The 54,784-nt window shown below is 65.4% G+C and carries 54 protein-coding genes, 1 tRNA gene and 2 riboswitches (2 of these 57 running past the window's edge); of the genes, 28 read left to right on the forward strand and 27 right to left on the reverse strand.

From position 1 onward, the window contains the following. From SPHN_RS06820 to SPHN_RS06830, 3 genes are all read right to left on the reverse strand, one after another. A protein-coding gene (locus SPHN_RS06820) for an NADP-dependent oxidoreductase (RefSeq protein ID WP_248522196.1) crosses the window boundary here: on the reverse strand, positions 1-86 show its 5' portion. 904 nt of this gene lie to the left of the window's left edge; the window shows 86 of its 990 coding nt (coding positions 1-86); its start codon is at positions 84-86; its stop codon lies beyond the left edge, outside the window. Positions 87-226: 140 nt separating this feature from the next. Next, complete coding sequence (locus SPHN_RS06825; RefSeq protein WP_248522197.1) at positions 227-1,480, reverse strand: DUF2171 domain-containing protein; 1,254 nt, start codon at positions 1,478-1,480, stop codon at positions 227-229. Between the two features lie 48 nt (positions 1,481-1,528). Next, positions 1,529-1,732, reverse strand: a complete 204-nt coding sequence (locus SPHN_RS06830) for a hypothetical protein (RefSeq protein WP_248522199.1) — start codon at positions 1,730-1,732, stop codon at positions 1,529-1,531. Positions 1,733-1,783: 51 nt separating this feature from the next. Here SPHN_RS06830 and SPHN_RS06835 point away from each other — a divergent pair. Both SPHN_RS06835 and SPHN_RS06840 read left to right on the forward strand, forming a co-directional pair. Further along, a tRNA-Ala gene (locus tag SPHN_RS06835) sits at positions 1,784-1,859 on the forward strand. A 364-nt stretch (positions 1,860-2,223) separates the two neighbouring features. Continuing rightward, complete coding sequence (locus SPHN_RS06840; RefSeq protein ID WP_248522201.1) at positions 2,224-3,615, forward strand: carboxylesterase/lipase family protein; 1,392 nt, start codon at positions 2,224-2,226, stop codon at positions 3,613-3,615. Between the two features lie 145 nt (positions 3,616-3,760). On the opposite strand, the gene SPHN_RS06845 is transcribed toward SPHN_RS06840, so the two are convergent. Further along, complete coding sequence (locus SPHN_RS06845) at positions 3,761-3,958, reverse strand: hypothetical protein (RefSeq protein ID WP_248522203.1); 198 nt, start codon at positions 3,956-3,958, stop codon at positions 3,761-3,763. A gap of 175 nt (positions 3,959-4,133) precedes the next feature. Between SPHN_RS06845 and SPHN_RS06850 the strand changes: the two genes are divergently transcribed. Then, the gene (locus SPHN_RS06850) at positions 4,134-5,204 is read left to right on the forward strand and encodes a PA0069 family radical SAM protein (RefSeq protein ID WP_248522206.1); all 1,071 of its coding nucleotides are present in this window, start codon (positions 4,134-4,136) and stop codon (positions 5,202-5,204) included. Between the two features lie 218 nt (positions 5,205-5,422). On the opposite strand, the gene SPHN_RS06855 is transcribed toward SPHN_RS06850, so the two are convergent. Next, positions 5,423-6,958: an aminoacyl--tRNA ligase-related protein gene (locus tag SPHN_RS06855; protein ID WP_248522208.1), complete on the reverse strand. Its 1,536-nt coding sequence runs from the start codon at positions 6,956-6,958 to the stop codon at positions 5,423-5,425. A 244-nt stretch (positions 6,959-7,202) separates the two neighbouring features. Here SPHN_RS06855 and SPHN_RS06860 point away from each other — a divergent pair, with 244 nt between their 5' ends. Continuing rightward, positions 7,203-8,099, forward strand: coding sequence for a DMT family transporter (locus SPHN_RS06860; protein ID WP_248522210.1), 897 nt, complete (start codon positions 7,203-7,205; stop codon positions 8,097-8,099). Between the two features lie 153 nt (positions 8,100-8,252). On the opposite strand, the gene SPHN_RS06865 is transcribed toward SPHN_RS06860, so the two are convergent. The 6 genes from SPHN_RS06865 to SPHN_RS06890 form a co-directional block, all read right to left on the reverse strand. Next, a complete protein-coding gene (locus SPHN_RS06865) occupies positions 8,253-8,765 on the reverse strand; it encodes a CcdC protein domain-containing protein (RefSeq protein WP_248522211.1) in 513 nt (170 codons plus the stop codon). A gap of 151 nt (positions 8,766-8,916) precedes the next feature. After that, positions 8,917-10,554 carry an aminomethyl-transferring glycine dehydrogenase subunit GcvPB gene (gcvPB, locus tag SPHN_RS06870; RefSeq protein ID WP_248522213.1) on the reverse strand — a complete coding sequence of 546 codons (1,638 nt, stop codon included), beginning with the start codon at positions 10,552-10,554 and terminating at the stop codon, positions 8,917-8,919. Then, complete coding sequence (gcvPA, locus tag SPHN_RS06875) at positions 10,551-11,909, reverse strand: aminomethyl-transferring glycine dehydrogenase subunit GcvPA (protein WP_248522215.1); 1,359 nt, start codon at positions 11,907-11,909, stop codon at positions 10,551-10,553. The genes gcvPB and gcvPA overlap by 4 nt, the downstream gene beginning before the upstream one ends. A 134-nt stretch (positions 11,910-12,043) precedes the next feature. Continuing rightward, a complete protein-coding gene (gene gcvH, locus SPHN_RS06880; RefSeq protein ID WP_248522217.1) occupies positions 12,044-12,415 on the reverse strand; it encodes a glycine cleavage system protein GcvH in 372 nt (123 codons plus the stop codon). Between the two features lies 1 nt (position 12,416). Beyond that, on the reverse strand, positions 12,417-13,664 hold the full coding sequence (gcvT, locus tag SPHN_RS06885; protein ID WP_248522218.1) for a glycine cleavage system aminomethyltransferase GcvT: 1,248 nt from the start codon (positions 13,662-13,664) through the stop codon (positions 12,417-12,419). Positions 13,665-13,711: 47 nt separating this feature from the next. Further along, positions 13,712-13,818: riboswitch (glycine riboswitch) on the reverse strand. Next, positions 13,819-13,922, reverse strand: a riboswitch (glycine riboswitch). It lies immediately after the preceding riboswitch. A gap of 302 nt (positions 13,923-14,224) precedes the next feature. After that, on the reverse strand, positions 14,225-14,863 hold the full coding sequence (locus SPHN_RS06890; protein ID WP_248522220.1) for a hypothetical protein: 639 nt from the start codon (positions 14,861-14,863) through the stop codon (positions 14,225-14,227). Between the two features lie 122 nt (positions 14,864-14,985). On the opposite strand from SPHN_RS06890, the gene ispH reads away from it, so the two are divergent. Genes ispH through rnhA form a run of 3 tightly spaced genes read left to right on the forward strand, consistent with a single transcriptional unit; the run spans position 14,986 to position 17,358 of the window. Then, a complete protein-coding gene (ispH, locus tag SPHN_RS06895; protein WP_248522222.1) occupies positions 14,986-15,942 on the forward strand; it encodes a 4-hydroxy-3-methylbut-2-enyl diphosphate reductase in 957 nt (318 codons plus the stop codon). Position 15,943: 1 nt separating this feature from the next. Further along, positions 15,944-16,894, forward strand: a complete 951-nt coding sequence (gene thrB, locus SPHN_RS06900) for a homoserine kinase (RefSeq protein WP_248522223.1) — start codon at positions 15,944-15,946, stop codon at positions 16,892-16,894. After that, complete coding sequence (gene rnhA, locus SPHN_RS06905; RefSeq protein ID WP_128455367.1) at positions 16,891-17,358, forward strand: ribonuclease HI; 468 nt, start codon at positions 16,891-16,893, stop codon at positions 17,356-17,358. The genes thrB and rnhA overlap by 4 nt, the downstream gene beginning before the upstream one ends. Before the next feature lie 197 nt (positions 17,359-17,555). Here rnhA and SPHN_RS06910 read toward each other — a convergent pair whose 3' ends face one another. Then, positions 17,556-18,071, reverse strand: coding sequence for a hypothetical protein (locus SPHN_RS06910; protein ID WP_248522225.1), 516 nt, complete (start codon positions 18,069-18,071; stop codon positions 17,556-17,558). Between SPHN_RS06910 and SPHN_RS06915 the strand changes: the two genes are divergently transcribed. Continuing rightward, entirely contained in the window at positions 18,070-18,687 is a 618-nt protein-coding gene (locus SPHN_RS06915; RefSeq protein ID WP_248522227.1) for a hypothetical protein, read from the forward strand. The two genes, SPHN_RS06910 and SPHN_RS06915, sit on opposite strands and share 2 nt — an antisense overlap. A gap of 219 nt (positions 18,688-18,906) precedes the next feature. On the opposite strand, the gene SPHN_RS06920 is transcribed toward SPHN_RS06915, so the two are convergent. Genes SPHN_RS06920 through SPHN_RS06930 form a run of 3 tightly spaced genes read right to left on the reverse strand, consistent with a single transcriptional unit; the run spans position 18,907 to position 21,175 of the window. Beyond that, positions 18,907-19,080: a YegP family protein gene (locus SPHN_RS06920; protein WP_248522229.1), complete on the reverse strand. Its 174-nt coding sequence runs from the start codon at positions 19,078-19,080 to the stop codon at positions 18,907-18,909. A 38-nt stretch (positions 19,081-19,118) separates the two neighbouring features. Next, a complete protein-coding gene (locus SPHN_RS06925; protein ID WP_349238471.1) occupies positions 19,119-20,204 on the reverse strand; it encodes an NAD(P)/FAD-dependent oxidoreductase in 1,086 nt (361 codons plus the stop codon). Beyond that, entirely contained in the window at positions 20,201-21,175 is a 975-nt protein-coding gene (locus tag SPHN_RS06930) for an alpha/beta fold hydrolase (RefSeq protein WP_248522231.1), read from the reverse strand. The genes SPHN_RS06925 and SPHN_RS06930 overlap by 4 nt, the downstream gene beginning before the upstream one ends. 19 nt (positions 21,176-21,194) lie before the next feature. Between SPHN_RS06930 and SPHN_RS06935 the strand changes: the two genes are divergently transcribed. The 8 genes from SPHN_RS06935 to SPHN_RS06970 are packed head-to-tail and all read left to right on the forward strand — an operon-like array spanning position 21,195 to position 28,775. Next, positions 21,195-21,671, forward strand: coding sequence for an A24 family peptidase (locus tag SPHN_RS06935; RefSeq protein WP_248522233.1), 477 nt, complete (start codon positions 21,195-21,197; stop codon positions 21,669-21,671). A gap of 46 nt (positions 21,672-21,717) precedes the next feature. Then, positions 21,718-22,761 (forward strand): Flp pilus assembly protein CpaB, encoded by a 1,044-nt coding sequence (gene cpaB, locus SPHN_RS06940; RefSeq protein WP_248522235.1) that lies wholly within the window; start codon positions 21,718-21,720, stop codon positions 22,759-22,761. Between the two features lies 1 nt (position 22,762). Beyond that, entirely contained in the window at positions 22,763-24,343 is a 1,581-nt protein-coding gene (locus tag SPHN_RS06945; RefSeq protein ID WP_248522237.1) for a type II and III secretion system protein family protein, read from the forward strand. Positions 24,344-24,377: 34 nt separating this feature from the next. Then, on the forward strand, positions 24,378-25,007 hold the full coding sequence (locus SPHN_RS06950; RefSeq protein WP_248522239.1) for a CpaD family pilus assembly protein: 630 nt from the start codon (positions 24,378-24,380) through the stop codon (positions 25,005-25,007). Beyond that, the gene (locus tag SPHN_RS06955) at positions 25,007-26,290 is read left to right on the forward strand and encodes a pilus assembly protein CpaE (RefSeq protein ID WP_248522240.1); all 1,284 of its coding nucleotides are present in this window, start codon (positions 25,007-25,009) and stop codon (positions 26,288-26,290) included. The genes SPHN_RS06950 and SPHN_RS06955 overlap by 1 nt, the downstream gene beginning before the upstream one ends. Positions 26,291-26,339: 49 nt before the next feature. Next, the gene (locus SPHN_RS06960) at positions 26,340-27,311 is read left to right on the forward strand and encodes a type II secretion system F family protein (RefSeq protein ID WP_248522242.1); all 972 of its coding nucleotides are present in this window, start codon (positions 26,340-26,342) and stop codon (positions 27,309-27,311) included. Between the two features lie 6 nt (positions 27,312-27,317). Then, positions 27,318-28,313, forward strand: a complete 996-nt coding sequence (locus SPHN_RS06965; RefSeq protein ID WP_432715060.1) for a type II secretion system F family protein — start codon at positions 27,318-27,320, stop codon at positions 28,311-28,313. Between the two features lie 54 nt (positions 28,314-28,367). Beyond that, positions 28,368-28,775: a hypothetical protein gene (locus tag SPHN_RS06970; RefSeq protein ID WP_248522244.1), complete on the forward strand. Its 408-nt coding sequence runs from the start codon at positions 28,368-28,370 to the stop codon at positions 28,773-28,775. A gap of 221 nt (positions 28,776-28,996) precedes the next feature. On the opposite strand, the gene ppdK is transcribed toward SPHN_RS06970, so the two are convergent. From ppdK to SPHN_RS06985, 3 genes are all read right to left on the reverse strand, one after another. Next, positions 28,997-31,660, reverse strand: a complete 2,664-nt coding sequence (ppdK, locus tag SPHN_RS06975; RefSeq protein WP_248522245.1) for a pyruvate, phosphate dikinase — start codon at positions 31,658-31,660, stop codon at positions 28,997-28,999. A 63-nt stretch (positions 31,661-31,723) separates the two neighbouring features. Continuing rightward, the gene (glyS, locus tag SPHN_RS06980; protein ID WP_248522247.1) at positions 31,724-34,186 is read right to left on the reverse strand and encodes a glycine--tRNA ligase subunit beta; all 2,463 of its coding nucleotides are present in this window, start codon (positions 34,184-34,186) and stop codon (positions 31,724-31,726) included. 127 nt (positions 34,187-34,313) lie between these two features. Further along, positions 34,314-35,153, reverse strand: coding sequence for a glycine--tRNA ligase subunit alpha (locus SPHN_RS06985; protein ID WP_248522418.1), 840 nt, complete (start codon positions 35,151-35,153; stop codon positions 34,314-34,316). Positions 35,154-35,355: 202 nt separating this feature from the next. Here SPHN_RS06985 and SPHN_RS06990 point away from each other — a divergent pair, with 202 nt between their 5' ends. From SPHN_RS06990 to SPHN_RS07005, 4 genes are all read left to right on the forward strand, one after another. Then, positions 35,356-36,222: a TraB/GumN family protein gene (locus SPHN_RS06990; RefSeq protein ID WP_248522420.1), complete on the forward strand. Its 867-nt coding sequence runs from the start codon at positions 35,356-35,358 to the stop codon at positions 36,220-36,222. Between the two features lie 289 nt (positions 36,223-36,511). Next, positions 36,512-37,210, forward strand: coding sequence for a 50S ribosomal protein L25/general stress protein Ctc (locus tag SPHN_RS06995; protein ID WP_248522249.1), 699 nt, complete (start codon positions 36,512-36,514; stop codon positions 37,208-37,210). 192 nt (positions 37,211-37,402) lie between these two features. Beyond that, positions 37,403-37,972, forward strand: coding sequence for an aminoacyl-tRNA hydrolase (pth, locus tag SPHN_RS07000; protein WP_248522251.1), 570 nt, complete (start codon positions 37,403-37,405; stop codon positions 37,970-37,972). Beyond that, positions 37,969-38,574 (forward strand): TIGR02466 family protein, encoded by a 606-nt coding sequence (locus tag SPHN_RS07005; protein ID WP_248522253.1) that lies wholly within the window; start codon positions 37,969-37,971, stop codon positions 38,572-38,574. Before pth ends, SPHN_RS07005 begins: the two co-directional genes overlap by 4 nt. A 290-nt stretch (positions 38,575-38,864) precedes the next feature. Here the strand turns inward: SPHN_RS07005 and SPHN_RS07010 are convergent, their stop codons facing one another. Continuing rightward, positions 38,865-39,929, reverse strand: a complete 1,065-nt coding sequence (locus SPHN_RS07010; protein WP_056065036.1) for an NAD(P)-dependent alcohol dehydrogenase — start codon at positions 39,927-39,929, stop codon at positions 38,865-38,867. Positions 39,930-40,273: 344 nt separating this feature from the next. On the opposite strand from SPHN_RS07010, the gene ychF reads away from it, so the two are divergent. Next, positions 40,274-41,371 carry a redox-regulated ATPase YchF gene (gene ychF / locus SPHN_RS07015; RefSeq protein ID WP_248522261.1) on the forward strand — a complete coding sequence of 366 codons (1,098 nt, stop codon included), beginning with the start codon at positions 40,274-40,276 and terminating at the stop codon, positions 41,369-41,371. Between the two features lie 18 nt (positions 41,372-41,389). Here the strand turns inward: ychF and SPHN_RS07020 are convergent, their stop codons facing one another. Beyond that, on the reverse strand, positions 41,390-41,791 hold the full coding sequence (locus SPHN_RS07020; RefSeq protein ID WP_248522263.1) for an excalibur calcium-binding domain-containing protein: 402 nt from the start codon (positions 41,789-41,791) through the stop codon (positions 41,390-41,392). A gap of 167 nt (positions 41,792-41,958) precedes the next feature. Here SPHN_RS07020 and SPHN_RS07025 point away from each other — a divergent pair, with 167 nt between their 5' ends. After that, positions 41,959-42,471, forward strand: a complete 513-nt coding sequence (locus SPHN_RS07025) for a hypothetical protein (RefSeq protein ID WP_248522265.1) — start codon at positions 41,959-41,961, stop codon at positions 42,469-42,471. 138 nt (positions 42,472-42,609) lie between these two features. On the opposite strand, the gene SPHN_RS07030 is transcribed toward SPHN_RS07025, so the two are convergent. Then, positions 42,610-42,849, reverse strand: a complete 240-nt coding sequence (locus SPHN_RS07030) for a hypothetical protein (protein WP_248522267.1) — start codon at positions 42,847-42,849, stop codon at positions 42,610-42,612. A gap of 515 nt (positions 42,850-43,364) precedes the next feature. Between SPHN_RS07030 and SPHN_RS07035 the strand changes: the two genes are divergently transcribed. The 3 genes from SPHN_RS07035 (at position 43,365) to SPHN_RS07045 (ending at position 47,032) form a co-directional block, all read left to right on the forward strand. Next, a complete protein-coding gene (locus SPHN_RS07035; protein ID WP_248522269.1) occupies positions 43,365-45,023 on the forward strand; it encodes a hypothetical protein in 1,659 nt (552 codons plus the stop codon). 228 nt (positions 45,024-45,251) lie between these two features. Further along, a complete protein-coding gene (locus SPHN_RS07040; RefSeq protein ID WP_432715061.1) occupies positions 45,252-46,556 on the forward strand; it encodes an ectonucleotide pyrophosphatase/phosphodiesterase in 1,305 nt (434 codons plus the stop codon). 14 nt (positions 46,557-46,570) lie between these two features. After that, positions 46,571-47,032 carry a MaoC family dehydratase gene (locus tag SPHN_RS07045; RefSeq protein ID WP_248522271.1) on the forward strand — a complete coding sequence of 154 codons (462 nt, stop codon included), beginning with the start codon at positions 46,571-46,573 and terminating at the stop codon, positions 47,030-47,032. A 288-nt stretch (positions 47,033-47,320) separates the two neighbouring features. On the opposite strand, the gene SPHN_RS07050 is transcribed toward SPHN_RS07045, so the two are convergent. The 5 genes from SPHN_RS07050 to petA form a co-directional block, all read right to left on the reverse strand. Continuing rightward, on the reverse strand, positions 47,321-47,956 hold the full coding sequence (locus tag SPHN_RS07050) for a hypothetical protein (protein WP_248522273.1): 636 nt from the start codon (positions 47,954-47,956) through the stop codon (positions 47,321-47,323). Between the two features lie 464 nt (positions 47,957-48,420). Continuing rightward, complete coding sequence (locus tag SPHN_RS07055; RefSeq protein ID WP_248522275.1) at positions 48,421-48,969, reverse strand: adenine phosphoribosyltransferase; 549 nt, start codon at positions 48,967-48,969, stop codon at positions 48,421-48,423. A gap of 148 nt (positions 48,970-49,117) precedes the next feature. Beyond that, positions 49,118-49,960 carry a cytochrome c1 gene (locus SPHN_RS07060; protein WP_248522277.1) on the reverse strand — a complete coding sequence of 281 codons (843 nt, stop codon included), beginning with the start codon at positions 49,958-49,960 and terminating at the stop codon, positions 49,118-49,120. A gap of 21 nt (positions 49,961-49,981) precedes the next feature. After that, on the reverse strand, positions 49,982-51,280 hold the full coding sequence (locus SPHN_RS07065) for a cytochrome b (protein WP_248522279.1): 1,299 nt from the start codon (positions 51,278-51,280) through the stop codon (positions 49,982-49,984). A 10-nt stretch (positions 51,281-51,290) separates the two neighbouring features. Next, on the reverse strand, positions 51,291-51,857 hold the full coding sequence (gene petA, locus SPHN_RS07070) for a ubiquinol-cytochrome c reductase iron-sulfur subunit (protein ID WP_248522424.1): 567 nt from the start codon (positions 51,855-51,857) through the stop codon (positions 51,291-51,293). Positions 51,858-52,060: 203 nt separating this feature from the next. On the opposite strand from petA, the gene SPHN_RS07075 reads away from it, so the two are divergent. From SPHN_RS07075 to SPHN_RS07085, 3 genes are all read left to right on the forward strand, one after another. Further along, positions 52,061-52,510, forward strand: a complete 450-nt coding sequence (locus tag SPHN_RS07075) for a tRNA (cytidine(34)-2'-O)-methyltransferase (protein ID WP_248522281.1) — start codon at positions 52,061-52,063, stop codon at positions 52,508-52,510. Positions 52,511-52,681: 171 nt separating this feature from the next. Then, a complete protein-coding gene (gene hemF, locus SPHN_RS07080; RefSeq protein ID WP_248522282.1) occupies positions 52,682-53,524 on the forward strand; it encodes an oxygen-dependent coproporphyrinogen oxidase in 843 nt (280 codons plus the stop codon). A gap of 3 nt (positions 53,525-53,527) precedes the next feature. Then, positions 53,528-54,121 (forward strand): GNAT family N-acetyltransferase, encoded by a 594-nt coding sequence (locus SPHN_RS07085; RefSeq protein ID WP_248522284.1) that lies wholly within the window; start codon positions 53,528-53,530, stop codon positions 54,119-54,121. A gap of 123 nt (positions 54,122-54,244) precedes the next feature. Here the strand turns inward: SPHN_RS07085 and SPHN_RS07090 are convergent, their stop codons facing one another. Then, on the reverse strand, positions 54,245-54,784 hold the 3' portion of the coding sequence (locus SPHN_RS07090) for a hypothetical protein (protein WP_248522286.1). Its footprint extends 201 nt past the window's final position; only the last 540 of its 741 coding nucleotides appear in the window; its start codon lies off the right edge, out of view — the gene reads right to left on this strand; its stop codon occupies positions 54,245-54,247.

The following is a 54,784-nucleotide window of genomic DNA, read 5'->3' on the forward strand; positions in this document are numbered from 1 at the left end:
ACAGACTGGTCGAGATCGATCATGGCGAAGTCGGTATGCTTCGGCATGCCTTGCGGACGTGCCTTCAGGCTCCATGCACGGGCCATAAACTTGCTCCTGTCTAGAATATTCGTGTTATCGGTATGGCGGAACATATCCGCAGCGCAACCCGCAAAAAAGCCCGGACGTTTCCGCCCGGGCTCGTTGCTGGCCGGCATCAGCGACGCCGGCCAATGCTTTCAGACGCTTAGTACGTGGTCGGACCCGACTTGCCGAGCGAGTCCGACGTCGTGCCGGTCGTCGAACCCGGGGCCGTCGAACCAGTGGTCGATGCCGCGCCCGTCGTGCTACCGGTTTGGGTGGTCGAGCCATAGCCAGTCGTACCGGCGCCCTTCTTGTCGCCGCCGGTGCGGTCGCCATAGTCGAACATCGCCGAGTTGCGCTCTTCCTCTTTCCACGCCGCCTTGGCTTCGTCGGCCGACTTCGACAGCGTCACCTTGCCGTCGACGGTCTTGATCCAGCGCGACGGGATCGAGTGATGCACGCCGCCCGCATCGCGGTCGTTCTTGGTCAGCAGGATCCGGTCGCCCTTCACCTTATCGACCGTACCGACATGGCTACCGTCGGAACCGACGACCTCCATATGCTCGGCGACCTGCGACAGCGAGCTACGCTGGCCCTGACGCTCGGTGCGCCACGACGAAAACTCGTTCTCGAACTTCGAACGGTTTTCGTTGCGATACTCGTCATAGTCGCGGTCGAGCGCCGCGATCTGCGTGCTGCGCCAGCTATGGTAATGATCGTCGTGCGGGTTCGACGAGCGGTTGCCGAACGAGCGGTTGTCCGAGTTGCCATAGGAGTGCTCGTCGTAGCGCGCATCGGCCTCGCGGCGGCGCTCCGCCTCGTCATCTCCGAACCACGAGCGTACTTCGTCACCGGCGCGGGCGATAAAGCCGCGATCGTCATAGTCGTAACCCTGCGGCTGGCGGCCATAGCCACGATCGTCGCCGCGCGGCGCATTACGGTTGTCGTCGTCGGCATGACGGTTGCGCCCTACATCCTCGAACCGGCGACCGTCCGACGCGTAGCTACCGTGATACTCGGTACCGCTCGAACCCTGACCACGCTGGCCATAGTCCTGTCGGTCATAACGCTGCTGATTCGAGCCCTGTCGACCATAGCCCTGCTGGCCGTAAGACTGGCCCGAACCCTGTCCATAGCGCGACTGATTATAGCGATCCCCGCCCGACGGCTGCTGGCGATCGTTATGGCCACCATAATAGTCGCGACCGTATTGAGCATGGCTACCCTGATCGTCGCGCCCTCGATTGTCGCCCCCGTGATTGTCGCGATCGAATTCACCGGCCGCTGCGTAATCGCGCGCGCTAGACCGACCGTAATCGCCCCCGTCGGAACGGAAATCGCGGCCAAAATCCTGCGAGTTCGGCCGACCGTAATAATCGCCCGATTGACGATCCCGGGTAGTGCGCTCGTAGACCATAGGAGCCTCCTAATTGATGTCCTGCGGCTGCCAGCCTCGTCGATCGATTTAGTCGATCGCGGAGCCGTACATTCCGATGACTACAAACGCCAAACTGGTGGATTGTTCCTGTATTTGCCGTAACTTGACGGCGACACGACGCAACGCTGCGACGACGGTCGGACCGAGATCGAGCCTGAGATCCACCAAGGAAAAAACTCCCGCCCGGCAATCCAAAAAACCGGCCGGCCAAGCCAGTTCCGCCAGTTGCATCGCCCAAACCGACCCGCTAAATGTGCAATCATGGCCTATGGCCAGCCGCGCGGGGCCGTAGCTCAGATGGGAGAGCGCTGCAATCGCACTGCAGAGGTCAAGGGTTCGATTCCCTTCGGCTCCACCAGCGCAACACAATGATAACTAAACATTTTCCTTCCAACTGCCCGGAGCGTCGGGGCGGTAATAGCTACCGGGGACGCTTTATCGATGTCCCCCACGAGCCGCTCGATCACCCCCAAGCCGCGCCGCAGATAGTCGGGGCGGAACGGCGCGTAGAGGTCCGAGATCGATCCGAACTTGCGGTGGCCGAGATGGATTTCCACCTCACCCCATGCCTCTTGCGGCAGGCTCGATGGTGTCAGGTCGGCAACCGAGTGGCGGATCAACTTCATCCCGCCGTCTCGCACGACCGCAACTGACGGGCTGGCATCGACATGCGCGCGCGCTTACGCTGACATCTCGCTTCGACCAGCTTCAAGGATCCTGTCATGCGCTTGACCATCATCATTACGGCCGGGCTGCTGGCCAGTCCGGCGCTAGCGCAAGCCGGACCCGTGAAAACCGCCGTAAAGATCGAAGCCGGCAAATTGCGGGGCACAGAATCCGACGGGGTCATTGCCTTCAAGGGGATCCCGTTCGCGGCGCCGCCGGTCGGTCCGCTGCGCTGGCGGGCACCGCAGCCTGTCGCAGCCTGGACCGGCGAGCGAGATGCGAGCCGCTATGCCAACGACTGCATGCAGCAGCCTTTCCCCAGCGATGCCGCGCCGCTTGGCACGCCGCCGGCCGAGGATTGCCTCTATGCCAATGTGTGGAAACCCGCCGATGCCAAGGCGAAATTGCCGGTTATGGTCTGGATCTACGGTGGCGGCTTCGTGAATGGCGGGTCTTCGCCGCCCACCTATTCCGGTAGCAACCTCGCCAAGGCGGGGATCATGGTGGTGAGCTTCAATTACCGCCTCGGCCGGTTCGGCACCTTCGCGCATCCGCAATTGACGAAGCAGAACCCCGATCGCGGACTGCTCGGCAACTATGGCTATATGGACCAGTTGGCCGCGCTCAAATGGGTGCAGAAGAATATCGCGGCATTCGGAGGCGATCCGGCCAACGTGACGATCATCGGCGAAAGCGCGGGCGGTATGTCCGTTCATACGTTGCTCACATCGCCGATGGCGCGCGGCACGTTCCAGAAGGCCGTGGTGCAATCGGGCGGACCCGGAACCGGCCCCGCCGGCACGGTCGCGACGGCCGAGACGATCGGGGTGGCATTCGCGCAAGCAAAGGGGATCGCGCCGGGCGATCCGGACGCTTTGACCAAGCTGCGTCGGCTTTCGGCGGAACAGGTTACCGACGGCCTGAGCCTGGCGGCGATGTTCACGCCGGGATCGGGGCCAAGAACCTATAGCGGGCCGGTGATCGACGGCAAAATCGCGGTCGACCCAGTCGCAGCCTATACCGCAGGGCAATTCGCGAAGGTGCCGGTTATGATCGGCGCGACCAGTGACGATATCGGCGGTCCGCAAGGGTATATGATCGCGGGTGCACGCAACACCGCGGCGTTGCTCGCCACGAAGGGCGTGCCGACCTATTATTATCGGTTCTCGTACGTGGCGACGTCGGTTCGGTCGGATAAGACCGCAGGCGCGTCGCACGCGACGGATATCCCGTTCTTATTCGACACCGCAGCGATCAAATACGGCCCGCAAACGAGCGCGACCGACCGGGCGGCGGCGCGAACAGCGAGCAGCTATCTGGTCAATTTCGTCAAGCACGCCAATCCGAACGGTCCGGGTCTGCCGGAATGGCCGGCGACGCTTGCGGACGAACCGAAGATGCTCGACCTCGATACGCGCGGCGGCGCGACGTTGGTCGATGACCGCTGACGCCGGAACGATCCTCCCCTCTGCAAAGGGGAGGATCGGGATTGGCGTGGCGTCCTAGAACCGGACGGTCGCGCCCACTGCGAGGTTGCGGCCGAGCGAGTCGTACCGCGCGGGGATGGTGTCGCTGCGCGCATGACGCCCGGCGCTATGCCAGCGCGGAGCCGCCACGCGCGGCGTGGATCAATTCGACGAGTTGCCGATTGATCGACGCACCGTGCAAATGAAGATGGACGGCGTCATACCCTTCGCGGCGCAGTCGTTGCCGAAGCGCATTGACCGACTCGCATTCGCCCGAGCGAGCGAGTTCGAATGCACGTTCCACCGTGGTGATCTGTCCCGTCATCACATCGCCCTACGCGGTATCGCGACAAGCCGCGAGCACTGATTTTCACGGTGTGACACTTTACAAAAGTCTAGCAAACTCAGGCAGATGCAGATCAACCCGACTAATCTAGCATTTCTTGTGCTCGAAGATTTTCGTTCTTTATATGTTCCGTTTTTCGCTATACGCTGCTGCTATGAAACATGCCCGACCAATCCGCGGGGCGACGCGCAACGACGAGAGCAAGCGGTTCAACCTGCCGCAGACCGAGGCGGACGGCGACTGGCTCGACATGCGCGAGGGCATCGACGGAATCGCGCCGAAGCTGCGGACGACGGTGACGGTCGAAACCCCGCGGACGATCATCAGCCGCAACGCATCGCCCGACGTGCCGTTCGACCGCTCGATCAATCCGTACCGGGGGTGCGAGCATGGCTGCATCTATTGTTTCGCGCGGCCAGGCCATGCGTTTCACGACCTGTCGCCGGGGCTGGATTTCGAGAGCAAGCTGTTCGCGAAGCCTTCCGCCGCAGCGCTGCTGCGCGCGGAATTGTCGAAGCCGGGCTATGCGGTCGCGCCAATGGCATTGGGGACTAACACCGATCCGTACCAGCCGATCGAGACCGACTGGCGGATCACGCGCGGGATCATCGAGGTGCTCAGCGAGACGGATCATCCGCTGACGATCACCACCAAGTCGGACCGGGTGGTGCGCGATCTCGACCTGCTCGCACCGATGGCGGCGAAGGGACTGGCGGCGGTGGCGATGTCGATCACGTCGCTCGATCCCAGGATCGCATCGACCGTCGAGCCGCGTGCGCCGCATCCCGAACGGCGGCTTGCAGCGGTGCGCAAGCTCGCTGATGCGGGCGTGCCCGTCTACGTGTCGATCGCGCCGGTGATCCCGGCGATCACCGACCATGAGATCGAACATCTGATCGCGCGCGCGGCCGAGGCCGGGGCGAGCCGCGCGTTTTTCATTCCGGTGCGATTGCCGCATGAAGTCGCACCGCTGTTTCGCGCATGGCTCGACGACCATTTTCCTGAGCGCGCGGGCAAGGTGATGGCGACGATCGCGTCGCTGCGTGGCGGACGTGACAACGATCCGAACTTCTTCACGCGGATGAAGGGGCAAGGGCCGTGGGCGGATCTGCTGGGAACGCGGTTCCGGATCGCGTGCGCGAAACATGGGCTAAATCAGGAGCGGATCGCGCTGCGAAACGACCTGTTCCGTGCGCCGCGCGGGCCTCAGGGCGAGTTGTTTTGAGGGTCGGTAAGTCTCAGTCCGTCGGCGGACAAAAGCGGATCGACCTATTCTCCCTCTCCCTGGAACGGCGGGGTTGGGGGTAAGTCGGCTTCCCCACATCCGAACCGGCGTGGCCGAGCAAGTCACCCCTTCCCTTTCAAGAAGGGGTAAAAGCGGCAATGGCCTGAACTATTGCCAGCTTCCGTCATCCTGGATCTAGTCTAGGATGACGAAGGTAATCAGTACGCCCGCCCGATCAGTACGCGTTCGACCGCGGGTTCGCCGGTGAAGATGCACGCGCCGTCGTCGCAGCCGGTCTGGCCCATCGGTGCGTTGCGGATCGTGAGCTTGAACGCCTTCAACCGCTCCACGACCTTGTCGAGCGCGGGGCCGGTCGGCTTGGACCAGCGCACGTCGACCCAGCCGGGGTTCTTCACGCCGTCCGCGAAATGCGCCTCGACCGCGGCGAAGTCGTTCGCGGGGACGATGTTGCCCTTCACGCGGTTCATCGATTCGACGTGGAGCGTCGCCTGCACGTCGTGCAGCATGCCCGAGACTTCGCTCACGAACGTGTCGCGCGCGACCGCATTGCTGTCCAGCTTGCCGTCCTCGCGGTAGAGGCGATCGCGGCGGATCACCGTGACGTTGCCGCCGGCCACGTCGCGGCCGCCGACCTCGATCACGATCGGTGCACCCTTCTTGACCCAGCCCCAGCGCTTGGTCGCGGCCTTGGCGGGCTTGAGGTCGAGCAGCGCGCGGACCGGTTCGCCCAGCGCGGACTGCTTGGCCAGTTCGGCCTGGAGCGACTTGCAATAGTCGACGATCGCCGCGTCCTCGGGCACGTCGCGCAGCATGGGGACGATCACGACCTGCCACGGCGCGATCATCGGCGGCACGCGCAGCCCGTCGTCGTCGCCGTGGACCATGATGACCGCGCCGATCATCCGCGTCGACACGCCCCAGCTGGTGGTGTTGCACAGCTCGAACTCTCCGCCCGCATTCTGGAAGCGGATGTTCTGCGCCGAGGCGAAATTGGTGCCGAGGAAATGCGAGGTGCCGGCTTGCAGCGCCTTGCCGTCCTGCATCATCGCCTCGATCGAATAGGTCGCGACCGCGCCGGGGAAGCGCTCGTTTTCGGGCTTCTCGCCGGCGATCACGTGGACGCCCAAGCACTCTTCCGCGAAGTCGCGATAGACTTCGAGCATCTTGAGCGTCTCGTCGCGCGCTTCCTGCGGCGTGGCGTGCGCGGTATGGCCTTCCTGCCAGAGGAACTCGCTAGTGCGCAAGAACATGCGGGTGCGCATTTCCCAGCGGACGACGTTGGCCCACTGGTTGATCAGCACGGGCAGGTCACGCCACGACTGGACCCAGCGCGCGAACGCTGCGCCGATGACCATTTCGGAGGTCGGGCGGACAACCAGCGGCTCCTCGAGCTTGGCGTCGGGATCGGGGATCAGGCGGCCATAGCCGTCGGCCTTGAGGCGGTGGTGCGTGACCACGGCCATTTCCTTGGCGAACCCGTCGACGTGCTCGGCCTCCTTCTCGAAGTACGAGAGCGGGATGAAGAGCGGGAAATAGCAGTTTTCGTGGCCGGTCGCCTTGATCCGGTCGTCGAGCAGGCGCTGGATCCGCTCCCAGATGCCATAGCCCCAGGGGCGGATGACCATGCAGCCGCGGACGCCGGATTCCTCGGCGAGATCGGCCTCGGAGATGACGGCCTGGTACCAGGCGGAAAAATCCGCCTCGCGGGTGACGGGGAGTGCGCGCTTTATCATGGGGTGCGGATAGCGGGTGCGCGGGGGTTCGTCACGTGTGAGTTGCGGCGTCCACTCCGTCGCCGCCCATCATACTGACGCCCTCCGTCATCCTGACGAAAGTCAGGACCCAGAGCCACGGGCGGTGTGGATGGTATCCTGGGTCCTGACTTTCGTCAGGATGACGGGTGTTGGTGTCGGGATGACTAGCGTTCGACCAACGTTTGGGGTGGGATGCCCGCCCTCCCCTCGCTAGGGACTAGGCATGCCCACCGACCGCATCCTTCCCGCCATCGGCATGCGGTTGCTGTCGGTCGTGATCTTCGCGCTGATGAATACCGCGATCAAGCTGGCCGAGCGGTACGGCGCGAGCGTGTCGGAGATCCTGTTCTTTCGGCAGTTCGGGGCGTGTTTGCTGGTGTCGGGGGTGATCGCCGCCGGTCCGAGCCTGCCTTCGGTGGCGACGAAGCGGTTGCCGGCGCATGTCGTGCGCGCGATCGTCGGGCTGTCGGCGATGGCGTTTACGTTCAACGGGATCGTCGCATTGCCGCTCGCCGAGGCGACGACGATCGGGTTCACGGTGCCGATCTTCGCGACGATTCTCGGCGCGCTGGTGCTGCGCGAGCCGACCGGGTGGCATCGCTGGGGTGCCGTCGCGGCCGGGTTCGCGGGCGTGCTGATCGTGGCGCAACCGGGGAGCGGCGATCACTTTCCGTTATGGGGTGCGGGATGTGCGCTGGCGGGGGCGTTCGGGACCGCGAGCGTGTCGATCCTGTTGCGGCAGATCGGCAAGACCGAAAGCGCGCTGACGACGGTGTTCTGGTTCTCGGCGCTGTCGTTGATCCCGTTGTCGCTGTTCTATGCGCAGGCGGCGCAGGCGCATGATCTCGTCGCCTGGGTGTGCCTGGCGAGCGTCGGCATATTCGGCGGGCTGGCGCAGATCGCGATGACGACGTCGTTGCGGCTCGGGCCGGTGTCGGTGGTGGTGCCGATGGATTATTCGAGTTTGCTCTGGGCGACGTTGCTGGGGTGGCTGGTGTTCGACACGTTGCCGGCGGAGGCGACCTGGGTCGGAGCGCCGGTGATCGTGTCGAGCGGGTTGTATATTGTCTGGCGCGAGCATGTCCGGCGGCGGGAAGAGACGGATCGCGCGATCGCTTAATGCCACCCCTTAATCCTCCCCGGCCAGGGGGAGGTGTCGCCGAAGGTGACGGAGGGGGAGGATACGCAACAGAGGTCGCCCTTTCCTCCCCCTCCGTCTGGCAAGTGCCAGCCACCTCCCCCTGGCGGGGGAGGATCGTAGGGTAGCGGCGGGCTAGCGGACTCGTGCCGTCTCCAGCATCCGCTTCGCGCGCAGGTACATTTCGATGCGCTGCGTTGTGAACAGGCCAAGAGCCAGCGCAACCAGCATGTCGGTGATCGCAAACGTATCGAGGTGCAGCGCGTGGCCGTCGCCGATGACGGCGCGCGCTCCGGTGCGGACGGCGATGATCGCGACCAAGAACAGGACCGCGGCGGGCGATGAGGTCGTGTTGAGCGCGTGGGTGTCGGGGTCGATCGTGATCCGCATCATCTTGCCGCGCTGCCAGCCGAGCGCGGCGCCCATCACGAGGGCGAGCGCGCAGAACAGCCAGGCGAGGCCGTGTGGCGGGTACATCGTGAACATGTAGAGCGCGGCTGCGGCGTAGACCGCGGGGAATATCCAGAGGCGTTCGAGTTTCAGCGGCTTCACCACGCTCATGCGACGCCAGCGGATCGCGAAGACGATACCGATGATGACCGCCGTGACCGCGTAGCTGATCCAGCCTTGTGCGTCTTGCGCCTGCATTGTTCCGAGCCCCCACCCTGTTGGGGCGGAGGCTAGATCGGTTGCGGTGCCCTGGGCAATCCGTTTTCCTGCGGACGCAGGAATCCAGGGTTACGGGCGGCGGCGCTCGTAACCCTGGGCTCCTGCGTTCGCAGGAGAACGGAGCCGCGATTTACTCCGCCGCTTGCGCCAGCGGGGCCGGGTCCTTCCAGACCAGCACCGGTTTCCGCGCCGCGAGCGTCTCGTCGAGGCGTGCGCGGGGGGCGAAATGCGGCGCGGTCTTTAGGCTTGGGTCGCCGGCTTTCGCGCGTTCGGCGACCGAGCGGAGTGCGGCGATGAACTGGTCGAGGGCCGCCTTCGACTCGGTCTCGGTCGGTTCGACCAGCATCGCGCCGTGGACGACGAGCGGGAAATACATCGTCATCGGGTGGAAGCCCTCGTCGATCAGGCCCTTGGCGATGTCGATCGTCGAGAAGCCGGTGGCGAGACCGGAATCCGAGAACAACGCCTCGTGCATGCACGGACCCGACGGGCCGAACGGGGCGTCGAGCGTGTCGTCGAGGCTGCGCAGGATGTAGTTCGCGTTGAGTACCGCGTCCTCGGATACCTGACGCAGGCCGTCCGCGCCGTGGCTGAGGATGTAGGTCAGCGCGCGCGTGAACATCCCCATCTGGCCGTGGAACGCGACCATCCGGCCGAAGCTACCGGCATGATGCTCGTCTGCGTTTTCTTCTTCGATCAAGACGAATTGGTCGCCCTGCTTCTCGACGAACGGGAGTGGCGCGTAGGGCGTGAGCGCTTCAGAGAACACCACCGGACCCGAGCCTGGGCCCCCGCCACCGTGCGGGGTCGAGAAGGTCTTGTGCAGATTGATGTGCATCGCGTCGATGCCGAGATCACCGGGGCGGACGCGACCGACGATCGCGTTGAAGTTCGCGCCGTCGCAATAGACGAAGCCGCCCGCCGCATGCACCGCGTCGGAGATCTCGCGCATGTCGCGCTCGAACAGGCCGCAGGTGTTGGGGTTGGTGATCATCACGCCGGCGACGTCGGGGCCGAGCCGAGCCTTCAGCGCGGCGGTGTCGACGCGGCCTTCGGCGGTGGCGGGGATGTCCTCGACGCTATAGCCGGCGAAGGCTGCGGTGGCGGGGTTGGTGCCGTGCGCGCTCTCGGGGACGAGGATGATCTTCCGCGCGCCTTCGCCCTTGGCTTCGAGTGCGGCGCGGATCGCGAGGATGCCGCAAAGCTCGCCGTGCGCGCCGGCCTTGGGGCTCATCGCGACCGAGGTCATGCCGGTGAGCGTGACGAGCCAGTGCGCGAGCTGGTGGATGACTTCGAGCGCGCCCTGGACGGTGTCGACCGGCTGGAGCGGGTGGACGTCGGAGAACCCGGGGAGCCGCGCCATCTTCTCGTTGAGGCGCGGGTTGTGCTTCATCGTGCAACTGCCGAGCGGGAAGAAGCCGAGGTCGATGCCGTAATTCTGGCGCGAGAGGCGGGTGTAGTGGCGGACTGTTTCGGGCTCGGAGAGACCGGGGAGGCCGATCGGTGCGGTGCGGAGCAACCCGCCCAGCTTGTTTTCCTGCGAAAGCAGGAATCCAGGGTTACGAGCGGCGTCCTTGGTACCCTGGGCTCCTGCGTTCGCAGGAGAACCGAAGGTGTCGAAATCTACGCCAGTCGTGTGCGAGTCGCCGATCTCGAAGATCAGCGCTTCTTCCAGCATCAGGGCCTTGTTGCCGGTTACCGATGCTGGGACGTTCCCCGTGTTCGCCTCGGGCGAGGTCGGGCGCCAGCCGCTCTGGTTGATGCTCATGCCAGTATCTCCTGCAAAGCGGACGCAAGCGTTTCGACGTCCTCCGCGGTAGTCGTTTCCGTCACGGCGACGACGAGGCCGTTCGCGAGATCGTCCTGGCCGGGGTACAAACGCCCGAGCGATACGCCGGCGAGGATGCCGCGATCGGCCAGCGTGCGGACGACGGGGCGGGCTTCGACGGGCAGCTTCAGCGTGAACTCGTTGAAGAAGCTGTCGTTGACGAGTTCCACACCGGGGATCTGCGACAGGCGTTCGGCCGCAGACACGGCACCCGCGTGGTTGATCTCCGCCAACTGGCGCAGACCGGCTTCACCGAGCAGCGTCATGTGGATCGAGAAGGCCAGCGCGCAGAGGCCGGAATTGGTGCAGATGTTTGACGTCGCCTTCTCGCGGCGGATGTGCTGCTCGCGTGTGGACAGCGTGAGGACGAAACCGCGGCGGCCATCGGCGTCGACGGTCTCGCCGCAGAGACGCCCGGGCATCTGGCGGACGTATTTATCCTTGCAGCCGAACAGGCCGACATAGGGCCCGCCGAACTGGAGACCGACGCCGAGCGACTGCCCCTCGCCAACGACGATGTCCGCGTCCATCTCGCCGGGCGAGGTGATCGCGCCGAGCGCGACCGGCTCGGTGACGACCGCGATCAACAACGCCTTCTTGGCATGGCACGCATCCGCCAGCGGACGCAGATCGGCGATGCGGCCGAGGATGTCGGGATATTGGACGACCACGCACGACGTATCGTCGTCGATCTTCGCGATCAGCTGATCGAGGTCCATGTCGGCGGCCAGTTCGGGCGCGGCGGTGTCGAGCACGTCGCCGGTGAACTTCGCCATCGTCTTCGAAACCGAGACGTAATGCGGGTGGAGGCCCGAGGACAGGATCGCCTTGCCACGCTTGGTGATGCGGCGGGCCATCACGATCGCTTCCCAGCACGCGGTCGAGCCGTCGTACATCGAGGCGTTGGCGACGTCGGTGCCGAGCATCCGCGCGACCTGCGTCTGGAACTCGAACAACATCTGCAGCGTGCCCTGCGCGATTTCCGGCTGGTAGGGCGTGTAGGCGGTGAGGAACTCACCGCGCTGGATCAGGTGGTCGACGCTGGCGGGCACGTGGTGCTTGTACGCGCCGCAGCCTAGGAAGAACGGCGCTTCGCCGGCGGTGAGGTTCTTTTTCGCGAGCGCCGACATGTGGCGTTCGACCGCCATTTCGGAGGCGTGCATCGGTAGGTCGCGGACGGGGCCGTCGAGGCGGGCGGCTTCGGGGACGTCGACGAAGAGATCATCGATGGTCGCGGCGCCGATGAGGCTAAGCATCGCCTCGCGGTCGGGTTGGGTCAGGGGAAGGTAGCGCATGGCGGTCTTTCCAAAAAGACCGTCACCCCAGCGAAAGCTGGGGTCTCATACCGCAGGGGAGACGCTGGTGTCGGCCCCGCGGCGGGAGGTCCCAGCTTTCGCTGGGATGACGGATTACGTCAGAGCGAGTTAGATCAAAGCCCTTCGACGAAGGCTGCGTAGGCGGCTTCGTCCATCAGGCTGTCGAGTTCGCTCGGGTCGCTGAGCGTCAGCTTGAAGAACCAGCCTGCCGCTTCGGCGTCAGAGTTTACCAGGCTCGAGTCGTCGGTCAAAGCCGCATTGCCCTCGATCACGGTGCCCGAGACCGGCGAATAGACGTCGGACGCGGCCTTGACCGACTCGACGACCGCGGCTTCGTCGCCCTTCGACAAGGTCTTGCCGGCTTCGGGGACGTCGACGAACACGACGTCGCCGAGCTGGCTCTGCGCGTATTCGGAGATGCCGACGGTGCCGACATCACCGTCGACATCGACCCATTCATGATCCTGCGTGAAGTAACGGCTCATATCACTTGGCTCCTGCGCGGACGTAGCGGTGGGGAATGAAGGGCATCGCGGTGACGGTGGCGGTGTGGACCTTGCCGCGTTGCGCGATTTCGATGCGGGTGCCAGGTGCGGCGAGCGCGAGCGGTACATAGGCCATCGCGATCGGCTTCCCGAGCGTCGGCGCGAAGCCGCCGCTGGTGAGGCGGCCGATCGTCGCGCCGGTATCGTCGATCACTTCGGCACCTTCGCGCGCGGGCTGGCGGCCCTCGACGATCAGGCCGACCCGCTTGGTGGCGGGGCCGTGCTCGCGCTCGGTGAGGATCCGCTCGGCACCGGGGAAATCGGCGGCTTCGCGGCGACGCTTCGACAGCGCGAAGCCGAGATCGGCCATGACCGGCGTGATCTCCGGATCGAGGTCATGGCCGTAGAGCGGAAGGCCGGCTTCGAGACGCAGCGAGTCGCGTGCGCCGAGGCCGATCGGCTTGATCTCGGGGAGCACGAGCAATGCGTCGGCGAAGGCTACGGCGTGCTCGGCGGGAAGCGAGATCTCGACGCCGTCCTCGCCGGTGTAGCCAGAGCGGCTGATCCACAGCGGCACATCGTTCCAGTGGAACGCGCCGGCGGTCATGAACACGAGGCCGTCGACGCCGGGGACGATCCGCGCGACCGCCTCGACCGCCTTGGGTCCTTGCACCGCGAGCAATGCCTGGTCTTCGAGGATGTTGATCGTGACGTCGTCGGGCAGGTGCTCGATCAGGTAGCTAATGTCGTCGTACTTGGTGGCGCCGTTGACGACGACGTAGAAGCTGCCGCTCGCGGTCGGCGACGGGTGGAGCGGGTCGTACGCCTCGGGCTCGACGTCCTGCGCGGAGAAGGGCGAAGGCTGGTCGTCGGGCAGGCGCGTGGCCATCAGATCGTCGAGGATGCCGCCATCCTGCGCGAGCAGCAGCGAGTAGCGCATCTTGCCCTCACCCAAGCCCGCAATGTCGCCCGGCAGGACGGTTTCAAGCGCGTGCGCGACGCCTTCGCCGGAGAAGACGAGCTGCCCCATATGGCTGACATCGAACAGGCCCGCCGAGTCGCGCGTCCAGGCGTGTTCGGCCATGATGCCTTCATACTGGATCGGCATTTCGTAGCCGGCGAACTCGACCATGCGTGCGCCATGCGCCCGGTGCCAGGCGTCGAGCGGCAAGGGCAGGATCTCGGGCTCGACGTAATCGTCGGCCTGATCGATGATGCTGGCGTAATCGCGCAGTTCGGTGTCGCTCATGCTCGTCTCCGTCGAAGGGGCGCGCGGCACCCGGTGGTGCTGCGATCCGAACCCCCTCTGTCACGGGACCTGAGAGCTTTCGCGCGAACAATGTCCAGCGCTTACCCCTTCGGTGGCCCTCGGCTTACGCCAGGACGCTTTCCAGAGTGTCGATCAGCCTCGCGCGGTCTCTGGTGCCTGAGAGATTCCGGGGTGGTTGCTCCTTCGGCGGTTCCATCAGCCCTCAAAGGACCGGAAACGCTCTCCCGCGCGGTGCCATGCCGGTTACCCGACATCGACGCCGCGAGTTGTGACGCGGCGCACAATCTTAGTCAATCGAGGGTTTCGGGGCGGGGGAAGATTTAGACGGGGCAGATACTCTCTCCGTCACCCCGGGCTTGTTCCGGGGTCCACCGTTCCGCGCCCTGAGTTTTCTCGATTTTGCGGAACCGTGGATACCGGAACGAGCCCGGCATGACGGACGGGCAGGGGCCGGCGTCTTTAGCCTCACGCCCCTCTCCCTTCCCACCGCAAGAGCGGCGGGCCCCTTCCCTCTCCCCGGCGGGGAGAGGGACAATGGCTTAGCGGGTGGCGTTGTACTTGAGCTGGTCGTCGGTGAGCTGGAAGCCGACCAGTGCCTCGAAGCTGGCGCGGAGGACGGCCTGGCGGACTTCCGGGGTGCTCAGCGGATCGACGGCGGCGTCCTGATCGCCGGCCTTGCGCTTGCGAGTCAGCTTCTCGCGGACGTCGTCGGGCAGCGTTGCCGCCGACCGCGCGACCGTTGCCGAGGCGGTCGCCGAGGTCGAGGCGAGTGCCTGGCCGGCATCGAAATGCAGTGCGACGCGGCCGATACGCTTGGCGACGACGGCAGTGCCGCCGCGGACCATCGTGACGAAGTACGGCAGGGTCACGTCGCGGGCACCCTCGGTACGGGTGCGGCGGGCGCGGATGTCGAAGGTGATGCTGGTGACGACCTGGTCGGTCGCGTCGGCGCAGGTCGAGCGGACATTGGTCATCAACGCGGCGACGTCGATCGCCGACTGGTCGCGGCTGGTGGCGGGATTGAACAGCGTGATGTCACCGGTCGCAGCGGGGATCGCCACGGGCGGGCAAACCGACCGGACCGCGGAAATGCCGCCGGTCGCGTCGACTTCGCCCTTGCCGGCGCACCCGGTCAGGAGGATCGCACACGCCGAAACGGCTAGGATGGGGGCTTTCACGGCGACGCTTACCTTCTCGAACGAGCGAAAGGGCCACCGCGTGTCGCAAGCGGCCCCTGTCGCGGCGCACCATAGGAACCGGCTATCGTCCAGGCAAGCAATCGCGTAGAGGCTGACGCATCATGAGCCCAACCGACAAGCCGCCGCTCGAACTGTTGATCGCAGCACCCCGAGGCTTTTGCGCCGGCGTAGACCGCGCCATCCGGATCGTCGAACTGGCGATCGAGAAGCATGGCGCCCCGGTCTATGTCCGCCACGAGATCGTCCACAACAAGTTCGTCGTCGACACGCTGAAAGCGCAGGGCGCGATCTTCGTCGAGGAACTGGACGAGGTGCCGGACGGCGCCCCGGTCGTGTTCTCGGCGCACGGCGTACCCAAGTCGGTGCCGCTCGACGCGCAGAATCGCGGGCTCGAATATCTCGATGCGACCTGCCCTCTGGTATCGAAGGTGCACCGCCAGGCCGAACGGCTGGTCGCGCAGGGCCGCCATATCGTGTTCATCGGCCATGCCGGGCATCCCGAGGTGATCGGCACGTTTGGACAGGTGCCCGAAGGCGCGATGTCGCTGATCGAGACGGTCGAGGACGCCGAGGTCTTCGCGCCTGCCGATCCGTCGAACCTCGCCTTCCTGACGCAGACGACGTTGTCGGTGGACGATACCGCCGCGGTGGTGGCGACATTGCAGCGCCGCTTCCCGCAAATGCTGCCGCCGCGTGGCGAGGACATCTGCTACGCGACCTCGAACCGGCAGACGGCGGTGAAGGCGATCGCGCATAGCTGCGATGCGATGCTGGTGATCGGTGCGCCGAACTCGTCCAACTCGGTCCGTCTGGTCGAAGTCGCCCAGCGGGAGGGGACGCCGGCGATGCTGATCCAGCGCGCGAGCGAACTCGACTGGGACTTCCTCTCGGGTATCGGCACGCTGGGGATCACCGCGGGCGCGTCCGCGCCGGAGCTGCTGGTACGCGAACTGGTCGATCGGCTGTCGGAGCGCTTCAGCGTCACCGAGCGCGAGGTCGAGACGAACCGCGAGACGATCGCGTTCAAGCTGCCCCGCGGGCTGGAGGCGGCCGCCTAACATGGCGGTCTACACGCAGGTGTCGGCCGAGGCGCTGGGCGCGTTCCTCGCCAAGTTCGATCACGGCGAACTGGTTTCGGCCAAGGGCATCGCCGAGGGGGTGGAGAACAGCAATTACCTGGTCGACACGACGACCGGGCGATTTATCCTGACGCTGTACGAAAAGCGCGTGTCGGCGGACGATCTGCCGTTCTTCATGGCGATGCTCGATCATCTCGCGGTCGACAGCAACCCAGTGCCGCGCGCGCTGCCCGATCGCAGCGGTGCGCTGATTCACGAGCTTTGCGGGCGGCCGGCGTGCCTGATCGAGTTCCTGACCGGGGTGTCGGTGTCGCAGCCGAGCGAGGCGCAGGCGTATGCGGCGGGTGCCGCGATGGGCGCGATGCACGTCAGCCTCGCCGGGTTCGATGGCGTGCGACCGAATACGCTGGGGGCTGACGGTTGGCGCGCCTTGCTGGCGAAATGTGGCCGCGATCTGGATGCGATCGAGCCGGGGCTGTTCGATACGGTGAGTGCCGCGGCAGATGCGGTCGCCGCCGCGTGGCCGAGCGACCTGCCGCGCAGCGTGATCCACGCGGACCTGTTTCCAGACAATGTGCTAATGCTCGGCGACCGGGTGACGGGGCTGATCGACTTCTATTTCGCGTGCACCGATATCCGCGCGTACGACTTGGCGATCCTGCACAGCGCCTGGGCGTTCGATGCGCAGGGCGAGGGCTATGACGCCGGGGTCGGCAAGGCGCTGGTCGCGGGGTATGTCGATCGGCATCCGCTGTCGTCGGCCGAGCGCGCCGCGCTGCCGGTGCTGGCGCAGGGGGCGTGCCTTCGCTTCCTGGCGACGCGGGCGTGGGATTGGCTTAACACGCCGGCGGATGCGCTGGTGACGCGCAAGGATCCGCTGGCGTACTGGCGGCGATTCGAGGCGTATCGCAAGGACGATCTATTCGCATGACTGACGACGTAGCTGCCCCGACCATGACGAAGGTCGAGATCTTCACCGACGGCGCGTGCAAGGGCAATCCGGGGCCCGGCGGCTGGGGCGCGGTGATCCGCATGGGCGCGCACGAGAAGGAATTGTCGGGTGGCGAGACGCCCACGACCAACAACCGGATGGAGATGACCGCGGCGATCGAGGCGCTCAACGTGCTGACGCGGCCGTGCGCGGTGACGCTGTACACTGACAGCAAATACGTGATGGACGGCCTGACCAAGTGGGTGAAGGGCTGGCAGCGCAACGGCTGGAAGACCGCCGACAAGAAGCCGGTGAAGAACGCCGAACTGTGGCACGCGCTGCTGGCTGCGGTGGCGCGGCACAAGATCGAATGGCAATGGGTCAAGGGTCATGCCGGCCACCCGGAGAACGAGCGCGCGGACAAGCTGGCCAGCGATGCCGCAGTGGCTGCGGGGCGGCGCTGAGGTTGTCACTGACGGACGGGATGAACGTGTCCCGTTCGATATCTAGGGTTCTGTGCCCCCATCGTCCGTCATGCCGGACTCGTTCCGGCATCCACCGTTGGCCCTGGTTTATAGCCCGTTGGCGCGCGGCCCGGTGGACCCGGAACAGGTCCGGGGTGACGGACTGATTGGGACGATCGTCGGCCAACCCCGCAACGTCACGCGCCGACCACCTCACCGAACTGCGTGTCGGAGCGCACCGTTTCCCGCCAGGACGGATCGCGGTTCATCGTCAGGTTGATGATGACGATGCCGGCATGTGGCGGCCGGGCCGGACGCGGCAGGCGGATCACGCGGCGGCTCGAGCGATAGGCGGCGAGCGTCGTTGCCTTGGCACGGCGGGCCGCGTCGGTGGCGTGCCAGCCGACCACCGCCAGCGCGACCTGCGCCGCATCGCCGACCGCGATCGCGGATTGCTGACCGCGGTCCCGCATCCGGACCCAGGACTGCTGCAACCATGACGGCCGATCGAACGCCGACACGTCCGTCGAACGCCACGCCACCCGCAATCCTTCCGGAACGCCGGTCCAGCTATCGGCCGCCGACCCGACCACCGATGGCGCGGAGCGGATCAGGTCGTGCCGGCAGCGCTGGCAGCGGCTGAACAGGAACCCCTGATTTTCCAGGACGAGCGGCGCGGCGACGTGCCCCGAGGCGTGACAGAGCAGGTTCATGATGATCCTCCTTGATGGTGGGCGATGCCAGAGTGAGCGAATCGAGATGGAGCGCGGCCAGCACGATCAGGTCGCCCGGCCCCTGTTCGAGCACCTGATCCAGGTTCCAGACTTCGAAATGACGGCCCATGCCGACCAGCAGCGCGCGCTGGCGCACACCCCGCCGCGACCGCATCCACGACGCGATGCGCAGTCGCCCCTTGCCGTCCATCTGTGCGGGCGCAACGAAGCCGAGGCGCCGCCGCAGCAGCGTGTCGCGCGTTCCGCTGTCCCACGTCGCCTCGCCGCCAAGCTCCGCCAGCGCACAATGCTGGTCGGCCACGCTGCGGCGATCGTAGACCAGCATGCAGGGATCGTCGGCGTGAAGACCGATGAACAGATCCTCGCGCGCCTGTCGTGCCTGTATCGTAATGCAGAAATGCTCGGGAAGGATCAATTCGCCACGCGCGCTGATCGTAGAAACCGCACTTCCCACAAAGAGTTCGTTCATGATCGTTACACCCTCAACAACGACGAGGTGTCGACATCACAGTTTTTCCGGTCTTTCTACCTGAAAGCCGTGGATTTGCTCTGCCGACGCGCAGTTGATGGCGTGTTAACCAAGCAAATAAATTAACATTTCTCTAGTTTTCGAAAATAAGTCATTATTGTTGGATTTTTCCGAGAACGAATCCGGAATTTCTCCAGCATGAAATGGGATTCATGCAGCATATTGGTATGCGAATTGTGCGGAATCCGGGCACGCGCTGACCTCAAATTCAACGCGACAGGAGCCAGATACGGTCGGCGGGCGCCCTGTTTGGCTCAGGACGCCCGCGCGACTCGGGCGATTGCTTCAGGTTTCGTCGACTGGCGCGGCGGGGCCGTTCTTGATGATCGACTCGATCGCGTTCTTCGCGCCGGCCTTGCTCGAATAGCCCTCGGTCCAGAACATCGTTTCGCTGTTGTACTTGAACTTGGCGACATACTCGCCGGCCTTGTTCTGCTCGATCACGAACTTGTGCGCCATATCGACTATCCCTCGGTGAAAGGAGGTCGCAGGCTAACTCAAAACCGATCGGGCGAATAGCGTGCAGGGTCGATCGCCGCGACCGCCGGGTCGGGAGGCGTGCCGAGCACGAGGCTGGCGGCGAGCAATGCCGCGGCAGGCGCGGTCTGGATGCCGAAGCCGCCCTGGCCTGCACACCAGAAGAAGCCGGGCACGTCGCGGTCGAAGCCATAGATCGGCAGGCGATCGGGCGCGAAGGTGCGCAGGCCCGCCCAGCTCCGCTCGACCGCGGCGACGCGCCAGTCGACGACATGCTCGAACCGGTCGACCGCGATCGCGACGTCGATCTCCTCGGGCGCGGCGTCGCACGGGTCGGTCGGCGTTTCGTCGTGCGGGCTGAGCCAGAGGCGACCGCCGGGCTCGGGCTTGAAATAGAAGCGCCCGGCGATGTCGGCGATATGCGGCAGGCTCTCGGGGGCGCCCGGGTCGGTACGAAGCTGCACCATCGTCCGGCGATAGGCGGCCAGGCCGAGCGGACGGACGCCCGCGCGCACCGCGACATCGTCGGCCCAAGCGCCAGCGGCGTCGACGAGCGTGCGGGCCTGGAAGCTGCCGGCCTTCGTCTCGATAGTCCAGACACCGGCGGTGCGGGTCGCGCCGACGAACGCGGCATCGGTGACGAAGGTCGCACCGGCACGGCGCGCGGTGGCGATGCTCTCGGCGTGGAGCGCGGCCACGTCGATATAGGCGCAGCTCGCTTCCTGGATGCCGAGCGTCCATTCGGCGCGGAGACCGGGTACGAACGCGGCCGGATCGACTCGGTCGAGGACGACGTCGCTGCCGGCGAACTCGGCGAGGAACGCCTCCATCGCCGCCTTGTCCCCGGCGCGACCGATGTGAAGCGAACCGAGCGGCGCGAGGTGTCCGCCGGCGTCGAGGAACGGACCCGAGGCGGTGGTGAGCGGCTGGATATCGGGGCCGCCATAGGTTTCCGACCAGAATGCGGCCGAGCGACCGGTGGCGTGATAGCCGGGTGCATCCTCCGCCTCGAGCACGAGCACAGTCACGCGCGATCCGATCGCGGCGGCGAGGCTGGCACCCGCCATGCCCGCGCCGACGATCGCGATGTCGTAGACCGGCGTCACGGACGCGCAGGCACGACGGCCGCCAGGAACGAATCGATCGCCGTTAGCGCACGGTCGCGCACGCCGTCCGCCTCGCGCAGGATCTCGTGCGCTGATTCGGGCCCGAACCGGAGGATCTGCGCATCGGGCAGGCGCGCGCCGAGCCGCAACGCCGCGCGCGGGTCGACCAGCTTGTCCGCGTCGGCGATCAGCATCAGCACCGGCGTCTTGATCGTCTCGATCCGCGGATCCGATATGAGTGCGGCGGCACCCGCGAATCCGTGCGCGAGCCAAGTCCAGCTCGGCGGTCCGAGCACCAGGTCGGGATGCCGGTCCTGCCACCAGCGTTCGTCGGCATAGCGATCGCCGTCATGCGTCAGCAGCGATCGGCGCGACGCCAGCGCGCCCGGCCGTTCGTTGCCGCGCCACGCCGCGCGCATCGGGTCACCGCGCGCCGCGATCCAGCGCGCGAGGCGGGCGGCGACGGCGGCACCGATCGGCGATTTCAGCCCAATCATCGGCGCGACGAGGATCGCCGCGTCGGGATCGATCGACCGGGCCGCGAGCGCACGGACGACCATCATCCCGCCCATCGAGTGCCCCAGAACGATTCGGGGGCCCGCGCCCTCCGCACTCCAATCCGCCCAGAACGCCGCGAGGTCCGCGTCGTAGATGCCATAGTCGCCGACATGGCCGACATGCGGGTCCGGCGACAACCGCCCCGAGCCCCCCTGCCCGCGCCAGTCGAACGCGGTGACCGACCAGCCCTGCGCATGGAAGTGCGCGAACGTCTCCAGATACTTCTCGAAGATATCGCCGCGGCCGGTCTGGAACAGCAGCCGTCCGCTCGGGTTCGCTGCCGCCCAGTCGAAGCGGCGCAGTTTCCAACCATCAGGTGCGACCCAATGACCGACCTGTGCGTCGGCGGGGATCGCGCGGCGTACGGGGTCGAATGCAGGACCAGTCGGGACGGTTACTTTTTCGAAAGCCATCTCCGTTAGGGCTTAGCCGATGGGGTGGAACATTGCTCTTCCAATTTTGATTCTCGTGCTCGGCGGCCTGTTGGTCTCCGCGGGCATCCAGGACGCGCGCACGCGCGAGATCGCCAACTGGAAGACCGCCACGGTCGCGCTGCTCGCGCCGGTCTGGTGGTATGCCAATGGGTTGAGCATCTGGCCCGACATGGCGTTGCAGGTCGGCGTGGCGCTCGCGGTGTTCGCGGTCTTCCTCGTCGCATTCCATTTCGGGATGATGGGCGGCGGCGACGTTAAGCTGATCGTCGCGCTCGCGCTGTGGCTGCCGTTCCCCGCCTTCCTATCGATGCTGATGGTGATGTCGATCGCCGGCGGGGTGGTGACGGTCGTCATGATGATCGAGCGCGGCATCAAGAATAACTCGGGTCAGATCGAAGTGCCATACGGCGTTGCGATAGCAATGGCCGGGCTACTCGCGCTGCGCGAACCACTCCTTAATCAGTTTCAGTCATGATTAACGCCGAAGCAAAATACCGGCGCCTGAAAGGCACGAACTAGTCATGGACAGTCGTAAGATCATATTGCTGGTTGGCGCGCTGATCGTCGCCGCCATCACGGCATTCTTTGCCAGAACGCTGATCGCCGGCAGCTCTGCGCCGCAAGCCGGTGCCGTCGTGATGGCCGCGCCAGTCGTCGACGGGCCCGAAGTGCTGGTCGCGACCCGCTCGCTGCCGGTCGGCACGATCCTCGATGCGACCGCGCTGAAGTTTCAGCCCTGGCCCAAGGAGCTGGTCGACAACGCCTATTACCTGCGGGACAAGACCAACCTCCAGTCGCTGCAGGGCACGGTGGTGCGCAGCATCATCACCGCCGGGCAGCCGGTGACGCAGGGGTCGTTGGTGAAGCCGGGCGATCGCGGTTTCCTGGCCGCCGCGCTGGGGCCAGGCATGCGGGCGGTTACCGTCCCCGTCTCGGCACAGGCCGCGGTCGCGGGGTTCGTGTTTCCCGGCGATCGAATCGATCTCGTGCTGACGCAGGCGGTGCCGGGCGGCGGCGACGGCGAACCGCTCAAGGTGTCCGAGACGATCATGCGCAACGTCCGCGTGCTCGCGACCGACCAGCGCACCGACAATCTGGTCGGCGAAGATGGCAAGACGAAGGTCCAGGCGTTCTCGAACGTCACGATCGAGGCGACGCCGAAGATGGCGGAGCAGGTCGCGGTCGCGCAGACCCTCGGCACGTTGTCGCTGTCGCTGCGCTCGATCGCCGACAATTCCGCCGAGCTCGAAGAGGCGATCGCCTCCGGGGCCGTGAAGGTGCCCGACGGCACCGATCCGAAGGCCGAGAAGGCGATGATGATGCGGCTTGCGAGCCAACCCCAGGGGGGGACTTCGAGCTATCAGACGGGTGCCGACGTCTCGCGCTATCAGCGGAGCTCGGTCCCAGGGAAACCGCGCGAAAGCGGCGGCGGCCAGGGGGGGATGTCTACAATGCCGATGGCACCAGTCGCCAGCGGAGCTGCCGGGGTCGCCGTACAGGGGCCGATCGTACGGGTGGCGCGCGGCAACGCAATCACGATCGTTCCGGTCGGGGGGAAGAACTGAGATGCGTATTCCGATGACGTCGCCGGGTTGGCCTCTGGCCATCGCCCTGGCCGCGGCCAGCGCCGCGCCGTTCGCTCCCGCTCTCGCGCAACGCCAAGCCGCCGTGGCCGTGACGACCGGCTCGCCCGTCGTGCAGGTCAACACCGGCCGCGGTCGGCTGGTGACGCTGGCCCGGCCGATGACCGACCTGTTCGTGGCGGACGATACGATCGCCGACGTCCAGGTTCGCTCGCCGACGCAATTATATCTATTCGGCAAGAAGACCGGCGAGACGACGATTTCTGCGACCACCAAGGGTGGCGCGGTGGTCTATGCGGCGACCGTCCGGGTCGGCAACAACCTCGATTCGGTCCAGCAGATGCTCGGGCTGGCGATGCCCGAGGCACAGGTCGTCGCGACGCCGATGAACGGCCTTATCCTGCTCACCGGCACGGTTCTGGCGCCCGAGGACGCCGCCGAGGCCGAGCGGCTGGTGCAGGCCTTCGTCGGCGACTCGACGAAGGTTTTGTCTCGCCTGAAGACCGCGACACCGCTGCAAGTGAACCTGCAAGTGCGGATCGCCGAAGTCACCCGCAGCTTCATCAAGAACATCGGGGTGAACGTGCAAAGCCGAGACGGTACGGGCGGCTTCAAATTCGGCGTTGCCCAGGGCCGCGGCGCCAGCACGCAATTTGTTCCGGGCGGCACGCTGTCGACGGGCTTCACCGCACCCGTTCAAAGCGGGGTCACGCAAACGACGTTGGGCTCTACGTTCGGTCTTGCCGGCAAGCTGCTCGGGCTCGACCTGATCGGCGCGATCGATCTGGGTGAGACCATCGGCCAGGTGACGACGCTCGCCAACCCGAATCTGACGGCCTTGTCGGGCGAGACGGGTACATTTCTGGCGGGCGGCGAGGTCCCGATCCCGCTGGCGCAGGCGCTCGGCACGATCTCGATCGAGTATAAGCAATACGGCGTCAGCCTAGCGTACACGCCGACGGTCTTGTCGGATGGCCGGATCTCGCTGCGGGTTCGCCCTGAGGTTTCGCAACTCGATTATTCGAATGCCGTGACGCTGAACAGCACGCGCGTGCCAGGCATAACAACCCGCCGGACCGAGACCACCGTCGAACTGGGTTCGGGCCAGAGCATGATGATCAGCGGCCTGCTGTCGAACAGCCACAATAACTCTTACGACAAGACGCCGGGGCTTTCGAACCTGCCGATCATCGGCGCGCTGTTCCGGTCCAACGCGTTCCAGCGCAACGAGACCGAACTGGTCATCGTCATCACCCCGTATCTGGTGAAGCCGGTCAACAATGCGAGCGACATCGCGTTGCCGACCGACGGTGCACGGACGCCGGGCGATCTCGACCGGGTCTTGCTGGGTACGCTCAGCGCGAGCGGCGGCGGCAAGCGACCGGTGCCGACGGTCGCGCCGCCAACCTACGCCCAGCCATCGGTCGGCGCGGCCGCCCCGGTCCTGCCGATGCCACGCGGCGACGTTCGTCGCACCGAGGACGACGCCGTGCCCCGTCCCGATATCAAGACCGGCACGAAATCGAAAAAGGGCGTCGTGCCCGCTCCCGGCTTCTCGAATTGAGCCGCGCATTCGCGCAACGCACCAAGGATATCCGATGATCAACAAATCGATCCTAGCGTCTCTCGTCCCCGCACTGCTGCTCGGCGGTTGCATGGGCACGGAGAATCGCGGCCTCGAATCGGTCCATCAACCGGTCGTCAGCCGTACCGACTATGCCCTCGACCTGGGCGTCGCAGGCGGCGCGCTCGCCTCCGGCGAAACAGAACGTCTGGCGGGTTGGGTCGAGACGATGCGGCTCGGTTATGGTGACCGGGTGACGATCGACGATCCAGCCGCGGAAGGATTTCGCGCTCGTGATGACGTATCCGCGGTCATTTCCCGCTACGGCCTGTTGCTGAGCGCCGATGCGCCCGTCACGCCCGCCCCCGTGACACCCGGATCGATCCGCGTGGTGGTCAGCCGGATGCGCGCGGCCGTGCCCGGTTGCCCCGACTGGTCGCGCGATTCGACGAACGACTTCGAAGCGAACACCTCGTCCAACTATGGCTGCGCGACCAATCGCAACCTCGCGGCGATGATCGCCAATCCCGCCGATCTCGTGCGCGGGACACCGGGTACCGAGACCACCGACGCGGCGCTGTCTTACAAGGCGATCGATACCTATCGCAAGAAGCCGCCCACCGGCGCCGCCGGCCTCACCGCAGTCAGCACGGGAGGCAAGTGATGAACGCACCCTGGAAGCCGGGCGGCATCGCGCACCGCGAGCCCTTCACCGCTTATGTCTGCGACGAGATCACTGCCGAGGCCTTGCGCCCGATCGCGAGCGAACTCGGCTGGGCGGTCGAGAAGATCCACAAGGGTGGCCTGCGCAACGCGATCCAGTCGCTGTCGGTGTCGGCCTCGCCGCAGATCCTGTTCGTCGATCTCGCCGAATCCGGCGACCCGCTCAACGACATCAACGCGCTTGCGGAAGTATGCGAACCGGGAACGGTCGTAATTGCCGCGGGACAGGTCAACGATGTCCGACTCTATCGTGATCTCGTGTCGAGCGGGATCCAGGACTATCTGCTGAAACCGTTGCATGCCGACATGCTGCGCGAGGCATTCGGGCATGCGCAGGCGCTGCTGAACACACCGAAGCACGTGGAGATTTCGACCGATCGACCCCATTGCTCGGTGGCGGTGATCGGCACGCGTGGTGGCGTGGGCGCTTCGACGATCGCGACGTCCTTGGCCTGGTTGCTCGCGGACAAGGAGAAGCGTGCTACCGCGCTGCTCGATCTCGACGTCCATTTTGGCACCGGGGCACTCAGTCTCGATCTCGAGCCGGGACGGGGCCTTACCGATGCGATCGACAATCCAAGCCGGATCGACGGCCTGTTCATCGAGCGTGCGATGGTCAAGGCATCGGAGAATCTGTCGGTCCTGTCGGCGGAGGCGCCGATCAACGCGCCGCTCGTGACGGACGGATCGGCCTTCTATCAATTGCAGGAGGAAATGCGCGCGGCGTTCGAATGCACCGTCGTCGACCTGCCACGCGCGATGCTGATCCAGCATCCGCAACTCGTCAGCGACATTCAACTGGGTGTGATCGTTACCGAACTGACGCTCGCATCGGCGCGCGACACGATCCGTATCCTGTCCTGGATGAAGACGAACGCACCGCAGACGCGGTTGTTCGTACTGGCCAACCGGATGCACGCCGGCGGTCAGCTCGAAATCAGCCGCAAGGATTTCGAAGGCTCGATAGAGCGAAAGATCGATTACCTGGTGTCGTTCGACCAGAAGCTCGCATCGCAGGCGGCGAAGCTCGGCAAGCCGTTCGTCGAAGTCGGCAAGACGTCGAAGACCATCGCACCGATCACCGCACTCGCTACCGCGATCGCCTCGGCCGTGCCGGAGGGCGCGACCGACGGCGCGAAGCCAAAGGGCAAGTCGCTGATCGGCAAGTTCGGCGACCTGAAGGGGTTGATCCCCAAGCGTACGGGCAAGGCGAAAACGCCATGAGCGACAGCCGGACCATATCGACGACGACGGGCGGAAGGCGATAGGCGCGATGGAGATGATGCCATTCCTGTTGGTCATCCTCGGCGCCGCGATCGTGCTCGGGATGGTCGTATTCGCTTTTGCAGGCCCGTCAGCCGGACGCGCGCAGTCGCGGCGGATCGCCTCGCTGCGCGAGCGTCATGGCGACGCCCTGGTGGTTGCCGAAGCGCAGCTGCGGCGAATTTCGACCAACCGCGATACCAAAATGGATCTCGCCTTTACCCGGATCTTGCCCAACCCCGAACAACTCGCCAAGCGCCTGGCGATGACCGGCAAGACGTGGACGGTCGGCCAATATGGTCTGGCGACCGCGGGGATCGCGCTGGTGATTGCAGCTTTGATGCTGTTGAAAGGCCTGCCCATCCTGCTCGCGCTGTTGTTCGGTGTCTTCGTCGGCGTGGGCCTACCCCATTTCGTCGTCAGCAAGACGATCCAACGGCGTATCGGCAAGTTCACCGCCAAGTTCCCCGACGCGATAGACCTGCTAGTGCGCGGGCTCCGCTCCGGCCTGCCGATCAGCGAAACGATCGGCGTCGTCGGTCAAGAAGTGGAGGGTCCGGTCGGCGAGGAATTCCGTTCGGTCAGCGACAAGATGAAGATCGGCCGAACGATGGACGCCGCGCTTCAGGATACCGCGGACCGGCTCGGCACGCCCGAATTCCAGTTTTTCGTGATCACCATCGCGATCCAGCGCGAGACGGGCGGCAATCTGGCGGAGACGCTGGCCAACCTGTCGCACGTGCTGCGCATGCGCGGCCAGATGAAGCTCAAGATCAAGGCGATGTCGTCGGAATCCAAGGCATCGGCGTATATCATCGGCGCATTGCCGTTCATCGTCTTCGGGCTGATCTGGTTCATCAACGGGACCTACATGCAGAATTTCTTCATCGACGAGCGGCTGATGGCGATCGGCATGGGCGGCATGGTGTGGATGGCGATCGGCGCCTTCATCATGTCCAAGATGATCAGCTTCGAGATCTAGGGGCACATGATGGGCACCACCGGCGGACCTACCCTACTTGGTTTCGACGTACTCACGGTCGCGACGATCCTGTCGGGCATTGCCGCGTTCGCGGTGATGGTCGCGATCTATGCCGCGACCACGGTCAGCGATCCGATGACAAAGCGCGTCAAGGCGCTCAACGACCGCCGCGAACAGCTGAAGGCAGGCATCACCGCCTCGACCAAGCGCCGCGCCAAGCTCGTCCAGCGCAACGACACCGCCGACAAGATGCGCGGCATGCTGTCGTCGATGAAGATGTTGCAGGACAGCCAGGTCAAGGCGGTCCAGCTCAAGCTGATGCAGGCCGGGATCCGGTCGAAGGAATGGGCGCCGGCGGTGATCTTCGGCCGGCTGGTACTGCCGATCGTGCTGGGCAGCGCCATGTTGTACTGGGTGTACGGCACCGACGGCTTCGCGACTTGGTCGCCGCTGAAGAAATACGGCCTCGTCGCGCTGACCTTCATCCTGAGCTACAAGGCGCCGGATCTGTATCTCGACAACAAGATCAAGAAGCGCTCCGACGCGATCCGTAAGGGGCTTCCCGATGCGCTCGATCTGCTGGTGATCTGCGCGGAGGCAGGTCTGACCGTCGATGCCGCGTTCCACCGGGTCGCGCGCGAACTGGGGCGGGCATATCCCGAGCTTGGCGAGGAGTTCACGCTGACCGCGATCGAACTCGGCTTCCTGACGGACCGGCGGTCGGCGTTCGAAAATCTGGCACAGCGCGTGAAGCTGGATGCGGTGAAGGGCGTCGTCACGACGATGATCCAGACCGAGAAATACGGCACGCCGCTGGCGTCCGCGCTGCGCGTGCTGTCGGGCGAATTCCGCAACGAGCGGATGATGCGGGCGGAGGAGAAGGCGGCGCGCTTGCCGGCGATCATGACGATCCCGCTGATCCTGTTCATCCTCCCCGTGCTGTTCGTCGTCATCCTCGGGCCGGCGGCGTGTTCGATCTCCGACGCGCTGATCAAGACCTGAAGCAACCGGCGGCGCGGCCGATCGTTGGGCTCCCGTAACAGGAGGGTTTTTACGATGCCGTTGTTTTCCACACCTACGCAGTTTGCGGCGCTTGCGCTGGTTTTCGTTGCCGGCTGGCTGTTCGGATTGGCGAGCCATCCGGGCGGCAAGAAGTGGAAGGCGCGCTATCTGGCGGAGCGGGACGCGCATGCTTCGGTGAAGAAGGATGGCGATGTTCGCGCGTCAGCGGCCGAGAAGCGGGCGGTCGAGGCCGAGCGCGAGAATGCCCGGTTGGTGAAGGAGGTCGAGACGGCGCGGGTTGCGGCGCCGGTGGTCGAGCGGGCGCCGGTTGTCGGGCGTGATCCGATTGTCGATACGTCGCGGTCCGGGGCGCTGTCTGCGGCGCGGCCGGCTTATGCTCGGCCGGCGTATAATGCCGATGGGACGAAGCGTGGTTGGTTTGACTTCGACCAGCGTCGGTGAGGTTTTGGGGGTGGGTCAGCCCCCGCATCCTTGTTCTCCCGCGAAGGCGGGAGCCCAGTCTGGGTCCCCGCCTTCGCGGGGACACATTCTTTTCTTATTCCACCCCGGCGGAGGCCGGGGCCCAATTGGGAGCGTTGAGTAACTGGGGGTAGTCCTTCGTTACTCTGGACGTTCCAATTGGGCCCCGGCCTTCGCCGGGGTGGTGCTATTCTAGTTCCGTATTACTTCTTTGAGAGCGCAGCCTGTGCCGCTGCTAGGCGGGCGATCGGCACGCGGTACGGGCTGGCCGAGACGTAATCCAACCCGACCTTTTCGCAGAACGCGATGCTTGCCGGGTCGCCGCCATGTTCGCCGCAGATCCCCAGCTTGATCCCCGTCCGCGTCTTGCGCCCACGCTCCGCGGCAATCTCGATCAGCTCACCCACACCCTCGACGTCGATGCTGACAAACGGGTCCTTGGCGTAGATGCCCTGCTCGACATAGGCGCCGAGGAAGCGCGAGGCGTCGTCTCGGCTGACGCCCAGCGTCGTCTGCGTCAGGTCGTTGGTGCCGAACGAGAAGAACTCGCCGACTTCCGCGATTTCACCGGCGCGGAGGGCTGCGCGGGGGAGTTCGATCATCGTGCCGACGAGATACTCGATCGTGCGGCCCTTTTCGGCGAACACGGCCTGGGCGGCCTTGTCGACGACCGCCTTCATCAGTTCCAGCTCGCGGCGGGTGGCGACCAGCGGGATCATGACCTCGGGGATCGGGGCCGCGCCGGACTTCTCCGCAACGTCGACCGCCGCCTCGAAGATCGCACGCGCCTGCATCTCGTAGATCTCGGGATAGGTCACGCCGAGCCGGCAGCCGCGGTGGCCGAGCATCGGGTTGAACTCGTGCAACTCCGCCGCGCGGCGCTTGAGCGTGTCGACGTCGACGCCCGCTGCGGTCGCGACTTCGGCGAATTCCGATTCCTCGTGGGGGAGGAATTCGTGGAGCGGCGGATCGAGCAGGCGGATCGTCACCGGCAGGCCGGCCATGACCTCGAGGATCTCGGTGAAATCCTTACGCTGTTCGGGGAGCAGCTTTTCGAGGGCGACGCGACGGCCCTTCTCGTCCGAGGCGAGGATCATCTGGCGGACGTTGGTGATGCGGCTGCTCTCGAAGAACATATGCTCGGTGCGGCAGAGGCCGACGCCCTCGGCGCCGAACTCGCGCGCGACGCGGCAATCTTCCGGCGTCTCGGCGTTGGCGCGGACCTTCAGGCGGCGGACCTCGTCGGCCCAGACCATCAGCGTGGCGAAGTCGCCCGACAGCTCGGGCTGCACGGTCGCGACCGCGCCGATCATTACTTCGCCGGTGGTGCCGTCGATGGTGAGCAGGTCGCCCTCCTTCACCTCGCGGCCGCCGCAGCGCATGATCTTCGCCTTGGCGTCGATGGAGAGCGTGCCGGCGCCGGAAACGCAGGGGCGGCCCATGCCGCGTGCGACGACGGCGGCGTGCGACGTCATCCCGCCGCGCGCGGTGAGGATGCCCTTGGCGGCGTGCATGCCGTGGATGTCGTCTGGCGACGTCTCAGTGCGGACGAGGATCACGGCGACGCCGTCGGCCGCTTTCTTCTCGGCGGCATCGGCGTCGAACACGACCGCGCCGGACGCGGCACCCGGCGACGCGGGGAGGCCCTTGGTCAGCACGTCGCGGTGCGCCTTGGGGTCGAGCGTCGGGTGGAGCAGCTGGTCGAGCGCCATCGGCTCGACACGCAGGATCGCCTCCTCGCGGGTGATCAGACCCTCGTTCGCCATGTCGACGGCGATCTTCAGCGCGGCCTTTGCGGTGCGCTTGCCGGCGCGCGTCTGGAGCATCCAGAGCTTGGTCTTCTCGACCGTGAATTCGATGTCCTGCATGTCGCGATAGTGGTTTTCGAGCGTGTCGAACACGTCGGCGAGCTGGTGATACACCTCGGGCATCGCCTCTTCCATCGAAGAGGCCTTGGCGCCGGCGTCTTCGCGCGCGGTCTTGGTGAGATACTGCGGCGTGCGGATGCCCGCGACGACGTCTTCCCCTTGAGCATTGATCAGGAATTCGCCGTAATAGGCGCGGTCGCCCTTCGACGGGTCGCGCGTGAACGCGACGCCGGTCGCCGACGTGTCGCCCATGTTGCCGAACACCATTGCCTGGATGTTGACCGCGGTGCCCCAGCCGCCGGGAATGTCGTTGAGGCGGCGATAGACTTTCGCACGCTCGGACTGCCACGAGCCGAAGACGGCGCCGACCGCGCCCCAGAGCTGGTCATGGACGTCCTGCGGGAAGGGCTTGCCCCAGAGCTTCTCGACGAGGCCCTTATACTCCGCGACGAGCTTGCGCAGATCGTCCGCCGAGAGTTCGGTGTCGAGCGTGAAGCCCTGGTCTTCCTTGGCGATCTCCAGCGCTTCCTCGAACGCGCCGTGATCGAGTTCGAGGACGACGTCGGCGTACATCTGGATGAAGCGGCGATAGCTGTCCCAGGCGAAGCGCGCGTCCTCGGACTTGGCGGCCAGGCCCTCGACGGTCTGGTCGTTGAGGCCGAGGTTGAGGACGGTGTCCATCATACCCGGCATCGAGGCGCGGGCGCCGCTCCGGACAGAGACGAGCAGCGGGTCGGCGGGGTCGCCGAACTTCTTGCCGGTGACGCCTTCGATATGGGCGAGGCCGGTGGCGACTTCGTCGCGCAGGCTCTGCGGGAACTGGCCGCCCTCGTCGTAATAGACCGCGCAGAAATCGGTCGAGATCGTGAAGCCCGGCGGGACCGGGAGGCCGATCGACGCCATCTCGGCGAGATTCGCGCCCTTGCCGCCCAGCAGGTTCTTGTCGCCCTTGCCGCCATCCGAAACACCGCCGCCGAAGCGGTACACATATTGGGTCATCACAGGTCCTCTAGGTGTTGTTGCGCGCAGGGCGGCAGTGAAAGGCTTTGAAAACGGGGCGGATCAGCCCTCGATCTTCGAGAAGTCCGCGACATTGTGCACTGCGGCGCGAACACGCTCAAGTAGCGCGAGACGGGCGGAGCGCTTGGCGGGATCGGGATCGTTGACGATAACGCTATCAAAGAACGCGTCGATCGGCGCGCGGAGGCTTGCAAGAGCCGCCATCGCGGCGGCGAAATCCTCGCGTTCGAGCGCGGCGGTGGCGCGGGGTTCGGCGGAGTCTAGCGCGGTCATCAGCGCGGTCTCTGCGGGTTCGGGGGTGTAGGACGGCGTTTGTTGCGCGGGCCCTCCGACCACAACGTCATCCCCCGCCCCATCCGTCAACCCAGTAGCCGCGTCCGTCACCCCAGCGAACGCTGGGGTCTCCTGCGGCTCCTGTCCCTCGCTCCCCGCGGATACCCCAGCATTCGCTGGGGTGACGGGCTTTGGTTGGGCGCCGCCTTCCTTCTTCAAGATATTGGCGGCGCGCTTGTAGCCGGCGAGCAGGTTCGCGCCGTCCTCGGTGTTCACGAACGCCTGGAGCGCGTGGACGCGCGCGAGCAGGCGGACGAGATCGTCCTCGCCCCCGAGCGCGAACACCGCGTCGATCAGGTCGTGCCGGACGCCGGCTTCGCGTTGCTGGACTTTGAGGCGGTCGGCGAAGAAGTCGAGGAGACGTGGAAGGCCAACGAAGAACCGCTCGGTTGCTTCATCTACTGGGGCCTGTGTAAATTGAGCAACATAAGTTTCGATATCAAAGTCTCGTGGCGAAAGGTTCGTACGCTTCAAACCTTCGAAATCTCGCTTAATTATTACATCCGCATTTTCTACCATCGACTTATACAAAAAGCCGCCAGCTTGCTGCGCATAGGTTTTTATGATCGGCAACCTTATCGAGTTTCTCTCGAGTAAAGTGATGCATCCCAACGCCGCTCTTCGGAGAGCAAATGGATCTTTTGATCCTGTTGGGATCATATCCTGCGAAAAGAATCCGACAAGCGTATCGAGCTTGTCAGACAAGCTTACCGCGACCGTTACCGGGTCGGTGGGGACGTCGTCGCCTTGGCCGACCGGCTTGTAGTGGTCGCGGATGGCGGCGGCGACGGCCGGGTGCTCGCCCTGCGCGGCGGCGTAGTAGCCGCCCATCAGGCCTTGCAGCTCGGGGAACTCGCCGACCATGCCGGTGACGAGGTCTGCCTTTGCGAGGCGGGCTGCGCGGTCTGCTTGGGCGGCGAGTTCCGCCCGAGCCTCAGCCGTCACCCCAGCGAAAGCTGGGGTCTCATGGGGCAAGTGCCCCTCGCTCCCCGCGGATACCCCAGCTTTCGCTGGGGTGACGGAATTTGTGACGGTGGTCGAAGCAGAAGGAAGGACGATGCCTTCTTCTACCAACCACCGCGCGAGCTTCGCGACGCGGTCGACCTTGTCGGCTACCGTGCCGAGCTTTTCGTGGAAGACGATCTTTTCGAGCTTCGGACGAAGGTCGTCGAGCTTGGTGTTGAGGTCGGTGTCGTAGAAGAACTTAGCGTCCGACAACCGCGCGGCGAGGACCTTGCGGTTGCCCTCGACGATGCTCGCGCCGCCGTCTTTCGCGTCAATGTTAGCGGTACAGACGAACGCGTTGGCGAGCTTTCCGTCGGCCCCACGGCAGACGAAATATTTCTGGTTCACGCGCGCCGTCAGCTGGATCACCTCGGGGGGCACGTCGAGAAACGCGGGGTCGAACTGGCCGAGCAGGGGAATCGGCCATTCCGTCAGCCCGGCATTCTCGGCGACGAGACCCTCGTCCTCGATCAGTTCAAGCCCGGCCTGCGCGGCGGCTTCGCGGGCGTGGTCGCGGATCAGCGTGGCGCGTTCGTCGTGGTCGACGATGACGTGGCAGGCGCGGAGTTTCTCGACATAGTCGTGCGCGCCGCCGATCGTGATCTGGTACGGGTGGTGGAAGCGGTGGCCGAGCGTGGCAGCGCCGCTGGCAATCCCGGCGATCTCGAACGGCACGATCTCTTCGCCGAGCAGCGCGACGATGCCTTGCAGCGGGCGGACCCAGCGGAGCGATTCGGTGCTGGCGGAGGCGTCGCCCCAGCGCATCGACTTCGGCCACGGGAACGCGCGGACGATCGCGGGGATGGCGTCTGCGAGCACGGCGGCGGTGGCGCGGCCGGGCTTTTCGGTGACCGCGAAGAGCGTGCCGTTGCGGTCTACGAGTTGCTCGCGGATTAGGCCGGTCTTGCGGAGGAAGCCTTCGAGCGCTTGTGGTGGCGCGGAGGTCTTGGGGCCCTTGGTTTCCTCGGAGACGGCGGCGGTCTCGAGCGGCAGGTCGCGCGCGATCAGCGTCAGGCGGCGCGGGGTCGCGTAGGTGACGATCGCGCTGGTGGCGATGCCGGCCTTGGCGAGCTCGGCGGTGAACAGCCTGGCGAGGTCTTCACGCGCCTTGGACTGCATCCGGGCGGGAATTTCTTCGGAGCGGAGCTCCAGGAGGAAGTCGGTCATGCGGGCTCACCGGTCGGAGCAAAAACACTCTGCGTTCTCTGCGTCTCTGCGCGAAAATCTGTTCGCGCGGAGGCGCAGAGGACGCGGAGAAAAGGAGAGATACAGCCTGCGGCGCTGCGGGGGCGCATCATGCTGCCCATCCGTGTTTGTCCATCCAGGCTGCGCAGGCGCCCTTCGCGAGGTCTCGGACGCGGCCCATGTAGGTCTGGCGTTCGGCGACCGAGATCACCCCGCGTGCTTGCAGTAGGTTGAAGATGTGGCTGGCTTTGATCGCCTGCTCATAGGCGGGGATCGGCAGCTTGTGGTTCAGGCTGTTCTCGCATTCGGCGACGTGCTTGCGGAACTGGTCGAACAGCGAGTCCGTGTCGGCGATCTCGAAGTTCCACTTCGACATTTCCTGCTCGTTCTCCAGGAACACGTCGCCGTACGTTACCCCGGCGTCGTTGAACGCGAGGTCGTAGACGCTGTCCTTGTCCTGGATGTACATCGCGAGGCGCTCGAGCCCGTAGGTGAGTTCGCCGGCGACGGGCTTCATGTCGAAGCCGCCCATCTGCTGGAAATAGGTGAACTGCGTCACCTCCATGCCGTCGCACCAGACCTCCCAGCCGAGACCCCAGGCGCCGAGCGTCGGGCTCTCCCAGTCGTCCTCGACGAAGCGGATGTCGTGGCGCAGCATGTCGATGCCGATCGCCGCGAGGCTGCCGAGATAGAGTTCCTGGAGGTTGGCGGGGCTCGGCTTCAGGATGACTTGATACTGGTAGTAATGCTGGAGCCGGTTGGGGTTCTCGCCGTAGCGCCCGTCGGTCGGGCGGCGGCAGGGCTGGACGAACGCGGCGTTCCACGGTTTCGGCCCGAGCGCGCGGAGCGTCGTGGCGGTGTGGAAGGTGCCCGCGCCCATTTCCATGTCGTAGGGCTGCAGGATCAGGCATCCGTGCTCGCTCCAATAGTCGTGGAGCGTGAGGATCATGCGCTGGAAGCTGAGAGGCTTTTTCACGGGCTGGGTCACGGGCTGGGTCACGGGCTGGGCTTTGGCGGATGGGGGTGCGGGAGGCAAGTGGTGCGTTGCGCTCTGCGCTCCTACATGGGGGCGAACTCACGGTAAGGATGCCCTCCCCTTGAAGCTGTTTTCGAAGATCGCGTCGTTCCGATCCGCCTTGTCTGCGCTGGCGATGGCGTTCGCTTTGCCCGCCTGTGCGCAGGTCGCGCCGAAGCCCGTCCAAGCCGCCAACGACGCCGATCCGGCGTTGTGGGTGGTGAAGGACAAGGACACGACGATCTACCTGTTCGGGACGATCCATGTGTTGAAGCCCGGCATGACGTGGTTCGACGAGGCGGTGAAGACCGCATTCGATCGCTCGCAACAGGTGGTGCTGGAGCTGGTGATGCCGGATCCGGCGAAGATGCAGTCGCTGGTGATGGCGACGGGCGTGTCGAAGGACGGTCCGACGCTGACCGAGCAGCTGCCCGCGGACAAGCGTGCGGCGTATGCGAAGGCGGTGACCGATCTGGGGTTGCCGGCGAATGCGTTCGACCGGTTCAAGCCTTGGCTGGCGGCGACGAACCTGTCGATCGCGCCGCTGTCGAAGCTTGGGTACGAGTCGGCGAACGGGCCCGAGCATGTGATCACCGAGGCGGCGAAGGCTGCGGGGAAGCCGGTGATCGGGCTGGAGACGGCGGAGCAGCAGCTCGGGTATTTCGGTGGGTTGTCGCAAACCGCGCAGTTGCAGTTTCTCGGGAGCACGATCGACGAGTTGCCGAAGCTGGAAAGCACGATGGCGACGATGGTCGACGAGTGGGCGAGAGGCGATCCCGAGGCTTTGGCCAAGGAGATGAACGACAGTTTGAAGGACTCGCCCGAGGTGGCGAAGGTGTTGCTGGTGGACCGCAATGCGCGCTGGGCGGAGTGGGTGAAGACTCGACTCGGGACTCCGGGGACTGTGTTCGTTGCGGTTGGGGCTGGGCACCTCGCAGGGAAGGACAGCGTTCAGGCGCAATTGGCTAAGCTTGGGGTGAAGGCCGAGCGGGTACAGTATTGAGTCGCTGCCGGGTTTAATCTGCCGGGTTTAAACGCGACGCCCCGCCCATCCATTCCGTCACCCCAGCGAAAGCTGGGGTCTCGTGCGTCGAGGGCGCGCTCGGTTACGCGGAGACCCCAGCTTTCGCTGGGGTGACGGGGTTTAGTCAGGGGGAACTTGCTCAGGGCGCATCCCCAAGGCGCAGAATTGCTTTTGCCCCCCACTTCCGCTATGCGCCCGCGCTTCCGGTCCATGGTCATCCCTGGAGGCGTGGGCGGGAAGGACAACAAACGAGTTTCGGAGAATATAGATGAGCGACCAGTTGACGCTCGCAGCCGAGACGCGTGACCGGGTTGGCAAGGGAGCCTCCCGGGCGCTGCGTCGTGATGGCCGCGTGCCTGCCGTGATCTACGGCCTGAACAAGGAGCCGATGTCGGTTCACCTCGAGGAAAAGGCGCTGATGAAGGCGCTGATGACCGGCCACTTCATGAATTCCGTCGTGATGGTCAACGGCATCCGCACGCTGCCGAAGGACGTCTCGTTCCACCCGGTTTCGGATCGTCCGATCCATGTCGATTTCCTGCGCATCGGTGCGCACTCGACCGTGACGGTCGCCGTGCCGGTCGTGTTCACCGATGAAGACGACGCGCCGGGCATCAAGAAGGGCAAGGGCGTCCTCAACATCACGCGCCACGAGATCGAGCTGGTCGTCGACGCGTCGGACATCCCGAGCGAGATCACGATTTCGCTCGCTGGCAAGGAAATCGGTGACTCGATCCACATCAGCGACGTGAATCTGCCCAAGGGTGCTGTGCCCGCGATCGACGACCGCGACTTCGCGATCGCCACGATCGTGCCGCCGACCGTGCCGACCGTCGAGGACGAGATCCTCGAGGCTGAGGTTGCCGAAGCACAGGCTGCCGAAGCTGCCGCCGAGGAAGAGACCCCGGTCGAGCCGAACGACGACGACAACCACGACGACAAGATCACGCCGCAAAAGAAGGACTGAGGGTTCAGCCCTTCGTCTTAGGATGATCTGGCGGGCGGGAAAGCAGGGCTTTCCCGCCCGTTTTCGTACTACCGTCATGCCGGGCTTGTTCCGGCATCCACCGTTCCGCACATTCGACAGGATTGAGCGTGCGGAACGCTGGGCCCCGGCCTCCGCCGGGGTGACGGAAATGTTTTGTGACTGGGAATTGAAATGCAGATCTGGGCGGGACTCGGCAATCCGGGGGCGCAATATGCGATGCACCGGCACAATGTCGGGTTCATGGTCGCCGACGCGATCGCCGAGGTGCACGGCTTCGGCGCGGTGAAGAAACAGTTCCAGGGCTGGACGCAGGAGGGGCGGATCGGTTCGACCAGGATCCTGCTGCTGAAGCCCGCGACCTTCATGAACGAGAGCGGCCGGTCGATCGGCGAGGCGCTGCGCTTTTACAAGCTCGGCGTCGAGGCGCTGACGGTGTTTCACGACGAGCTCGATATCGCGCCGTTCCGCGTGAAGGTGAAGACCGGCGGCGGGACCGCGGGGCATAACGGACTGCGCTCGACCGACCAGCATCTGGGGCCGGATTTCCGGCGGGTGCGGCTGGGGATCGGGCATCCGGGGCACAAGGATCGCGTCACCGGCTATGTGCTCGGGAATTATTCTAAGGCCGAGATCGAGCCGTTGAGCGACATGCTCGGCGCGGTCGCGGCAGAGGCCAAGTGGCTGGCGGAGGGCGACGACGTCCGCTTCATGAACGATGTCGCGTTGAGGATGCAGCCATGACCACCCGCTCTCTGTTTGCCACGCGGTTCTACGAGGCCGATCTCGGCGACGACGATCTGGTCGAGGAACTGGAGGATGCCGCGGTCGAACTGGCGAAGGCCGATCGCGCAGGCGTCGCGTGGTCGAAGGCGCATGGGTATCGCGGGTATACGTCGTATGCGTCGCTGAATGACCTGCCGTTGCGCGATCCGCGGTTCGGGGATCTGGTGCGGCTGCTGAACAAGCATGTCGCGCAGTTCGCGAAGGATTGTGCGTTCGATCTTGGCGGGCGGAAGTTGAAGCTCGACAGCCTTTGGGTGAACGTCCTGAAGCCGGGTGGCGCGCATTCGGGGCATATCCATCCGCATAGCGTCGTGTCTGGGACGATGTACGTGGCTATTCCCGAGGGGGCTGGGGCGCTGAAGCTGGAGGATCCGCGATTGCCGATGATGATGGCGGCGCCGACGCGGCTTGAGGATGCGCCGGAGGATCTGCGGACGTTCGTTTATGCCGAGCCTAAGCCGGGGAGTGTGTTCTTGTGGGAGAGCTGGTTGCGGCATGAGGTCGTGCCGAATGCCGCCAAGGGCGAGCGGATCAGTATTAGTTTTAACTATCGGTGGTGATTGGGGCGGCTGAGACAGCTCGGCATGCGAAGTACCACCCCGGCGCAGGCCGGGGCCCAATTGGGGAACGTCGCTAACGAAGGACCGCCCTTCCTCACAACCGCCTTCCCAATTGGGCCCCGGCCTTCGCCGGGGTGGTGGTATTGCACCTTCTTACCCCCTCCCCTTCAGGGGAGGGTTGGGGTGGGGCTTGGCCGCGGATGCACGCGCTTGGGGCACTGCCCCACCCCGACCCTCCCCTGAAGGGGAGGGAGCAGGAGGGACGACGCGCGTGATGCCCCCCTGCCCGATTACGCCGTCTTCATCGTCGCCATGTCGATGACGAAGCGGTACTTCACGTCGCTCTTCACCATGCGCTGATACGAAGGTTCGATCTCGTCCATGCGGATCATCTCGATGTCCGATACCAGGCCATGCTCGTTACAGAAATCGAGCATCTCCTGCGTCTCGGCGATGCCGCCGATCAGCGAGCCGGCAATCGCGCGGCGCTTGAAGATCAGGTTGCCGACCGAGGGCGACGGATGCGCGTGCTCGGGCACGCCGACCAGCGTCATCGTGCCGTCGCGCTTGAGCAACGCGGTGAACGTGTCGAGGTTGTGGCTCGCCGCAACCGTGTTCAGGATGAAGTCGAAGCTGTTGGCGTGCTCGGCCATCGCGGCTTCGTCCTTCGAGACGATCAGGTCCTTCGCGCCGAGACGCTTGGCGTCGTCGCGCTTGTTCGGCGAGGTCGAGAAGACATAGACCTCGGCACCCATCGCGTTGGCGATCTTGACGCCCATGTGGCCGAGACCACCGAGGCCGACGATGCCGACTTTCTGGCCGGGGCCGACCTTCCAGTGCTTGAGCGGCGAATAGGTGGTTATGCCGGCGCACAGCAGCGGCGCGACCGCGGCGAGGTCGGCTTCGGGATGCGAAACCTTCAGCACGAAGCCTTCGTCGACGACGATCTTGTCCGAATAGCCGCCGAAGGTGTGGCCGCCGAGCACGGGATCGGGGCCGTTATAGGTGCCGACGAAGCCGGTGGTCTCGCAATATTGCTCCTCGCCATCCTTGCACGACGGGCACTCGCCGCAGCTGTCGACCATGCAGCCGACACCGACGACGTCGCCGACCTTGAACTTGGTGACGTCGCTGCCGACCGCGGTGACGTGGCCGACGATCTCGTGGCCGGGGACGCAGGGGTAGAGCGTGCCTTCCCATTCGCCCTTGGCGGTGTGGAGGTCGGAATGGCAGACGCCGCAGAACGCGATGTCGATCGCGACGTCGGTCTTGCCGGGTTCGCGACGCTCGAACGAGAAGGGGGCGAGCGGGGTTTCGGGGGATTGCGCGGCGTAGCCGTGGGCGGTCGTGGTCATGAAGTTCCTGGGGCTTTTTGGAGAGACGGCTATCATAACCCTCGAACTACTACTTCTCTACCGAGCGGTATGATAATTTTGCTGCACTGCGGCAATCGAGTGGGTCGATCAGGCCCAGTTCTTGCTGATCCTCCCCCGCCAGGGGGAGGTGGCAGGCGCTTGCCTGACGGAGGGGGAGGCAGGCGCAACGTTGGTTGCGTGTTCCTCCCCCTCCGTCGCTTCGCGCCACCTCCCCCTTGCGGGGGAGGATCAGAGGAAAGGCGTCCTCCGCTGGCCTTCCGGACCGCCCTGCCCTAAAGCGCCCGCACATTCTTATACCCCCAATCTCAAACTAAAGGCATATCATGGGTTTTCGCTGCGGCATCGTGGGGCTGCCGAACGTCGGCAAGTCCACTCTCTTCAACGCGCTGACCGAGACGGCCGCGGCGCAGGCGGCGAACTATCCGTTCTGCACGATCGAGCCGAACGTCGGTAACGTCGGCGTGCCCGACAAGCGGCTCGATGCGCTGGCGAAGATCGCCGGATCGCAGAAGATCATCGAGACGCAGTTGGGTTTCGTCGACATCGCCGGGCTGGTGCGCGGCGCGTCGAAGGGCGAAGGGCTCGGCAACCAGTTCCTCGGCAACATCCGCGAGGTCGACGCGATCGTCCACGTGCTGCGCTGCTTCGAGAATGGCGACGTGACGCATGTCGATAACAAGGTCGATCCGATCGCCGACGCCGAGACGGTCGACACCGAGCTGATGCTGAGCGACCTCGAAAGCCTCGAAAAGCGCGTCCCGAACCTCGCCAAGAAGGGCATGCAGGGCGACAAGGAAGCCAAAATCGGCGCCGCGGTGCTCGGCCAGGCGCTCGAACTGCTGCGCGAAGGCAAGCCCGCGCGGTTGACCGTGCCGAAGGACGAGGACGAGGCGCGCGTGTTCGCGCAGGCGCAGCTGCTGACGGCCAAGCCGGTGCTGTACGTGTGCAACGTCGACGAGGGCGATGCCGCGAACGGCAATGCGCTGTCGGCGCGGGTGTTCGAGAAGGCGAAGGCCGAGGGCGCGGAAGCGGTGGTGGTGTCGGCGGCGATCGAAGCGGAAATCGCGACGATGCCGGCGGAGGATCGCGGCGAGTTTCTCGGCGAGCTAGGGCTGGAGGAGACCGGCCTCGCCCGCGTCATCACTGCGGGGTACAAGCTGCTGCATCTGCTGACGTTCTTCACGGTCGGGCCGAAGGAAGCGCGTGCCTGGACCGTCCACGAGGGCGCGACCGCACCGCAGGCGGCGGGCGAGATCCACGGCGATTTCGAAAAGGGCTTCATCCGCGCCGAGACGATCGCGTTCGACGACTTCATCGCGCTGGGTGGGGAATCGAAGGCGCGCGAGTCCGGCAAGCTGCGCGCGGAAGGCAAGGCGTACGTCGTTCAGGACGGCGACGTGATGCACTTCCTGCATAGCTGAGGATTTGGCGGCGGCGGGTCAGCGATAGTTTTCGCAGGCTATCCCGTCGCCGTCGCCGTCCATGCCGGAACGATAGCCCGGCTGGCCGCGGTGAAGCGGCGCTACCCCCGCCGCCCGCACTTCGCGGCACCCGCTGTAGAAGATCGCGCTTTCCGATCCGGCGCTGGCTGACTGGCGCGCCGGGGTCGATGATCGATATGCCGGTCGAACGACGTTGTAGGGCTCGGCGTCAACGACTGGCTGGGCAGGCGCGACGACATGACGCTTCAATGTCGGCGGCGCAACGACCGCCGGATCGGGCACGGCTGTGGTATCGACGATAGCCGGGGATGCAGTCGGCTGCGGCTCGGTGACTTTCCAGACACCGGCAAACATCAATGTCGAGGCGATCGCCGTGACCGCGATAAAGGAGCGCTCCATAGTGCTACCATACGGGCACAGTGGTTGACGAAGACTTATCGGTGGGTTGCTCGCTTAGCAGCCGGGAAGAAAAAGTCCCCGCTCCGACACCTAAGGCATAACCTATGCGCTAATCCGGATCATCGCTACGCCCGTACCGGCGAGCAGCGAAATTTGAGGAGCGTGAGATGCGTCATACTTTGTCGGCGGCGATTGGAGTTGCCATCTTGAGTTCTGCCTCAGGCTCCGCGAGCCCGGTGCAAGGTGTGGTTTCAGGCATCTATGAACTGGACAACGCGCGGAGTGACAACGCTTTTAAGGTGATCGACAGCGCTACCGCCAACATTCCCGACGACAAGCGCCCTCGCATTCGGATGAGGCTCCGCAAGTCCATTGCGGTAAATAGAATTAGAATTTCCACCGCACGACGTCGAGTCGGGATCGCGTATGATGCCAAAACGCCTATCGTAGTTTGGTTAGGCGAAGAGCCGATCAAGTGGAAGCTCATCCCAGAACTTGTTTTCGATGTATCGGTGAAATCGGATGGCGGAACCATCGCTCTAACATTCCGTGGCGAATACGGCGAGCGGACGTCAAAGTATCATAGTGTCGGCCAGGACTTGGTGGAGAATACCACCATCATCAATCCGTTGTTCTCTACGCCGATCGTCTATAATCAGGTGTATAAAAATGTTAACTGACAGGATCTACGAGAAACCTTCTGGTGAGGGGCGGTTGAGCGGTCTTCGTCCCGTAGATGCGGATGCCGGTCAAGATAATCTGTCTAGCACCTGCTTTCCGGCGCGCGACGACCATGAACGAACGGCAGCAACCGGGCGTTAGCCCTCGGTCTTGGTGTGATCAGGCAATGCCAGCGGGCGTCTTGGGGCCTTGCGACCTGCGGCGGCGACTATGACCGCGCTGGACAGGAGGATGCCGGATACGAGCGCGCCGACCGATAGCAGGCCGGCGGTCGTTACCGAGGCGTCGAAGGTCGTGCGCTTGCCGATCCGGATCGAGACTTTGGCGGCGGGGGTGCTTCGGGTTTCGGTGCGTTCGGGGTGCGTTGGGGTCTTCATGGGCGGAGGCTGAACCTTTCTCGGCTTTCGGGCAAGGCTGCGGGCTGGCGCTACGCGGGCTTTGGCGAGGTCGGGGGAGACTGCGAGGTTGTGGCGGATCGTGCGAGGGGTTAAACCGGGTCATGCTCGCGCGCCTGATCCTGGCTTTGCTCCTTGCTGCGTTTGCGTTTCCTGCGGTGGCGCCGGCGGCGTGTCATGATGCGCCTGCTTCGCGGGGGTCTGCCGTCGTGATGGATATGGCGGCGATGGGCGGGACGCAGGAGGCTATGCCAGACCACGAGGCGCCCGACCGGAAGGCGACCCCGCTGCATGGGTGTATCGGGTGCGTGCCGCCTTCGAACTGGAATGGCGCCCGGGTGCCCGGCGTCGCGTTGCGGGAGCCGGCTATGGTGACCGAGCGGGCGGCGGTGTTGGATCTTGGGGCTGGCGTCGCGCCGGCTTTGCGGCCTCCGCGAGAGGCTTGATCGTCGGGTGCCGATGCACCCCGATTTTCAGGCTTTTCCAAGGATATACTAATGACTCGATATAGGTTTCTCGCGGCTGGTGCCGTGAGGGCGATGCTGCTTGCGGGTGGTGTCGTGGGGGCGGTGCTGCCGGTTGCTGCGGTGGCGCAACATGCCATGTCCATGCCGGGCATGACGATGCCGGATGCGGCTCCCAAGAAGACGGTGAAGAAGGCGAAGTCCCGGCCGGTGGCTAAGGCCCCGGCGGCTCGTGCGTCGCAGTCTGGCGGTGCTGTCGATCACTCGACGATGGACCATTCGGCGATGGGGCACCCTGCTCCGGTCACGCCTTCGACTTCGGTCGCACCGTCTGCGACGCCGGACGCCATGCCGGGGACGGATCATGCGCAGATGGATCATTCTGCGATGCCCGGGATGGCGATGGATCATGGTGCCATGGATCACAGTACGATGGACCAAGGGGCGATGGGCCACGCGATGATCGTGGACCCCGCCTATCGCGCGGCGTCCGATGCGGCGGTGGCGAAGATGCCGACGGGGTCGGCGATGGCCGGGATGGCGATGGGGACGTCGGCCGGCTTCTACAGCCAGGGCAGCGGGACGTCGCGACTGCCGGCGGCCGAGGGGCCGATGCGTGGGTATATGACGCAGGCGGGCGAGTGGATGCTGATGGCGCATGGCTATGCGTGGGGCGTCGCGACGGACCAGGGGGGGCCGCGCGGGAAGAGCGAGGCGTTCGTGCAGTCGATGGCGATGCTGATGGCGGACCGCGATCTGGGCGACCGCTGGCATATCCAGCTGCGGGCGATGAACAGCCTGGAGCCGTTGATGGGCGCGCGGGGCTACACCAATCTGTTCGCGACGGGTGAGCTGGCGAACGACCGACCGCTGGTCGATCGGCAGCATCCGCACGACCTGTTCATGGAGCTGGCCGCCAAGATCGATTACCGGCTGGGGAACGGCAACACGCTGTTCCTGTACGGTGGGCCGGTCGGCGAGCCGGCGCTGGGGCCTAGCGCGTTCATGCACCGGGGGTCGGCGCGGTATCAGCCGATGTCGCCGATCACGCATCACTGGTTCGATTCGACGCACATCACCTACGGCGTGGTGACGGCGGGCTATGCGACACCGAAGTTCCAGCTGGAGGCGTCGGCGTTCAAGGGACGCGAGCCGGACGAGCATCGCTGGGGGATCGAGACGCCGCGACTCGATTCGTGGAGCGTGCGCGGGACGTGGACGCCGTCGCCGTTCTGGGCGGTGCAGGTGAGCCATGGGCGGCTGAAGGAGCCCGAGGCGCAGCATCCGGGCGAGGACGAGAACCGCACCACCGCGAGCGTGCAATATGCGCGGGGCGGGCTGGCTACGACGTTTGCGTATAGTCTCAAGGACCGGGTGCCGGGGGAGAAGCTGAGCGCGTTCCTGGCGGAGGCCAATTACGAGCTGACGCCGCGGCATGCGGTGTTCGGCAGGCTCGAGAACGTGGCGAACGACGAGCTTTTTCCCGACCACGACGATCCGTTGCATGATCGGAAGTTTCGCGTGACGAAGGCTGAGGTCGGGTATGCGTACCGCTTGCCGATCGTCGGGCCGTTGGGGTTGGCGATCGGGGGGACTGTCGCGGCGTATGCCAAGCCGGCGGCGTTGGAGGCGGCTTATGGGAAGACGCCGGTGAGTTGGACTTTGTTCAGCAAGCTGGCGGTGGGGTTGTAGGGCGGTAGCCAAATAATCTCCCCTCCCCGGCGGAGGCCGGGGTCCAGTTGGGTAGGTCGGAATAACGACGCGCAACGCGTATCGGCGATGTCCCCCAACTGGGCCCCGGCCTCCGCCGGGGTGGTGCTCGCCGCTGGGCGGTCATATCCACGACGCGAACGGGTTTCCCTCGCCGGGCGTGCCGAGTAGGGATCGCGCGACGTCGGCACCTGCTCGGGACGAACGGTTATGATGAAGACGACTGTGCTCGCATTGCTGGGGCTGGCACTCGCCGGGTGTGCGTATCCGTATACGCCCCCTGCCCTTGCGCCGATTACTGCGCCGGCTCCTGCATCGACCGCGGCGGCTGCGATGCCGGGCGAGGCTCGGGCGCCGGTTACGATTCTCGTGTCGATCGATGGGTTTAGGCCGGATTATCTCGACCGCGGCGTCAGTCCGAACCTCAACCGGCTGCGCGCGGGCGGGGTGTTCGCGAGCATGCGGCCGTCGTTTCCCAGCGTCACCTTTCCCAATCACTGGACGCTGGTGACGGGGCTGCGGCCCGATCGCAGCGGGATCGTGGGGAACAAGATGGAGGATCCGGCGCGGCCGGGCGAGACGTTCACGATGGCGACCGACGATCCGTTCTGGTGGAGCGAGAGTTCGCCGATTTGGGTCGATGCGGAAAAGGCGGGGATCCGGACCGCGACGATGTTCTGGCCGGGCGCGAACGTCGCGGTCGGGGGGACCGCCAAGCCGAACAGCCATGGTGCGATCGAGGGCGGCACGCGGCCGGAGGACTGGCAGCAGTTCAACCAGCAGGTATCGGGCACGCAGCGGGTGAACGCGGTGCTCGACTGGATGCGGCGTCCTGCGGCGATCCGGCCCAAGCTGGTGACGCTGTATTTCGATACGGTCGACAGCGCGGGTCATGCGGGCGGGCCGGACAGCGCGGGCGTTACCCAGGCGGTGGCGGATGTCGACGCCAGCATCGGCGCGCTGGTCGACGGGCTCGCCGCGCTGGGGCAGCCGGCGAACCTGGTGATCGTCGCGGATCACGGCATGGCGGCGACGAGCAGCACGCGCGTCGTCGCGCTCGATACGATCGCGGACAAGGCGGACTATCGCACCGTCGAGATGGGGCCGTACGCGACCCTGTTCGCGGTGCCGGGGCATGAGGCGGCGCTGGAGGCGCGGTTGCTGAAGCCGCACGATCACCTGCAATGCTGGCGGAAAAGCGAGATCCCGGCGCGATTCCATTATGGGCGCAATCCGCGGGTGCCGAGCTATCTGTGTCTCGCCGATGTCGGCTGGCGGGTGGATGCGAGTGCGCCGACCCGGGCTTCGGCCGGTGGGATGCACGGCTACGACAACATGGCGCCGGAGATGCGCGCGCTGTTCATCGCCAACGGACCGGCGTTCGTTCGTGGCAAGACGATCCCGAGCTTCGACAACGTCGCGATCGAGCCGTTGCTGCGCGACATGATCGGGTTGCCGGCCGAGGCGGGGCTGGACGGAACCGCGGCGCCCTTCCAGAAGGTGATGCAACGATAAGAGGAGAGGTTCGCGTGCAGTATTTCGAGGATATCGAGGTCGGTCGGACCGCGTCATTCGGCTCCTATGCCGTCACCCGCGAGGAGGTGACCGCGTTCGCCGCGAAATATGATCCGCAGCCGTTTCATTTGTCCGACGAGGCTGCGGCGCAGACGCATTTCGGGCGGTTGTCGGCGAGCGGCTGGCATACGTGCGCGATGACGATGGCGATGCTGGTGGCGCATCTGAAGGAGAACCGGCAGGCGGGGCTCGGGTCGCCGGGTATCGACGAGCTGAAGTGGATCAAGCCGGTGTATCCGGGGGATACTCTGCGCTGCGAGAGCGAGGTGCTGGAAAAGCGCGTGTCGGCAAGCCGGCCCGAGATGGGAATCTTCAAGAGCCGTATGCGGGTGTTCAATCAAGACGACGTGCTGGTGATGACGTTCGTGTCGAACGGACTGGTCGCGACGCGCCCGACGGAAGCGTCGGCCGGCTGACTGGTGGGCGTTAGCCCGACCACTCTCTGGCTCTCATGCAGTAGTGATTCACGCGAAGGCGCGAAGGCGCAAAGCTAGACAGAAGGTTTGTTCACGCGGAGGCGCGGAGGCGCGGAGAAGATTTGGGGTGACCGAGCTGCTTGGTGAGCTTTGGTGCCTTTTGAGAGGAGGTCGCCCTCCTCTCGCTATTCTACAGCTCTCCGCGGCTCCGCGTCTACGCGTCTCCGCGTGAAACCTAACTCCTTCTCTTCGCGCCCTCGCGCCTTCGCGTGAACCAATCTTCGCTAGTTACTTGGGCGTGCGAACGCCGCCGGGATTGCCGCCACGAAATCCGCGGTTGCCGCCACCGAAGCCACGCCCCTGGCCACCGCGGTTCTGGCGGTATTCGCGCCGATCCTGACGCGCCTCCCCGCGATACTGCTGGCGCGCTTCGCGACGTTCGCCGCGGAACTGGTCCGGCGTGATCTGGCCGTTGCGGAGCTGACCGCGATCCTGGCGGCGGTCCTGGCGGAAATCGCGGTTGGCTTCGCGACGATCCTGGCGATATTCGCGCGCCGCGGGATTGTTGCCGCGGGCGAAATTGCCCCAGTTGCCGTTGCCGCGGTAGTTGCCCCGACGACCCTGCCAATAGCGCTGTTGCGCGCCGTTCCAGCGATACGGGCGACGGTTGCGATCGTAGACGTAGACGCCCGAACCGGGGTAATAATAATTGCCGTTCCAGCCGTAATAGGAATTCAGACCGCCATAGCCCGCGAACCCATCATAGCCTGCACCGTAATAGCCGCCGCCATACCCGCCACCGTAATAGGGGTCGCTCGCATAGCCGAGGCCGGCGCCGCCATAGCCGTAACCGTCTGTGCAGCCTGCGACGCCCAATCCGAGGCCCAGGGCTAGGCCGATAATGCCGAAGCGTTTCATAAACATGGAAAATCTCCCGTACGCGGAGGGCGGACACAACGCGCCGCCATTCGTCGCACAACGGAGACACTATGTCGCAAGTTCCATGAACGGGGTCTGACGGGATTTCGTACCGGGGGCGGGAATGGGGTCTGACAGGGTTTTGGGTTCGGCAGGAGCTTGGAGAGGAACCGGCACGCCCTTCCTTACTGTTCCCTCGCGGACGCGGGGGTCCAGGGTAATGGAGCGCCGCGGTACTTAGCTGGGCCCCCGCGTCCGCGGGGGAACAGTTTGGGGGAACGGTTTGGGAGGGATGCTTCCTCCCCGGCGGAGGCCGGGGCCCAATTGGAATGGGTGAGGTAACGGCGCGACGTCCTTCGTTAGGGACGTTCCCAAATTGGACCCCGGCCTTCGCCGGGGGGGGGAGCTGTATGGGGCGCCGTGCACACGATATGCGAGCGGCGGGCGCGCAGCAGTCTCGTGGCGGGCGATCAGTGGCCGGGGAACTGAATCAGGGCCGAGGCCTCGATGCCGTCCGAGCGTAGGGCGTCGGCGCCGCCGAGCTCGGGGAGATCGACCAGGAACTGCGCCTGCGTGACGGTCGCGCCGGCTTTGTGGAGCAGGCGGACGGCGGCGCGGGCGGTGCCGCCGGTGGCGATCAGGTCATCGACCAGCAGGACGCGGGCGCCGGGCGCGAAGGCGTCGGCGTGGATCGCGATACGGTCCGTGCCATATTCGAGCGCATAGTCTTCGGCGATGGTCGCGCCGGGGAGCTTGCCGTCCTTGCGGATCAGCAACACGCCAGCCTTGAGCGGCGCGGCGAGCGCGGCGGCGAACAGGAAGCCGCGCGCCTCGATGCCAGCGACGAGATCGACCGGGCCCGAGACCGCCGCGACCATCCGCTCGATCGCTGTCGCCCAGCCGGTCGGGTCGAGCAGCAAGGTCGTGATGTCGCGGAACTGAATGCCGGGCTTGGGGAAGTCCGGGATGGTGCGGATCAGCGCCTTGAGGTCGGCATTCTGCTCGGCGAAATCGGACATGGATCGTTCCCTTCGTTCCGCGCTACGTCGGCGGATGGGCCGAGACGCGACGCTGCGCCCCGGCCGAAACGAAAGCGGCGGATCGGGCTTATCACCCGTCCGCCGCCCCCTCTATCCGTGCGCCCTTACCGCGGGAGCCCGGCCGCCATCAATGCTTAACGTCGCGCCAGACGTTCTGGTACGCGCCCCAGGCGAGGCCGCAGAAGAGCAAGATGAAGATGATCGACGCGAACCCGGCGGCATGGCGTGCCTCCAGATTGGGCTCTGCGGTCCAGGTCAGGAACGCGGAGACGTCGGTCGACATCTGCTCCATCGTCGGCTTGGTGCCGTCCGCATACGTTACCTGGCCATCCGACGTCAGCGGTGGTGGCATCGCGATGTTGAGGTTCGCGAAATACGGGTTGTAGTGGAGACCCTCGGGCGTCTTGATGTCCGGGAATTCCTTCAGCAGCGCGGCCGGCTGCTTCGTGTAGCCGGTCAGCAGCGAGTGGACGTACGCGGTGCCCTCCTCGCGCGCCTTAGTGATCAGCGAGAGATCGGGCGGCAGCGCGTTGTTGTTCGCGGCGCGGGCGGCCACCTCGTTCGCGAACGGCGACGGGAAGCGATCCGACGGGATGTTCTTCCGCGTGGCCGGCTCGCCGGTTTCCGGATTGATCGAGGGCTGCTCGATCACCCACTGGCTGGCGATCGCCTTAACCTCGGGCTCCGAATAGCCGATCTTCTGCAGGTCGCGGAACGACACGAGCCGCAGCGAGTGGCAGGCGGCGCAGACCTCCTTGTAGACCTGGAACCCGCGCTGCAGCTGGCGACGGTCGAACTTGCCGAACACGCCGTTGGAGGCGAGCTCAAGTTCCTTGGGGTGCTTGTGTGCGACGCTCTCGGCGGTCGGCGCGACGGGATCGGTGATGACCCCCGCGACGCTGCCGAAGAGCGCAATGCCGAGCACCAGCACGAAGGCCGCGCCGACGATGGATGCGATGAGACGAACCATGTGTGTGTCCTCGAGTTCGTATCAGTGCGCGGACGCGGGTTTGAGCGCGGTATGCGCCGGGCTCGTGCCACCCTGCTTGTTCAGCACGGCCTCGGTGATCGAGTTTGGCAGCGGCCGTGGCCGCTCGGAGCGCGAGATGATCGGCAGGATGATCAGGAAATGCGCGAAATAATAGGCCGCGCAGATCTGGCTGAGGATCACGTAGAACGCGTTCGCCGGGGCGCCGCCGCAATAGCCGAGCACCAGGATGTCGGCGACCAGCACCCAGAACGCGATCCGTGCCTTGGGCCGGTAGTTCATCGAGCGAACCGGCGAGCTGTCCAGCCAGGGCAGGAAGAACAGCAGCAGGATCGACCCGAACATCGCCAGCACGCCCCACAGCTTGGCCGGCAGGATGAAGTCCGCGGTGAAGGCGCGCAGAATCGCGTAGAACGGCCAGAAATACCATTCGGGGACGATGTGTGCAGGCGTGGAGAGCGGGTTCGCCGGGATGTAATTGTCCGGGTGGCCGAGATAGTTCGGGAAGAAGAACAGCAGGCTGGCGAAGATCAGCAGGAAGATGCCGAGCCCGAAGCCGTCCTTCGCCGTGTAATATGGGTGGAACGGAACGGTGTCCTGCTCGCCCTTCACGTCGACGCCGGTCGGGTTGTTCGAGCCCGGGATGTGCAGCGCCCAGATGTGGAGGATGATGACGCCCGCGATCACGAACGGCAGCAGATAATGCAGCGAGAAGAAGCGGTTGAGCGCGGCGTTGTCGGGGGCGAATCCACCTAGCAGCCAGATGCGGATGGTGTCGCCGACCAGCGGGATCGCCGAGAAGAACCCGGTGATGACCTGCGCGCCCCAGAAGCTCATCTGGCCCCAAGGGAGGACATAGCCCATGAACGCGGTCGCCATCATCAGCAGGAAGATCGTGACGCCGAGCAGCCACACCATCTCGCGCGGCGCCTTGTACGAGCCGTAATACAGCCCGCGGAAGATGTGCGTGTAGACGACGATGAAGAACATCGAGGCGCCGTTCGCGTGGGCGTAGCGCAGGAACCAGCCCGCGTTGACGTCGCGCATGATGCTCTCGACCGAGTCGAACGCGACCGCACCGTTGGCGGCATAGTGCATCGCCAGCACGATGCCGGTGATGATCTGGATCGCGAGCGCGGCGCCGGCGAGCACGCCGAAGTTCCAGAAGTAATTGAGGTTGCGCGGGACGGGATAGCCGCCGCCGAGTGAATTATAGACGAGCCGGGGAACGGGAAGCCGCTCATCCAGCCACCGCGTCAGCGGCAGCTTCGGTTCGTATTGCTTGGCCCAGGGAAAGCTCATGGTGTTTTCCTCAGCCTACCGTGACGACGGTGTCGGAGTTGAAGGCATAGTCCGGCACCAGGAGGTTGGTCGGTGCGGGGCCTTTGCGGATGCGCGCGGCGGTGTCGTAGGCCGAACCGTGGCACGGGCAGAAATAGCCGCCGAACGGGCCCTTGTTCTCGCCCTCGCCGGCGCCGAGCGGGACGCAACCGAGATGCGTACAGACGCCCAGCGTGATCAGCCAGTTCTTCTTGCCCGCCTTGGTGCGCTCCTCGAGCGTCTGCGGATCGCGCAGCGTCGCGATATCGACCGCGTCGGCTTCCGAGATTTCCTTCGGCGTCAGGTTGCGCACGAACAGCGGCTGCTTGCGAAAGCTGGTCTTGATCGCTTGGCCGGGGAGGATCTTCGACAGGTCGATCTCGGTGGTCGACTGCGCGAGCACGTCGGCCGAGGGGTTCATCTGGTTGATCAGCGGCAGGACGATCGCGACCGCGCCGACGCCGGCGAACGAGACGGCAGCGATATTGATGAAATCACGGCGGCGAGGGTCATGGGCCTCTTCGTGAAACGGCTCTGGCGATTCGCCGGGAGGAACCATGTCGTCGACTGTCGCCATTCATCTCGCCCTTGCACGTTATTTTTTTCGTGGCCGACTGGGCTCTCGGTTTCGCGAAACCACATGCCCATTCCGCCCGACCGTCCCCACGGAGGCTGCGATCTGATAGACGGCGGGACGACGGTTTGCCAACTGCATTTTGCTTTGGGTTACCTCGGCGCCCTCGGCGCGCTAGGGGATCGGGCATGCGTATTGCCCTCTACCAACCCGATATCGCCGGAAATGTCGGCGCGATTTTGCGCACTGCCGCGTGCATGGGAATCGGCGTCGACCTGATCGAACCGATGGGATTCACCTGGAGCGACAAGGCCGTGGCGCGCGCCGGCATGGACTATGTCGGCGTGGTCGACGTGGTGCGGCATGTCGATTGGGACGCGTTCCTGGGACAGGTGACGGGGCGGATCGTGCTGCTGACGACGAAGGGCGCGGTGCGGCTGGATGTGGCCGAGTTTCGCGAGGACGACGTGTTGCTGATGGGGAGCGAGGGGGCTGGCGTGCCCGAGGAGGTGCATGCTCGGGCCGATGTGCGGGTGCTGATCCCGATGCGGCCGGGGTTGCGATCGATGAATATCTCGGTGGCGACGGGGATCGTGGCGGCGGAGGCCTTGCGGCAGACGGGCGGCTGGCCGAGCTAATCCTCCCCGGCACGGGGAGGGGGACCAGCGAAGCTGGTGGAGGGGGTTCACCGCGAACGCACCGCTTCGTCATAACAACCGGCACGCTCGTGGAAGCCCCCTCCACCCTTCGGCCAAGTAGCCGAACGGTCCCCCTCCCCGTTCCGGGGAGGATTTGGTAGAGACGCCCCCATGATCGAACTCGACCCCCAGCAAGCCGCCGCCCGAACCTGGTTCGAATCCCTGCGCGATCGCATCTGCGCCGAGTTCGAGGCGATCGAACGGGAGGCGGGGTCCGACGCGGCGTTCGAATACACCCCGTGGAACCGGGTCGATCCGTCGGGCGAACCCGGCGGCGGTGGCGTGATGGGCGTGATGAAGGGCCGCGTGTTCGAGAAGGTCGGCGTCAACGTCTCGACCGTCGGCGGGACGTTCGAGGGCGATTTCGCCAAGTCGATCCACGGCGCGGGCGACGACCCGCGCTTCTTTGCCACCGGGATCAGCCTAGTCGCGCACATGACCAACCCGCACGTGCCGGCGGTGCACATGAACTGCCGCTTCCTCAACACCACCAAGCGCTGGTTCGGCGGCGGCGGCGATCTCAACCCGCCCTTGCCGATCGAAGAGGATACGGCCGACTTCCACGCGACGATGAAGGCGGCGTGCGACGCGCATGATCCGGCGCATTATCCCCGCTTCAAGGAATGGGCCGAGACCTATTTCTATATCCCGCACCGCAAGGTCGGCCGCGGCGTCGGCGGGATCTTCTTCGATCATCTCGATGGCGATTTCGAGACCAACTTCGCGTTCACGCGCGATGTCGGCGAGGCGTTTCTCGATGCCTATCCGCGGATCGTGCGGCGGCGGATGGATACGCCGTTCGATGCCGCCGACGAGGCGCGGATGCTCGAATGGCGCGGGCGCTATGCCGAGTTCAACCTCGTCTACGATCGCGGGACGCTGTTCGGGCTGAAGACCGGTGGCAACATCGACGCGATCCTGATGAGCCTGCCGCCGCGCGCGACGTGGTCCTAACGGGTGGCGCTGATCCCGGTTGCCGACGACGTCCTCGCGACGATCGTCACGACGCTGGAAATGCGCAAGCGGCCGCCGCTACGGCCGAGCCCGGGGTCGCGGTTGCGGCTGGTGCGGTGGGAACGGCCGGCGCTGGAGAAATACCGAGCGCTGTTCCGGCGGGTGGGGAGCCCATGGCTCTGGTACTCGCGGCTGGTGATGGCGGACGATGCGCTGACCTCTATCGTCCACGACCACGGCATCGCAGTGTATGCGGTGATCGACCCGGCGGGGATCGAGGTCGGCATGCTCGAACTCGACTTCCGCACCGCCGCCGCCTGCGAAATCTCGTACTTCGGGTTGATACCGGAGCTTGCCGGGCAAGGTCATGGCCGGTGGTTGATGGCCGAGGCTTGCGCGCGGGCTTGGGCGAAGGGGGTGGAGCGGGTCTGGCTGCATACCTGCACGCTCGATCATCCTAGCGCGCTGGGGTTTTATCGCGCGCAGGGGTTCGTGGCCGTGACGCGGACGATCGAGACGTTTCCGGATCCTCGGGCGACGGGGGTGCTGCCGGAGGAGACGGCGCCGCAGATTCCGTATCTGGGGAAGCGGGGGTAGTTCGCCCACTTCGTCACCCCGGACTTGTTCCGGGGTTCACCGTTCCGCAAACCCAGCTTTGTCGAGTGTGCGCATCGGTGGATGCCGGAACAAGCCCGGCATGACGGGGGTGGTGGGGCAGGCCTACCGCGCCAGGCGCCGATAAGCGGAAACCGCGATCAGAGCCATCGCTATACCCGCCGCCATCGCCGCCACCGCGGCGCCGGCGTCGACGATCGCGAGCGCGACCGGGTTGGGTTCGCCCGCCTCGCGCAACGCACGATCCAGCATAATGAACGGCGCCCCAGCGATCCAGCCGCTGATGTAGCTGAACGCGGCCAGCCCCATCAGCGGCAACCCGGAACCGCGGCTGAGCATGAAGCTGCGGCGGATCGCGCCGAGCGCCCCGAGCGGTGCCTCGGCGAAAAGTGCCGGACCGGTCAGCATCGTCCGGCCGAGGATGTAGAGCCCGGGAATCGCATACAGCAACAGCCCCGCCCCCGCCGGCAGCGAGACGATCACCATCGCCAGCAGGAAGCGCGGGAAGATTCGCAGGCAGCGCGTCAACGCCCCGCGCAGGTCGGGCTGGTCGCGGTCGAGATACAGCGCGTAGAACAGCGACGTGCCGAAGAAGCTCGTCACATAGGCGAGCAGGTACCAGCCGCCATGCGCGCCCGCCCAGGT

The organism is Sphingomonas faeni, from assembly GCF_023195535.1.
Lineage (GTDB): Bacteria > Pseudomonadota > Alphaproteobacteria > Sphingomonadales > Sphingomonadaceae > Sphingomonas > Sphingomonas faeni_B.

What these genes read in the sequence shown, in the direction of transcription:
- SPHN_RS06985 (WP_248522418.1), bottom strand. Translation starts at nt 35,153, where the DNA reads ATGATCCTCACGCTCCACGACTATTGGAGCGAGCACGGATGCCTGATC.
- SPHN_RS06865 (WP_248522211.1), bottom strand. Translation starts at nt 8,765, where the DNA reads ATGCAGGCGCAAGACGCACAAGGCTGGATCAGCTACGCGGTCACGGCG.
- glyS (WP_248522247.1), bottom strand. Translation starts at nt 34,186, where the DNA reads ATGACCGACTTCCTCCTGGAGCTCCGCTCCGAAGAAATTCCCGCCCGG.
- SPHN_RS06825 (WP_248522197.1), bottom strand. Translation starts at nt 1,480, where the DNA reads ATGGTCTACGAGCGCACTACCCGGGATCGTCAATCGGGCGATTATTAC.
- SPHN_RS06850 (WP_248522206.1), top strand. Translation starts at nt 4,134, where the DNA reads ATGAAACATGCCCGACCAATCCGCGGGGCGACGCGCAACGACGAGAGC.
- SPHN_RS06915 (WP_248522227.1), top strand. Translation starts at nt 18,070, where the DNA reads ATGATGATCCTCCTTGATGGTGGGCGATGCCAGAGTGAGCGAATCGAG.
- SPHN_RS07065 (WP_248522279.1), bottom strand. Translation starts at nt 51,280, where the DNA reads ATGAGCTTTCCCTGGGCCAAGCAATACGAACCGAAGCTGCCGCTGACG.
- SPHN_RS06840 (WP_248522201.1), top strand. Translation starts at nt 2,224, where the DNA reads ATGCGCTTGACCATCATCATTACGGCCGGGCTGCTGGCCAGTCCGGCG.
- SPHN_RS06950 (WP_248522239.1), top strand. Translation starts at nt 24,378, where the DNA reads ATGATCAACAAATCGATCCTAGCGTCTCTCGTCCCCGCACTGCTGCTC.
- SPHN_RS07025 (WP_248522265.1), top strand. Translation starts at nt 41,959, where the DNA reads ATGCGTCATACTTTGTCGGCGGCGATTGGAGTTGCCATCTTGAGTTCT.
- SPHN_RS07050 (WP_248522273.1), bottom strand. Translation starts at nt 47,956, where the DNA reads ATGTTTATGAAACGCTTCGGCATTATCGGCCTAGCCCTGGGCCTCGGA.
- SPHN_RS07005 (WP_248522253.1), top strand. Translation starts at nt 37,969, where the DNA reads ATGACCACCCGCTCTCTGTTTGCCACGCGGTTCTACGAGGCCGATCTC.
- ppdK (WP_248522245.1), bottom strand. Translation starts at nt 31,660, where the DNA reads ATGACCCAATATGTGTACCGCTTCGGCGGCGGTGTTTCGGATGGCGGC.
- thrB (WP_248522223.1), top strand. Translation starts at nt 15,944, where the DNA reads ATGGCGGTCTACACGCAGGTGTCGGCCGAGGCGCTGGGCGCGTTCCTC.
- SPHN_RS07075 (WP_248522281.1), top strand. Translation starts at nt 52,061, where the DNA reads ATGCGTATTGCCCTCTACCAACCCGATATCGCCGGAAATGTCGGCGCG.
- SPHN_RS06930 (WP_248522231.1), bottom strand. Translation starts at nt 21,175, where the DNA reads ATGGCTTTCGAAAAAGTAACCGTCCCGACTGGTCCTGCATTCGACCCC.
- gcvPB (WP_248522213.1), bottom strand. Translation starts at nt 10,554, where the DNA reads ATGAGCATCAACCAGAGCGGCTGGCGCCCGACCTCGCCCGAGGCGAAC.
- SPHN_RS07040 (WP_432715061.1), top strand. Translation starts at nt 45,252, where the DNA reads ATGATGAAGACGACTGTGCTCGCATTGCTGGGGCTGGCACTCGCCGGG.
- SPHN_RS06935 (WP_248522233.1), top strand. Translation starts at nt 21,195, where the DNA reads ATGGGGTGGAACATTGCTCTTCCAATTTTGATTCTCGTGCTCGGCGGC.
- gcvPA (WP_248522215.1), bottom strand. Translation starts at nt 11,909, where the DNA reads ATGCGCTACCTTCCCCTGACCCAACCCGACCGCGAGGCGATGCTTAGC.
- SPHN_RS07030 (WP_248522267.1), bottom strand. Translation starts at nt 42,849, where the DNA reads ATGAAGACCCCAACGCACCCCGAACGCACCGAAACCCGAAGCACCCCC.
- SPHN_RS06855 (WP_248522208.1), bottom strand. Translation starts at nt 6,958, where the DNA reads ATGATAAAGCGCGCACTCCCCGTCACCCGCGAGGCGGATTTTTCCGCC.
- SPHN_RS07055 (WP_248522275.1), bottom strand. Translation starts at nt 48,969, where the DNA reads ATGTCCGATTTCGCCGAGCAGAATGCCGACCTCAAGGCGCTGATCCGC.
- gcvH (WP_248522217.1), bottom strand. Translation starts at nt 12,415, where the DNA reads ATGAGCCGTTACTTCACGCAGGATCATGAATGGGTCGATGTCGACGGT.
- SPHN_RS06845 (WP_248522203.1), bottom strand. Translation starts at nt 3,958, where the DNA reads ATGACGGGACAGATCACCACGGTGGAACGTGCATTCGAACTCGCTCGC.
- ychF (WP_248522261.1), top strand. Translation starts at nt 40,274, where the DNA reads ATGGGTTTTCGCTGCGGCATCGTGGGGCTGCCGAACGTCGGCAAGTCC.
- SPHN_RS07020 (WP_248522263.1), bottom strand. Translation starts at nt 41,791, where the DNA reads ATGGAGCGCTCCTTTATCGCGGTCACGGCGATCGCCTCGACATTGATG.
- gcvT (WP_248522218.1), bottom strand. Translation starts at nt 13,664, where the DNA reads ATGAGCGACACCGAACTGCGCGATTACGCCAGCATCATCGATCAGGCC.
- SPHN_RS06995 (WP_248522249.1), top strand. Translation starts at nt 36,512, where the DNA reads ATGAGCGACCAGTTGACGCTCGCAGCCGAGACGCGTGACCGGGTTGGC.
- SPHN_RS06910 (WP_248522225.1), bottom strand. Translation starts at nt 18,071, where the DNA reads ATGAACCTGCTCTGTCACGCCTCGGGGCACGTCGCCGCGCCGCTCGTC.
- SPHN_RS07010 (WP_056065036.1), bottom strand. Translation starts at nt 39,929, where the DNA reads ATGACCACGACCGCCCACGGCTACGCCGCGCAATCCCCCGAAACCCCG.
- SPHN_RS06860 (WP_248522210.1), top strand. Translation starts at nt 7,203, where the DNA reads ATGCCCACCGACCGCATCCTTCCCGCCATCGGCATGCGGTTGCTGTCG.
- SPHN_RS06945 (WP_248522237.1), top strand. Translation starts at nt 22,763, where the DNA reads ATGCGTATTCCGATGACGTCGCCGGGTTGGCCTCTGGCCATCGCCCTG.
- pth (WP_248522251.1), top strand. Translation starts at nt 37,403, where the DNA reads ATGCAGATCTGGGCGGGACTCGGCAATCCGGGGGCGCAATATGCGATG.
- cpaB (WP_248522235.1), top strand. Translation starts at nt 21,718, where the DNA reads ATGGACAGTCGTAAGATCATATTGCTGGTTGGCGCGCTGATCGTCGCC.
- SPHN_RS06970 (WP_248522244.1), top strand. Translation starts at nt 28,368, where the DNA reads ATGCCGTTGTTTTCCACACCTACGCAGTTTGCGGCGCTTGCGCTGGTT.
- hemF (WP_248522282.1), top strand. Translation starts at nt 52,682, where the DNA reads ATGATCGAACTCGACCCCCAGCAAGCCGCCGCCCGAACCTGGTTCGAA.
- SPHN_RS07035 (WP_248522269.1), top strand. Translation starts at nt 43,365, where the DNA reads ATGACTCGATATAGGTTTCTCGCGGCTGGTGCCGTGAGGGCGATGCTG.
- SPHN_RS06990 (WP_248522420.1), top strand. Translation starts at nt 35,356, where the DNA reads ATGGCGTTCGCTTTGCCCGCCTGTGCGCAGGTCGCGCCGAAGCCCGTC.
- SPHN_RS06960 (WP_248522242.1), top strand. Translation starts at nt 26,340, where the DNA reads ATGGAGATGATGCCATTCCTGTTGGTCATCCTCGGCGCCGCGATCGTG.
- petA (WP_248522424.1), bottom strand. Translation starts at nt 51,857, where the DNA reads ATGGTTCCTCCCGGCGAATCGCCAGAGCCGTTTCACGAAGAGGCCCAT.
- SPHN_RS06830 (WP_248522199.1), bottom strand. Translation starts at nt 1,732, where the DNA reads ATGCAACTGGCGGAACTGGCTTGGCCGGCCGGTTTTTTGGATTGCCGG.
- ispH (WP_248522222.1), top strand. Translation starts at nt 14,986, where the DNA reads ATGAGCCCAACCGACAAGCCGCCGCTCGAACTGTTGATCGCAGCACCC.
- rnhA (WP_128455367.1), top strand. Translation starts at nt 16,891, where the DNA reads ATGACTGACGACGTAGCTGCCCCGACCATGACGAAGGTCGAGATCTTC.
- SPHN_RS06920 (WP_248522229.1), bottom strand. Translation starts at nt 19,080, where the DNA reads ATGGCGCACAAGTTCGTGATCGAGCAGAACAAGGCCGGCGAGTATGTC.
- SPHN_RS06965 (WP_432715060.1), top strand. Translation starts at nt 27,318, where the DNA reads ATGATGGGCACCACCGGCGGACCTACCCTACTTGGTTTCGACGTACTC.
- SPHN_RS07060 (WP_248522277.1), bottom strand. Translation starts at nt 49,960, where the DNA reads ATGGTTCGTCTCATCGCATCCATCGTCGGCGCGGCCTTCGTGCTGGTG.
- SPHN_RS06955 (WP_248522240.1), top strand. Translation starts at nt 25,007, where the DNA reads ATGAACGCACCCTGGAAGCCGGGCGGCATCGCGCACCGCGAGCCCTTC.